Source organism: Amycolatopsis minnesotensis (assembly GCF_039529815.1).
GTDB classification, from domain to species: domain Bacteria; phylum Actinomycetota; class Actinomycetes; order Mycobacteriales; family Pseudonocardiaceae; genus Amycolatopsis; species Amycolatopsis minnesotensis.
Genome location: NZ_BAAANN010000003.1, coordinates 224,892 through 280,984, shown reverse-complemented (window position 1 = coordinate 280,984; position 56,093 = coordinate 224,892). Strand labels below are relative to the sequence as shown.

53 protein-coding genes and 1 pseudogene (1 of these 54 only partly in view) are annotated in these 56,093 nt (G+C 71.0%); 29 read left to right on the top strand and 25 right to left on the bottom strand.

Translation table 11 applies throughout. The features are described from left to right. Positions 1–56: 56 nt before the first annotated feature. Positions 57–422 (top strand): thioredoxin family protein, encoded by a 366-nt coding sequence (locus ABD256_RS05340; protein ID WP_344414036.1) that lies wholly within the window; start codon positions 57–59, stop codon positions 420–422. Between the two features lie 70 nt (positions 423–492). Here ABD256_RS05340 and ABD256_RS05335 read toward each other — a convergent pair whose 3' ends face one another. After that, entirely contained in the window at positions 493–1,422 is a 930-nt protein-coding gene (locus ABD256_RS05335; RefSeq protein ID WP_344414034.1) for a proline dehydrogenase family protein, read from the bottom strand. Between the two features lie 24 nt (positions 1,423–1,446). Next, positions 1,447–3,075: an L-glutamate gamma-semialdehyde dehydrogenase gene (gene pruA, locus ABD256_RS05330; protein WP_344414032.1), complete on the bottom strand. Its 1,629-nt coding sequence runs from the start codon at positions 3,073–3,075 to the stop codon at positions 1,447–1,449. A 90-nt stretch (positions 3,076–3,165) separates the two neighbouring features. On the opposite strand from pruA, the gene ABD256_RS05325 reads away from it, so the two are divergent. Continuing rightward, positions 3,166–4,743 (top strand): PucR family transcriptional regulator, encoded by a 1,578-nt coding sequence (locus tag ABD256_RS05325; RefSeq protein WP_344414030.1) that lies wholly within the window; start codon positions 3,166–3,168, stop codon positions 4,741–4,743. Here ABD256_RS05325 and ABD256_RS05320 read toward each other — a convergent pair. Further along, positions 4,688–6,142: an amidase gene (locus ABD256_RS05320; protein WP_344414028.1), complete on the bottom strand. Its 1,455-nt coding sequence runs from the start codon at positions 6,140–6,142 to the stop codon at positions 4,688–4,690. The genes ABD256_RS05325 and ABD256_RS05320 overlap by 56 nt on opposite strands. A 78-nt stretch (positions 6,143–6,220) precedes the next feature. Here ABD256_RS05320 and ABD256_RS05315 point away from each other — a divergent pair, with 78 nt between their 5' ends. Both ABD256_RS05315 and ABD256_RS05310 read left to right on the top strand, forming a co-directional pair. After that, complete coding sequence (locus ABD256_RS05315) at positions 6,221–6,583, top strand: VOC family protein (protein WP_344414026.1); 363 nt, start codon at positions 6,221–6,223, stop codon at positions 6,581–6,583. Beyond that, entirely contained in the window at positions 6,580–7,173 is a 594-nt protein-coding gene (locus tag ABD256_RS05310) for a TIGR03086 family metal-binding protein (RefSeq protein ID WP_344414024.1), read from the top strand. Before ABD256_RS05315 ends, ABD256_RS05310 begins: the two co-directional genes overlap by 4 nt. Before the next feature lie 2 nt (positions 7,174–7,175). Here the strand turns inward: ABD256_RS05310 and ABD256_RS05305 are convergent, their stop codons facing one another. Then, positions 7,176–8,066 carry an AurF N-oxygenase family protein gene (locus tag ABD256_RS05305; protein WP_344414022.1) on the bottom strand — a complete coding sequence of 297 codons (891 nt, stop codon included), beginning with the start codon at positions 8,064–8,066 and terminating at the stop codon, positions 7,176–7,178. An 81-nt stretch (positions 8,067–8,147) separates the two neighbouring features. Here ABD256_RS05305 and ABD256_RS05300 point away from each other — a divergent pair, with 81 nt between their 5' ends. Further along, complete coding sequence (locus ABD256_RS05300) at positions 8,148–8,855, top strand: TetR/AcrR family transcriptional regulator (protein ID WP_344414020.1); 708 nt, start codon at positions 8,148–8,150, stop codon at positions 8,853–8,855. Here the strand turns inward: ABD256_RS05300 and ABD256_RS05295 are convergent. From ABD256_RS05295 to ABD256_RS05280, 4 genes are all read right to left on the bottom strand, one after another. Further along, the gene (locus ABD256_RS05295) at positions 8,821–9,846 is read right to left on the bottom strand and encodes an LLM class flavin-dependent oxidoreductase (protein WP_344414018.1); all 1,026 of its coding nucleotides are present in this window, start codon (positions 9,844–9,846) and stop codon (positions 8,821–8,823) included. The genes ABD256_RS05300 and ABD256_RS05295 overlap by 35 nt on opposite strands. 86 nt (positions 9,847–9,932) lie before the next feature. Then, complete coding sequence (locus tag ABD256_RS05290) at positions 9,933–10,778, bottom strand: helix-turn-helix domain-containing protein (RefSeq protein WP_344414016.1); 846 nt, start codon at positions 10,776–10,778, stop codon at positions 9,933–9,935. A gap of 27 nt (positions 10,779–10,805) precedes the next feature. Beyond that, on the bottom strand, positions 10,806–11,321 hold the full coding sequence (locus ABD256_RS05285; RefSeq protein WP_344414014.1) for a DUF6879 family protein: 516 nt from the start codon (positions 11,319–11,321) through the stop codon (positions 10,806–10,808). Then, positions 11,318–11,533: a hypothetical protein gene (locus ABD256_RS05280; RefSeq protein WP_344414012.1), complete on the bottom strand. Its 216-nt coding sequence runs from the start codon at positions 11,531–11,533 to the stop codon at positions 11,318–11,320. The genes ABD256_RS05285 and ABD256_RS05280 overlap by 4 nt, the downstream gene beginning before the upstream one ends. Positions 11,534–11,988: 455 nt before the next feature. Between ABD256_RS05280 and ABD256_RS05275 the strand changes: the two genes are divergently transcribed. Further along, positions 11,989–12,369 carry a hypothetical protein gene (locus ABD256_RS05275; protein ID WP_344414010.1) on the top strand — a complete coding sequence of 127 codons (381 nt, stop codon included), beginning with the start codon at positions 11,989–11,991 and terminating at the stop codon, positions 12,367–12,369. Positions 12,370–12,468: 99 nt separating this feature from the next. Here ABD256_RS05275 and ABD256_RS05270 read toward each other — a convergent pair whose 3' ends face one another. Continuing rightward, complete coding sequence (locus ABD256_RS05270; RefSeq protein ID WP_344414008.1) at positions 12,469–13,491, bottom strand: DNA polymerase domain-containing protein; 1,023 nt, start codon at positions 13,489–13,491, stop codon at positions 12,469–12,471. 47 nt (positions 13,492–13,538) lie between these two features. On the opposite strand from ABD256_RS05270, the gene ABD256_RS05265 reads away from it, so the two are divergent. The 7 genes from ABD256_RS05265 (at position 13,539) to ABD256_RS05235 (ending at position 18,924) form a co-directional block, all read left to right on the top strand. Next, positions 13,539–14,201, top strand: coding sequence for a TVP38/TMEM64 family protein (locus tag ABD256_RS05265; RefSeq protein ID WP_344414006.1), 663 nt, complete (start codon positions 13,539–13,541; stop codon positions 14,199–14,201). A 136-nt stretch (positions 14,202–14,337) separates the two neighbouring features. Next, on the top strand, positions 14,338–15,897 hold the full coding sequence (locus tag ABD256_RS05260; protein WP_344414213.1) for a serine/threonine-protein kinase: 1,560 nt from the start codon (positions 14,338–14,340) through the stop codon (positions 15,895–15,897). Between the two features lie 35 nt (positions 15,898–15,932). Further along, positions 15,933–16,238: a hypothetical protein gene (locus tag ABD256_RS05255; RefSeq protein WP_344414004.1), complete on the top strand. Its 306-nt coding sequence runs from the start codon at positions 15,933–15,935 to the stop codon at positions 16,236–16,238. Positions 16,239–16,260: 22 nt separating this feature from the next. Beyond that, positions 16,261–16,683: a peptide-methionine (R)-S-oxide reductase MsrB gene (msrB, locus tag ABD256_RS05250; RefSeq protein WP_344414002.1), complete on the top strand. Its 423-nt coding sequence runs from the start codon at positions 16,261–16,263 to the stop codon at positions 16,681–16,683. Positions 16,684–16,773: 90 nt separating this feature from the next. Continuing rightward, positions 16,774–17,775, top strand: a complete 1,002-nt coding sequence (locus tag ABD256_RS05245) for a TIGR04222 domain-containing membrane protein (protein WP_344414000.1) — start codon at positions 16,774–16,776, stop codon at positions 17,773–17,775. After that, positions 17,768–18,592, top strand: a complete 825-nt coding sequence (locus tag ABD256_RS05240) for an MbnB/TglH/ChrH family RiPP precursor modification enzyme (RefSeq protein WP_344413998.1) — start codon at positions 17,768–17,770, stop codon at positions 18,590–18,592. Before ABD256_RS05245 ends, ABD256_RS05240 begins: the two co-directional genes overlap by 8 nt. Then, entirely contained in the window at positions 18,589–18,924 is a 336-nt protein-coding gene (locus tag ABD256_RS05235; protein WP_344413995.1) for an SCO6045 C-terminal-like domain-containing protein, read from the top strand. The genes ABD256_RS05240 and ABD256_RS05235 overlap by 4 nt, the downstream gene beginning before the upstream one ends. Positions 18,925–18,945: 21 nt before the next feature. Here the strand turns inward: ABD256_RS05235 and hemQ are convergent, their stop codons facing one another. Genes hemQ through hemE form a run of 3 tightly spaced genes read right to left on the bottom strand, consistent with a single transcriptional unit; the run spans position 18,946 to position 22,194 of the window. After that, positions 18,946–19,638, bottom strand: a complete 693-nt coding sequence (gene hemQ, locus ABD256_RS05230; RefSeq protein WP_344413993.1) for a hydrogen peroxide-dependent heme synthase — start codon at positions 19,636–19,638, stop codon at positions 18,946–18,948. A 28-nt stretch (positions 19,639–19,666) separates the two neighbouring features. Further along, positions 19,667–21,082: a protoporphyrinogen oxidase gene (gene hemG, locus ABD256_RS05225; RefSeq protein ID WP_344413991.1), complete on the bottom strand. Its 1,416-nt coding sequence runs from the start codon at positions 21,080–21,082 to the stop codon at positions 19,667–19,669. Beyond that, positions 21,079–22,194 (bottom strand): uroporphyrinogen decarboxylase, encoded by a 1,116-nt coding sequence (hemE, locus tag ABD256_RS05220; protein WP_344413989.1) that lies wholly within the window; start codon positions 22,192–22,194, stop codon positions 21,079–21,081. Before hemE ends, hemG begins: the two co-directional genes overlap by 4 nt. An 88-nt stretch (positions 22,195–22,282) precedes the next feature. Between hemE and ABD256_RS05215 the strand changes: the two genes are divergently transcribed. The 6 genes from ABD256_RS05215 (at position 22,283) to ABD256_RS05190 (ending at position 29,404) form a co-directional block, all read left to right on the top strand. After that, positions 22,283–22,846: a DUF3000 domain-containing protein gene (locus ABD256_RS05215; protein ID WP_344413987.1), complete on the top strand. Its 564-nt coding sequence runs from the start codon at positions 22,283–22,285 to the stop codon at positions 22,844–22,846. Between the two features lie 85 nt (positions 22,847–22,931). Further along, a complete protein-coding gene (locus ABD256_RS05210; RefSeq protein ID WP_344413985.1) occupies positions 22,932–23,579 on the top strand; it encodes a type 1 glutamine amidotransferase family protein in 648 nt (215 codons plus the stop codon). A 316-nt stretch (positions 23,580–23,895) separates the two neighbouring features. Next, complete coding sequence (locus ABD256_RS05205; protein WP_040406084.1) at positions 23,896–24,612, top strand: response regulator; 717 nt, start codon at positions 23,896–23,898, stop codon at positions 24,610–24,612. A gap of 68 nt (positions 24,613–24,680) precedes the next feature. Continuing rightward, entirely contained in the window at positions 24,681–25,922 is a 1,242-nt protein-coding gene (locus ABD256_RS05200; RefSeq protein ID WP_344413981.1) for an HRDC domain-containing protein, read from the top strand. Between the two features lie 186 nt (positions 25,923–26,108). Further along, positions 26,109–27,299, top strand: a complete 1,191-nt coding sequence (locus ABD256_RS05195; RefSeq protein ID WP_344414211.1) for a thiolase family protein — start codon at positions 26,109–26,111, stop codon at positions 27,297–27,299. Then, complete coding sequence (locus ABD256_RS05190; protein WP_344413979.1) at positions 27,296–29,404, top strand: 3-hydroxyacyl-CoA dehydrogenase NAD-binding domain-containing protein; 2,109 nt, start codon at positions 27,296–27,298, stop codon at positions 29,402–29,404. Before ABD256_RS05195 ends, ABD256_RS05190 begins: the two co-directional genes overlap by 4 nt. 70 nt (positions 29,405–29,474) lie before the next feature. Here the strand turns inward: ABD256_RS05190 and ABD256_RS05185 are convergent, their stop codons facing one another. Genes ABD256_RS05185 through ABD256_RS05170 form a run of 4 tightly spaced genes read right to left on the bottom strand, consistent with a single transcriptional unit; the run spans position 29,475 to position 33,749 of the window. After that, positions 29,475–30,299 carry an aldo/keto reductase gene (locus ABD256_RS05185; protein WP_344413977.1) on the bottom strand — a complete coding sequence of 275 codons (825 nt, stop codon included), beginning with the start codon at positions 30,297–30,299 and terminating at the stop codon, positions 29,475–29,477. Between the two features lie 27 nt (positions 30,300–30,326). Continuing rightward, positions 30,327–31,475 (bottom strand): sensor histidine kinase, encoded by a 1,149-nt coding sequence (locus ABD256_RS05180; RefSeq protein ID WP_344413975.1) that lies wholly within the window; start codon positions 31,473–31,475, stop codon positions 30,327–30,329. Further along, complete coding sequence (locus ABD256_RS05175) at positions 31,472–32,149, bottom strand: response regulator transcription factor (protein ID WP_215545517.1); 678 nt, start codon at positions 32,147–32,149, stop codon at positions 31,472–31,474. Before ABD256_RS05175 ends, ABD256_RS05180 begins: the two co-directional genes overlap by 4 nt. Positions 32,150–32,204: 55 nt before the next feature. Beyond that, positions 32,205–33,749: a PucR family transcriptional regulator gene (locus tag ABD256_RS05170; protein ID WP_344413971.1), complete on the bottom strand. Its 1,545-nt coding sequence runs from the start codon at positions 33,747–33,749 to the stop codon at positions 32,205–32,207. A gap of 112 nt (positions 33,750–33,861) precedes the next feature. On the opposite strand from ABD256_RS05170, the gene ABD256_RS05165 reads away from it, so the two are divergent. The 4 genes from ABD256_RS05165 to ABD256_RS05150 are packed head-to-tail and all read left to right on the top strand — an operon-like array spanning position 33,862 to position 39,354. Continuing rightward, complete coding sequence (locus ABD256_RS05165; RefSeq protein WP_344413969.1) at positions 33,862–35,307, top strand: sodium:solute symporter family protein; 1,446 nt, start codon at positions 33,862–33,864, stop codon at positions 35,305–35,307. Between the two features lie 20 nt (positions 35,308–35,327). Further along, positions 35,328–36,299 carry an agmatinase gene (gene speB / locus ABD256_RS05160; protein WP_344413967.1) on the top strand — a complete coding sequence of 324 codons (972 nt, stop codon included), beginning with the start codon at positions 35,328–35,330 and terminating at the stop codon, positions 36,297–36,299. Further along, the gene (locus ABD256_RS05155; protein ID WP_344413965.1) at positions 36,296–37,954 is read left to right on the top strand and encodes a thiamine pyrophosphate-binding protein; all 1,659 of its coding nucleotides are present in this window, start codon (positions 36,296–36,298) and stop codon (positions 37,952–37,954) included. Before speB ends, ABD256_RS05155 begins: the two co-directional genes overlap by 4 nt. Beyond that, positions 37,954–39,354, top strand: coding sequence for an aminobutyraldehyde dehydrogenase (locus tag ABD256_RS05150; RefSeq protein ID WP_425546379.1), 1,401 nt, complete (start codon positions 37,954–37,956; stop codon positions 39,352–39,354). Before ABD256_RS05155 ends, ABD256_RS05150 begins: the two co-directional genes overlap by 1 nt. On the opposite strand, the gene ABD256_RS05145 is transcribed toward ABD256_RS05150, so the two are convergent. Next, positions 39,338–40,240, bottom strand: a complete 903-nt coding sequence (locus ABD256_RS05145) for an alpha/beta fold hydrolase (protein ID WP_344413963.1) — start codon at positions 40,238–40,240, stop codon at positions 39,338–39,340. The genes ABD256_RS05150 and ABD256_RS05145 overlap by 17 nt on opposite strands. A gap of 241 nt (positions 40,241–40,481) precedes the next feature. Between ABD256_RS05145 and ABD256_RS05140 the strand changes: the two genes are divergently transcribed. Next, complete coding sequence (locus ABD256_RS05140) at positions 40,482–42,191, top strand: AMP-binding protein (RefSeq protein WP_344413961.1); 1,710 nt, start codon at positions 40,482–40,484, stop codon at positions 42,189–42,191. Between the two features lie 273 nt (positions 42,192–42,464). Here ABD256_RS05140 and ABD256_RS44335 read toward each other — a convergent pair whose 3' ends face one another. The 6 genes from ABD256_RS44335 to ABD256_RS05115 form a co-directional block, all read right to left on the bottom strand. Then, positions 42,465–43,205 carry a DUF222 domain-containing protein gene (locus ABD256_RS44335; protein WP_425546387.1) on the bottom strand — a complete coding sequence of 247 codons (741 nt, stop codon included), beginning with the start codon at positions 43,203–43,205 and terminating at the stop codon, positions 42,465–42,467. Between the two features lie 138 nt (positions 43,206–43,343). Then, positions 43,344–43,898: a 3-hydroxy-9,10-secoandrosta-1,3,5(10)-triene-9,17-dione monooxygenase reductase subunit gene (gene hsaB, locus ABD256_RS05135; protein WP_344413959.1), complete on the bottom strand. Its 555-nt coding sequence runs from the start codon at positions 43,896–43,898 to the stop codon at positions 43,344–43,346. After that, on the bottom strand, positions 43,895–44,794 hold the full coding sequence (gene hsaC, locus ABD256_RS05130; RefSeq protein ID WP_344413957.1) for an iron-dependent extradiol dioxygenase HsaC: 900 nt from the start codon (positions 44,792–44,794) through the stop codon (positions 43,895–43,897). Before hsaC ends, hsaB begins: the two co-directional genes overlap by 4 nt. After that, positions 44,794–45,636 carry a 4,5:9,10-diseco-3-hydroxy-5,9,17-trioxoandrosta-1(10),2-diene-4-oate hydrolase gene (gene hsaD, locus ABD256_RS05125; RefSeq protein ID WP_344413955.1) on the bottom strand — a complete coding sequence of 281 codons (843 nt, stop codon included), beginning with the start codon at positions 45,634–45,636 and terminating at the stop codon, positions 44,794–44,796. The genes hsaC and hsaD overlap by 1 nt, the downstream gene beginning before the upstream one ends. Beyond that, on the bottom strand, positions 45,636–46,802 hold the full coding sequence (gene hsaA / locus ABD256_RS05120; protein ID WP_344413953.1) for a 3-hydroxy-9,10-secoandrosta-1,3,5(10)-triene-9,17-dione monooxygenase oxygenase subunit: 1,167 nt from the start codon (positions 46,800–46,802) through the stop codon (positions 45,636–45,638). Before hsaA ends, hsaD begins: the two co-directional genes overlap by 1 nt. 33 nt (positions 46,803–46,835) lie before the next feature. Further along, positions 46,836–48,437, bottom strand: coding sequence for an FAD-binding protein (locus tag ABD256_RS05115; RefSeq protein WP_344413951.1), 1,602 nt, complete (start codon positions 48,435–48,437; stop codon positions 46,836–46,838). Between the two features lie 128 nt (positions 48,438–48,565). Here ABD256_RS05115 and kstD point away from each other — a divergent pair, with 128 nt between their 5' ends. From kstD to ABD256_RS05090, 5 genes and pseudogenes are all read left to right on the top strand, one after another. Further along, on the top strand, positions 48,566–50,254 hold the full coding sequence (gene kstD / locus ABD256_RS05110) for a 3-oxosteroid 1-dehydrogenase (RefSeq protein WP_344413949.1): 1,689 nt from the start codon (positions 48,566–48,568) through the stop codon (positions 50,252–50,254). Next, on the top strand, positions 50,251–51,408 hold the full coding sequence (locus ABD256_RS05105; protein ID WP_344413947.1) for a 3-ketosteroid-9-alpha-monooxygenase, oxygenase component: 1,158 nt from the start codon (positions 50,251–50,253) through the stop codon (positions 51,406–51,408). Before kstD ends, ABD256_RS05105 begins: the two co-directional genes overlap by 4 nt. After that, positions 51,405–51,650: pseudogene (locus ABD256_RS05100) on the top strand (hypothetical protein); the annotation flags it as partial. The gene ABD256_RS05105 and the pseudogene ABD256_RS05100, both read left to right, overlap by 4 nt. A gap of 91 nt (positions 51,651–51,741) precedes the next feature. Continuing rightward, positions 51,742–52,770: a 2Fe-2S iron-sulfur cluster-binding protein gene (locus tag ABD256_RS05095; RefSeq protein WP_344413945.1), complete on the top strand. Its 1,029-nt coding sequence runs from the start codon at positions 51,742–51,744 to the stop codon at positions 52,768–52,770. 9 nt (positions 52,771–52,779) lie between these two features. Beyond that, positions 52,780–53,646 (top strand): MaoC/PaaZ C-terminal domain-containing protein, encoded by an 867-nt coding sequence (locus tag ABD256_RS05090; protein ID WP_344413943.1) that lies wholly within the window; start codon positions 52,780–52,782, stop codon positions 53,644–53,646. Positions 53,647–53,700: 54 nt separating this feature from the next. Here the strand turns inward: ABD256_RS05090 and ABD256_RS05085 are convergent, their stop codons facing one another. Together ABD256_RS05085 and ABD256_RS05080 are read right to left on the bottom strand one after the other, a co-directional pair. Next, on the bottom strand, positions 53,701–54,804 hold the full coding sequence (locus ABD256_RS05085) for an NAD(P)H-dependent flavin oxidoreductase (RefSeq protein WP_344413941.1): 1,104 nt from the start codon (positions 54,802–54,804) through the stop codon (positions 53,701–53,703). A 5-nt stretch (positions 54,805–54,809) separates the two neighbouring features. Beyond that, positions 54,810–56,093 carry the 3' portion of an acyl-CoA synthetase gene (locus tag ABD256_RS05080; RefSeq protein ID WP_344413939.1) on the bottom strand. The gene runs 327 nt beyond the window's last position, so the window shows 1,284 of its 1,611 coding nt (coding positions 328–1,611); its start codon lies off the right edge, out of view; its stop codon occupies positions 54,810–54,812.

The following is a 56,093-nucleotide window of genomic DNA, read 5'->3' as shown; positions in this document are numbered from 1 at the left end:
CCTCCCCGCGGAGGAGTCATGAGCACAGACGACGCACTCTTCCCCGCGGAGGAGTCATGAGCACAGTTGAACTGACGACCGAGAACTTCGACGACGTCGTGGCGGTCAACGAGTTCGTCCTGATCGACTTCTGGGCCAGCTGGTGCGGCCCGTGCCGTCAGTTCGCCCCGGTCTACGAGAAGGCGTCCGAGAAGCACGAGGACCTCGTGTTCGCCTCGGTCGACACCGAGTCCCAGCAGCAGCTCGCGGCGGCCTTCGAGGTGCGCTCGATCCCGACGCTGGCGATCATCAGGGACAAGGTCCTGGTCTACTCGAACCCCGGCGCCCTGTCAGAGGTGGCGCTGGAAGACCTGATCGAGCAGGCGCGCGGCCTCGACATGACCGAGGTGAAGGCCAAGGCGGCGGCCGCCGAAGCCGAGTGACCGATAGCTGGTTTTCCCTGGTGGCCACCGGTTCGGGGCACGGTGACCACCAGGGAAGCTTCGACGCGGTTCAGCTCTTCGTGGCGAGACCGCGCAGGAAGAACGTCATGTTCGCGGGACGTTCCGCCAGGCGGCGCATGAAGTAGCCGTACCACTCGTCGCCGTAGGGCACGTACACGCGCATCGCGGCGCCGTCGGCGGCGATGCGGCGCTGCTCGTCGGGACGGATCCCGTAGAGCATCTGGAACTCGTGGTCGTCGGCCTTCCGGCCGCTGTCCACCACGAGGTGTTCGGCGATCGCGATCATCCTCGGGTCGTGCGAGGCGACCATCGGATATCCCTTGCCCCGCATGAGCACCCCGAGGCAGCGCACGTACGACTTGTCCACTTCGGACTTGTCCTGGTACGCGACGGAAGCGGGCTCCGCGTAGGCGCCCTTGCACAGCCGGACGCGCGAACCGGGGCCGGAAAGGTCGACGCAGTCCGCCTCGGTGCGGGCCAGGTACGCCTGCAGCACCGCACCGACCCACGGGAAGTCGACGCGCAGCTCCCGGAGGATGCCGAGCGTGGAGTCCGTGGTGGTGTGGTCCTCCATGTCCAGCGTCACCGTGGCACCGGCGTCCGCCGCGGCGACGCAGATCTTCCTGGCGTTCTCCAGCGCGACCTTCTCGCCGTCCACCGGCAGGAACTGCCCGACGGCCGACAGCTTCACCGAGACGTCCGCGCCTGCCGCGAGCCCTTCGCCGGACAACGCGCCGAGCAGTGCCGAGTAGGCCTCGGCGGTCCGCGCGGCCTGCGTGGTGTCGGTGGTGTCCTCGCCGAGGTGGTCGAGCGTGACCCGCCTGCCATCGGCGGTCAGCTCGCGAACCACTCTGACCGCGTCGGGGGTGGCCGCCCCCGCGACGAACCGCTCGACGACGGACCTGGTCACGGGGACAGCTTCGACCAGCGAACGCATCCTGGTGGATCGCGCCGCCGCCAGCAAAGATGCACGCAGCATCGCGCACTCCTTTCGGGAAGGGCCTCAGCCCTGGTGCGGGTAGCCGACGCTCGTCGGCGGGACGAAGTTCTCCTTGATCGAGCGCGGGCTCGTCCAGCGCAGCAGGTTGAAGATCGAACCCGCCTTGTCGTTCGTGCCGGACGCGCGCGCCCCGCCGAACGGCTGCTGGCCGACGACCGCGCCGGTCGGCTTGTCGTTGACGTAGAAGTTGCCCGCGGCGAACCGCAGCGCCTCCATCGTCTTCGCCACGGCCGCGCGGTCGTTGGCGATCACGGCGCCGGTGAGCGCGTAGTCGGCGGTCTCGTCGACGAGCTTGAGGATCGAGTCGTACTCCGCGTCCTCGTACACGTGGAGTGCGAGGATCGGGCCGAAGAACTCGGTGCGGAACACGTCGTGCTTCGGGTTGCCCGACACGATCACGGTCGGGCGCACGAAGTAGCCGACGCTGTCGTCGACGGTGCCACCGGCGATGACCTCCAGCTCGGGGTCGTTCGCCGCGCGGCTGAGGACGTCGGCGTGCTTGTCGAAGGCGCGCCGGTCGATCACCGCGCCGCCGAAGTTGCCGAAATCGGTGACGTCGCCGTAGGTCAGCGCCTCGGTCTCGGCGATCAGGCCGTCCTTGAGCTGGTTCCACAGCGAACGCGGCACGTAGGCGCGCGATGCCGCCGAGCACTTCTGGCCCTGGTACTCGAAGGCGCCGCGGACGAGCGCGGTGCGCAGCACGTCGACGTCGGCGGACGGGTGCGCGAGCACGAAGTCCTTGCCGCCGGTCTCACCGACCAGCCGCGGGTAGCTGCGGTACCCGGAGATGTTCGCCCCGACGGTGCCCCACAGGTGCTGGAAGGTGGGGGTGGAGCCGGTGAAGTGGATGCCCGCGAGGTCGCGGTGGGTCAGCGCCACCTCGGAGATCTCCTTGCCGTGCCCGGGCAGCAGGTTGATCACGCCCGGCGGCATCCCGGCCTCTTCGAGCAGCCGCATGGTCAGGTGCGCGGCGAAGCTCTGCGTCAGGGCGGGCTTCCACAGCACCACGTTGCCCATCAGCGCGGGCGCGGTGGGCAGGTTCCCCGCGATGGCGGTGAAGTTGAACGGGGTGATCGCGTAGACGAACCCCTCGAGCGGGCGCTGCTCCATGCGGTTCCACAGCCCGGCCGAGCTGGACGGCTGCTCGGCGATCAGGCGTCGGCCGTAGTCGACGTTGAACCGCCAGAAGTCGGCGAGCTCGCAGGCGGAGTCGATCTCGGCCTGGATCGCGGTCTTCGACTGGCCGAGCATGGTCGCGGCGTTCAGCGTCGCGCGCCACGGGCCGGACAGCAGGTCGGCGGCGCGGAGGATGATCGCGGCGCGGTCGTCGAACGAGAGCGAGCGCCACTCGGGGGCGGCGGTCTTCGCGGCCTCGATCGCGTCAGCGGCGTCGGCGCTGGTGGCGCCGCGCACGGTGCCGAGCACGGCGCGGTGGTTGTGCGGCTGGACGACGTCGATCGGCGCACCGCCGCCGGGGCGCTGCTCGCCGCCGATCGTCGCGGTCAGTTCGAGCGGACCTTCGCTGCCCAGGCGCTTCAACGCTCCCTCGAGCTCAGCGCGTTCGGCGCTGCCGGGGGCGTAGTCGCGCACCGGCTCGTTCTTCGGGGCGGGGGTCTGGGTGACGGCGTCCACGGCGGCTCCTCGACTTTTACCTGGGGATTTCCGAGAACGGTATGCCCGCGAACACGGTCAAAAGTTTGTTCTAGAGACTAGAGTTACGGGATGGACGTTGGCCGATCGAACAAGGCCGCCCTGCGTACCGTGCTGAGCAGCCTCGGCGACCACCTCGTCGAGGTGCTGACGGCCCCGCGCGGCCTCGGTGTGGAGATCGACGACGTGGCGATCCTCGACCCGGAGGACCCGCCGGACCCGCGCCCCGGCGACCTCGCGCTGGTGATCGGCGCGCGCGGCAAGGCCGCGATCCCCGCGATCAGGGCGGCGGGCCGGGCGGGCGCCGCGGCGGTCGCGGTCAAGTCCGGGCCCGAGCTCGCCGAGCAGGCGAACGAGGCGGGGGTCGCGCTGGTCGCGGTGCGGCCGGAAGCGCGCTGGGAACAGGTCGAAGCACTCGCGCGCGCGGTCGTCGACGCGGCGCGCGCCGACGGCGAAGCCGACACCGGCGAGCTGCTCGGCGACCTGTTCGCACTGGCGCAGACGGTCGCCACCGTCACAGGCGGTCTCGTGAGCATCGAGGACACCGCCGCGCGCGTGCTCGCCTACTCCGCCGGCGACGAGGTGGACGAGCTGCGGCGGCTGTCGATCCTGGGCAGGCAGGGGCCGGAGAAGTACCTCGCGATGCTCCGGGAATGGGGCATCTACCAGCGCCTGCGCGCGGGTGAAGGCGTCGTCCGGATCGACGAGCGGCCGGACCTCGGGATCCGCAGGCGGATCGCGGCGGGTATCCACGCCGGTTCGCGGCCGCTCGGCACGATCTGGGTGCAGGAGGGCGCCACCCCGCTGACCGAGCAGGCGGAAACCGCGCTGCTCGGCGCCAGCCGCACGCTCGGGCCGCAGCTGCTCCGGCGGCCCGCCGATCCGAGCCCCGAGCTGCGCCTGCGAGAGGATCTGCTGGTCAGCCTGCTCGACGGCAGGGTCGACGCGCAGTCGGTCGCCGAGGACATCGGCGCCGATCCGGCGCGACCGGCACTGGTCGCCGCGTTCGCGTTGCACGGCACGAACCCGGACCGCCGCCCCCGGCGCGCCGAGCTGGTGCACCTGATCACCGTGCACGCCGCCGCCTACCGGCGCACCGCGATGGTCAGCGTGCTCGGCAACCGCGTCTACGCGCTGCTCCCCGATCTCGGCGACCGGGCCGAAGCGCGGATTCTGGCGCTGGCCAAGGAAATCGTGCAGGCCGCGCGCCGTCATCTCGACCTGCCCGTGTACGCGGGGCTCGGCGGTGTCGCGACCAGGCTCGCCGACACCGCCGCGTCACGGGCCGACGCGGACCGCGTGCTCGACGCGATGGCCCGCGGGCGGTGGTCCGGCGATGTCGCGGCGCTGGCCGACGTGCGGTCCGAGGTGCTGCTGTCGGAGGTGCTTTCCCTGCTCAAGGAGCAGCCGAGGATCCGCGATCCCCGGCTCGGCGACCTGCGCGAGCACGACGCCAAGCACGGCGGGATCCTGCTGCCGGCCGTGCTCGCCTATCTCGAGGCCTTCGGCGACGTGCGGCGCGCCGCGGCCGCGCTGAACCTGCACCCCAACACCGTGCGGTACCGGGTGCGGCGCGCCGAGGAGCTGTCCGGGATCAGCCTCGGCGATCCGGCCGACCGGTTGCTGACGCATCTCCAGCTCCGGCTGTGAACGGTGGCAGCCGGTGCTGCCACGGCATGGCCTCTTCCAGCCGTGCCGCCACCGCGAACAGCAGGTCGTCCCGGCCGTACGGCGCGGCGAGCTGGACCCCGATGGGCAGGCCGTTTTCGCTGTGCCCCAACGGAAGGCTCAGTGCGGGCTGCCCGGCGAGGTTGAACTGCACGGTGAACGGCCCGTAGCCGAACAGGGTCCGCAACCAACTGTCCGTTGTGTACCCGTCGCGGTCAGACGAGAGCACGCCGTGTGGCGCCGGAAGTCGCGCGATCGTCGGGGTGACGAGCAGGTCGTACCCGGCGAAGAACCGCCCGACCGCCCTGCTGACGCGGTTCTGCGCGTCGAGCATCGCCATCAGTTCGACCGCGGTGAGCACCTCGGCCTCGGCGAGGATCTGCCGTGGGACGGCCTCCAGCTTCGCCGGGTCGGGACGCCGCGGAGCGGTGAGGAACGGCATCGCGATCGCGACGCACTCGGCCCTCGCCGCGGTGATCACGTCGTCCCAGCCGGGTTCGGGGCGGGCTTCGGTGACCTCGTGCCCGAGGTCGGCCAGCACCGCGGCCACCCGGTTCGTCACCACGGCCACCTCGGCGTCGACCGGCGCGCCCGAGACCGCCTCGGTGCTGACCGCGACCCGCAAACCCCTCGGTATCGCGGAAAGCTCTTCCGCGTACGGCCGTGACGGCGGCGGCGCCGTGTACTTGTCACCGGGCTCGTACCCGTGCACGAGATCGAGCACCAAGGCCGCGTCGCGCAGCGTGCGGGTGACCACGAACTCGCTCACCGCGCCGAACGCGGGGTCGCCGCTGTCCGGGCCGGACGGGGTCCTCCCCCGGCTCGGCTTCAGCCCCACCAGCCCGCAGCAGGACGCGGGGATGCGGGTGGAGCCCGCGGAGTCGTTGGCGTGCGCGATCGGCACCGCGCCCGCCGCGACGAGCGCGGCCGCACCGCCGCTGGACCCGCCGGCGCCACGGCCGAGGTCCCACGGGTTGCGGGTGGGCCCGTAGCGGACGGGTTCGGTGGCGAAGCTCAGCCCGAGCTCCGGCACGGTCGTGCGGCCCAGCGCCGCCAGTCCCGCGGCGCGGAAACGCCGCATGAGGTCGTGGTCGTGCCGCGCGCGGACGCCGTCAAGGCCGCGGCTGCCGACGCAGAACTCCACCCCGGCCGCCATCGGCCCGCTGTCCTTGAGCAGGAACGGAACCCCGCCGAGCGGACCGTCGCCGTCATGGGTGAGCGCGGTGTCGAACGGCGGCGCGGCGAGCCCGTTCACCGCCGCGTTCGCGCCCTCGATCGCCCGGCGCGCGACGGCCTCCACCTCGGCGGCGGTCACCTCGCCCGCCTCGATCAGGCGGCGCAGGCCGATGCCGTCGTAACGCGCGTATTCGCTGAGTTCCACCGCCGAAGCCTGGCAGGCGCGGATCCCTCCGGCGACCCCATTTGACAGGTAGGAGAATTCCTACCTATTGTGGCGGTCATGACGATCACCCATGCCAGACTGGTCACCGTGCCGGTCACCGACCAGGACCGCGCGAAGGACTTCTACGTCGGCAAACTCGGCTTCGAAGTGCTCATCGACACGAAAGCGGGACCGGTGCGCTGGATCCAGGTCGCCCCGAAGGGCGCGAAAACCAGCTTCACGCTGGCGACCGCCGAGCAGGGCTTCACCCCCGGCAGCGTACGGGGCACGATACTCGAAACGTCCGATTTGGACGGTGACTGCGCGACGCTGGCCAAGGCCGGTGTCGTCGTCGACGGCCCGAAGGACTACCCGTGGGGAAGGCAGGCCACCTTCGCCGACCCGGACGGCAACAGGTTCTCACTGGCGGGAACGCCGTGACCCGCTCGGCTCAGGCGGAGCGTTTTCTCCTTGCCGCACAAGGACTCTCCGCGCGCATCGCGATGGTACCGGCAGACGGCTGGGACGCGCCGACACCGTGTCCGAAGTGGACCGCGCGCGACGTGGTCGCGCACGTCGTCACCGAGGCGCGGCGCATCCTGGCCACCGCGCGCGGCGCCGAACCCCGGCCGCTGCACGGGGTCGCGGTCGCCGAAATGGGCGCGCTGCCCGAGATCGGCGCCGATGCCGATCTCGCGGCGGCGTGGCGCGAGATCAGCGCGGAGCTGACCGCGGCGATCGACGACCCGGCGGCCCGATCGCGCGAGCTGCCCACCCCCGTGGGACCGATGCCGTTCGCCGGCTGCGTCGAAGCGCTCCCCGAGGACGTCCTGATCCACACCTGGGACCTCGCCCGGGCGACCGGCGGGGACGAGCACCTCGACCCCGGCCTGGTCGCACACGTCCACGAGCACCTCAAGCCGATGGACGAGGCCCTGCGCCAGCCGTGGGCGTTCGGCCCGAAGGTGCCCGTGCCGCCCGGCGCCGACGCGCAGACCGAGTTCCTCTGCTTCGTCGGGCGCCAGCCCTGACCTCACACCAGGTGCGCCCGCTTCCAGATCTTCGCGCTGCGCCCGCCGATGAGCCCTTCCTCGCGCAGGAACGGCACGATCTTCTCGGCCATCCAGCGGCGCGTCTCGTGGAAGTGCGGGTTCGCGAGCGCCGCGGCCCGCCCTTCCGCGGGCGGGATCCCCACGCTGGCGTAGATCTTCGGGTCGACGAGGGAGTCGACCACGGCGAAGGACACCACGGCGGTGGAAAACCGGTGCCACGCCAGCGCGCGACGGCTCAGCTTCGGCACCGCCCTGCTCACCTCTTCGCGCGCGTACCGGACGTGCCGCGCCTCCTCGACCACGTGGATCCGGTTCACCGCGCGGATGAGCGGCTGGATGTCCGGATCGTCCATCATGGACCGCTGCAGCCGGTCGGTGGTCTCCTCGGCGACGAGCACGCTGGCGAACATGGACGGCCCGTTCGCGGTCGCCTTGTAGATCCGCGCGAGGTCGTGCACCAGCTTCGGGGCGCCGTAGCGGGGCACGCCGAGGCGTTCGGCGGTGCGCGCGAACATGATCGAATGCCGCGTCTCGTCGCCGATCTCGGTGAGCGAGTACTGCGCGTGCGCCTGCCGGGGATCGAGGTCGTAGACGTAGCGGGCGAGCATCTGGATGAGGATGATCTCGAACCACAGCCCGACGCTCATGATGCTCGCGATCTCGTGCCGGGACAGCTCGACGCGCTGCTCCTCGCTCAGCCCGTCCCACAGGCTCGTGCCGTAGAGCGACATCCGCCGCGGCGGCATGAAGTACGCGCCGTCGACCAGCGGTGCCGCCCAGTCGACGTCGAGATCGGGGTCGTAGGAGTTGCGCACCGAAGAGCCGAGCAGCCGTGCGGCGGTGCTCTCGGCGTCCCTGATCTGCCCTGACATCGTCCCGCCTCCTTAGGGGGTACAACCCTGTACCTGTTACCGAGGGTACAGCTCCGAAGGCCGGGTGGATAGACTGCCGGGATGGCCGCATCCCCCCGTCCCGACGGCCGCACCACCCGCTGGGCAGGCCAGCGGGAGCGGCGGCGCGCGGAGTTCGTCGACGCCGCGCTCGCGGCCATCGCCGAGCACGGGCCGGAGGCGTCCACCGAGCAGATCGCGGACCGCGCGGGGGTCGCGAGAACGCGGCTGTACAAGCATTTCGCGGACGCCGCCGATCTCCAGGGCGCGATCGCGGCCAAGGCGCGCGAGCTGATCGTGGCGGAGCTCGAACCGGTGTGGAACCCGAAGGGCTCGCCGCTGGAGATGATCACGGTGGCCGTCGAGGAGCACCTGCGCTGGCTGACCGAGCACGCGAACCTCTACCACTACCTGACCCGGCACGCGCGTGACGACACCACGCCCGACGTCACGACCGCGCTCGGCACGCACCTCACCACGTTGTTCGCGGGCTACCTGCGCGTGTTCGGCATCGATCCCGCGCCGGCCGAAACCACGGCGTTCGGCGTGGTCGGCTACGTCGAGTCGGCGACCCGGCAGTGGCTCACGCGGCTCAGCGCCCCCGGAGGCACCGTGGTGAGCCGCGAGCAGCTCACGGAACTGCTGGTCGGCGCGATCTGGGCGGTGCTCGACCACACGCTGCGCGCGGGCGGCGTCACCCTCGACCCGCATGCGCGGCTGGCACCGCCGGAGCAGCTCAGCGCGCCGCCGCGGGCACTCCGATCCCGGTGACCACCGCGAGCCGCCGGTAGGAGTCCAGCAGCGCGTCGCGATCGACGGCCCCGGTGGTCACCAGGATCTCGTCGGCCCCGGTGAGCGCGGTCCGGCGCGCGAGTTCGGTGCCGACCTGGTCCGCGGTGCCGAACACCTGGCCGCCCAGCGCCTGGTCGAACCGGCGGCGCTCCGCGTCGGTCATCGTCGAGGCGAGCACGTCGCCGGCCGGCTTCAACGGCGGGAAGACACCGTGCGTCCGCGAGTACGCGCTCGACCACGCCTCGGGCACGAGCAGCCGCCACGCGTCGTCCGCCGTCTCGCCGACGGCGACCGCGGTGGACAGCACCACGTACGGCGCGGGCAGCCCGGCCGAAGGCCGGAAGCGCTCGCGGTACCTCCCGACCGCGTCGGCCAGCGCCTGCTCACCGCGCACCGCGGCGATCACCAGCGGCAGCCCCAGTTCGGCGGCGAGATCGGCGCCAGCGCCGGTGGCGAGGACGAACGCGGGGATCCGCAGCCCTTCACCGGGGAAGGCGTGCACCCCGGGGTGCACGCGCTGGTCGCCCGAGAGGTACCCGAGCAGCTCGCGGACCTGGTCGGCGAACTCCTCGGCGTCGTCCTTCCCGTGCCCCAGCGCCCTCCGCACCCCGCCGGTGAACCCGACGGAACGGCCGAGCCCCATGTCGACGCGGCCGGGGAACAGCGACTCGAGGACCCCGAACTGCTCGGCGACCACGAGCGGGCGGTGATTGGGCAGCATCACCCCGCCGGTGCCGATCCGGATCGTGGACGTGGCGGCCCCGATCGCGGCGGCGAGCACGGTCGGCGCGGAACCCGCGATCCCCGGCACGCTGTGGTGCTCGGAGACCCACACCCGGTGGTAGCCAAGGCTTTCCAGCTCGGCCGCGGTACTCACGGTCCGCCTCAGCGCGCTCGCATGAGTGCCGCCCTCGGCCGCGGGCGAGCGGTCCAGCACCGAAATCCGGGACGGTGTCTCGTAATCCTGCACGTCGGGTTCAACGACTCTCCCCGCACGCCATTCCCCGGTGTGCGGCGACTCGCACTCTGGTCGCGTACCGGCGCAAGCCAACAGTCTCAGGCGCCGGGAACCCGAAGCGCGCCAGCAGTCGCCGCCAGGATGGCGCGTGCGTCTTCTCCTTCGGCGGCCACGTTCCACAGCCGATCGGTGAGCTTGTGGTAGATCGCCACTTCGTCGGCGTCGACGATGCGGACCTCAGCGGTGATGTGCTCGACCAGCGCCACGTCGTCGAGCAACCAGTAGCCGTGCATCGGCATGTACGGCATGGCACGGTCAAGCGGAAGCACACCGAATCGGATCGATGACATCCCGATCAGACTCGCCAACCGGTCGAGTTGTGCGGCCATCACGTCCGGTGGCGCGACCGGGTACCGAAGTCCGGCCTCGGCCACGAGAATCTCGATCGTCTTGGTCGTGTCGTAGAGCACGGTCTGCCGTGCCATCCGAGCCGCCACCGCAGCTTCGATGTCGGTGTCGAGGCCCTGAAGGTCCGCATGCAGGTGCAGAACGCGGCGAGCGTAGTCGGGAATCTGCACGAGCCCGGGAACAACGCCGAAGTCGACCGCCCGGATACGCTTGGCCGCCTGCTCGTCGGTGGCCGCCTCCTCCTGGCGGTCGCGATAGCCACTGGCCAGCTTTCTCCGCCAGGTGGCGTACTCCACGCGCAGATCCACCAACGCGTCGAGCAGTTCGGCTGCCACCTGATCCGGCGCATCGGCGGCCTGACACCACGCGGTTACGTCGGAGTCGGTGGCGAGTTGCCGGCCGGTCTCGAGTTTCGAGATCTTCGAAGGCGGCCAGCCGAGCAAATCCGCCAGGTCGCGGCCGGACAGCCCGCGCTCGTCGCGAAGCACTCGGAGGCGTCCACCGAACTGGACGCGGCGCCGGTCGATGTCAGTCACAGGCTCCTCGGTGAACGGGTAGTACGGTCAGGATCCCACCGGCGAGGCCCGCTCCCAAGCAAGCGCCTGCCACGCCCGGTGTCGAGCGAGGGTAGCCTCGTCGTCCTTCACTTCCACGTCGAGCAACCGGCCTGTCGGCGACATGTGCAGTATCGCCACCCGCCTGTCGTCGAAGATCCAGAAATCGTGCCGCTCCGGCAACCCCAGCGATCGTGCCCCGCGGTCTGGCAGCACCCGGATCTCCTCACCCGCACGGATGTTGTGCGCAGCCACGGCCATCTCGAAGCGCAGGTAGTCCGTCGGCGGATCGACGACCACTCGCACCCGTTCGAACCGCTTCCCCGCCTCGGTGGCGGCACGCACATCGGACAGCCACCCTGCCAGGTAGCCCACGTCCAGGTCGCCGGTTCGCACGAACCGCTCGAACGACGCGCGTTCTTCATCGACTTCGTAAGCCGGAAGGGTCTCCAGCCGCCAAGCCGACGACTCGAAGGTCCGGAACAGCTCGGCAAACCCCGCGCCCGGTTTGACCAAGTGCGTCACGCGCCCTCCTGCGGCAGGAACTTCGCCAACGCCTTGGGCACGGCCACCACGGTCTCGTGGTCGGGGATTCCGTTGCCGCGCCGTGCAATCTGCTCCAGCACGCAGGGATCGGTGACCATCGCCCCTTGAATCAGGTACTCGGTGTCGGTCTCGAACGCCGTCGGGCAGCTACCCCCGGTCGAGGTGGTGCCCAGGAATTTGATCTCCGTCATGGCTCGCTCCCACTGTGTTGCTTGATGATCAGACGATCTCCATCGAAGCGTACTGAGCAATACGAGAACATAGCCCAATTGAGTGGAATCATAGTGAGAATTTCTTAAATTTCTCGACTTGCTTCTCAAGTGCGCGCGATGCTGTACGCCATGCCCACCAACCCCGCCACACCTCCAGAAGACGACGGACCTCCCCCGAGCCTTCGCGTTGCCACTCGCTGGTTCGCGGGCGATTGGCTGCCGCACCTGTACCTGGTGGGCGAACTGGGCGACGAGACGATCAACTTCCTCCAGCCCCCGGCGCACACGTCCCCGTACCGGGACTTCCATCCGCGTTCACAGCTTTCGACGAAGCAACTCAAGGCTCCGGCCGCACTGTGGGACACATGCCCGACCTGCGACCGGTGGCTGCGACGAAACCGGTACTCGGTCCTCCTCCAGGGAGAGGTCCGGACATGACTGCCGACAACGCGGCAACGTTTCGCTGCTTGACGGCGCTGCGGGACAGCGGGTGGAAGTTCTCTCCTGAGACCAATCAGGACGGCGAGCTGGTCGAGATTCGAGGCGCGTACGAGTGGCCCGGAACAGGCAGCGCGGACAGGCTCCTGTTTCGCTACACCACAGACGCCCTCGCGGTGCGCACCGACAACACGGGCGACGTGGTGTGGCAACGCGAAGGCGGCCTTGTCGAGGTCGTGGAACAGCTTATGACACTTCCCCGGCCCGGTCACCGGCTGACGCCCCGGCTCGCGCTCGGCGTCCGCGCCCCGATCCCCTGGACTCCGGGCCAGCCGCTCCTGCCCGGCACGGTTCCGGTCCGATGGACGCCACGATGACCGACCCGGCCGCTGTGCGCGACTCTTCTTGGTGCACAACCATTCCGACGCGTTCTTCGGCCACCCCGACGACCACGTCGCAGGCACGGCCCCTGCGGCTCAGGTGTCCGTGCGGGCCTTGCTGGGCTGGACCCGCTTCGGCTCCCCCGGCATTTTGGGATAGTCCGGCGGGTACGGCATCTCGCCCTGCCCGTGGTCGCGTTCGTCGCGGTCGTACCACTCGAGCGCGGTCTCCAGGCCGAACGGGGTCGCGTCCATCTCCTCGTGCGGGTCGCCGTGCTCGCGGTACCAGTCCGCCGCGGTCAGCACGTCGAAGTCGTCCGGGTGCACCTCGTCGAGCTGTGCCCAGGTCAGCGGGGTCGACACGGTGGCGCGCGCGGTGCCGCGGACCGACCAGGTCGAGGCGACGGTCCGGTCGCGGGCCGCCTGGTTGTAGTCGAGGAACACCTTCCCGCCGCGTTCCTCCTTCCACCACGCGATCGTCGCGCGTTCCGGGGCCCGCCGCTCGACCTCGCGGCCCAGCGCGATCACCGCGTGCCGCACCGCGATGAAGTCCCACTCCGGGCGGATCCTGGCCAGCACGTGCACGCCGCGGCCGCCCGAGGTCTTCGGGTATCCGGTGATCCCCGCGTCCGCCAGCACCTCCCTGACCACGTGCGCGACCCGCACCGCGTCGGAGAACCCGGCCGCGTCCGGCGGGTCGACGTCGATCCTCAGCTCGTCGGGGTGGTCCACGTCGGGGCGCCGCACCGGCCACGGGTGGAAGTCGAACGTGCCGAGGTTCGCCGCCCACGCGAACACGGCGGGCTCGGTCGGGCAGACCTCCTCCGCCTTCCGCCCGGACGGGAAGGTGATCTCGACCGTGTCCACCCAGTCCGGCGCGCCCTTCGGCACGCGCTTGGCGTAGAAGAACTCACCCGCGACGCCGTCGGGGTAGCGCTTGAGCGTCGTCGGCCGCTCACCGAGCGCGCGCACCATCGGCTCGCCGAGCGCGATGTAGTGCTCCACCACGTGCCGCTTGGTGATGCCGCGGTCGGGGAAGTACGGCTTGTCCGGACTGGACACCCGCACCGTGCGCGCGCCGACCTGGTATTCGACGGGATCACCGTTCTTCTTGGCCACGCGCACACGGTAGCGGCACCCCGGCGCCGGTGCCCTACCGTTGACGCATGTCCCGCCGGAGAAAGCTGATCGTCGCGCTGGCCCTGCTCGCCGCGCTCGTGGTGGCCGGGCTGGTGCTGCCGGTCCCCGGCCCGGCGCAGCTACGCGACTGGGCGGCGGGCGCGGGCCCGATGACCGCGGTGCTCTTCTTCTCCGCCTACTCGCTGCTCACCGTCGCGCCGATACCGCGCACCGTGTTCAACCTCGCCGCGGGGCTGCTGCTCGGCAACGCCGCCGGCATCGGCGTGGCACTCGCCGCGACCGGGGTGTCCGGCGCGCTCGGGTTCGGCCTCGCCAGGCTGCTCGGCCGCGACCTCGTCGCCGCGCACCTGCACCGCACCCCGGTGCGCGTGGTCAACGACCGGCTCTCCGGCGGCGGCGTGCTCGCGGTGACGTCGCTGCGCCTGATCCCGGTCGTCCCGTTCGCGCCGCTGGGCTACTGCTGCGGCATCTCCTCGATCCGGTTCTGGCCGTACCTCGCGGGCACGGTGCTCGGGAGCGTGCCGGGGACCGTCGCGGTGGTCGTGCTCGGCGACGCGCTCACCGGTGGCACCCCGCCCGTGCTCATCGCCTGTTACGGCGGTTTCGCGCTGCTCGGCGGGCTCGGTCTGCTCAAGGTCGTCCGCGCGAAGGAGCGCTCGACGGCGGAAGTGGCCGCGGTCACGGGCTGACGGGCGCGGCTGACCGCAGCCCGAAACTCCGGCCCGCTACACTCGAACGAGTGCGCGGCGGCGTTGTTCGCGCTCGGTCAAGCAACGAACGCGAGATGTTTCTACAGGAGTAGGCGTCATCGACACCGGTCAGCTCATCGCAGGGCACTACCGCCTCGTCGAGCACATTGGCAGCGGTGCCATGGGCGTCGTCTGGCGTGCCGTCGACGAACGGCTCGAAAGATCCGTCGCTGTCAAGCAAATCCTTGCCCAGCCCGGACTTTCCGAGTCGGAACGGGCAACCGCACGCCAGCGGGCCATGCGCGAAGCCAAGAACGCGGCGCGGTTCCAGCACCCCAACGCGATCGTCGTCTTCGACATCGCCGAGCACGGCGGCGACCCGTGCCTGGTGATGGAGTACCTGCCGTCGAAGAGCCTGTCCGCGATCCTCGCCGAGCAGCCGACACTGCCGCTGGCCCAGGTGGCGCGCATCGGCGAGCAGGTCGCCGCCGCGCTCGTCGCGGCGCACCGCGCCGGCATCGTGCACCGGGACATCAAGCCGGGCAACATCCTCATCGACGAGTCCGGCACGACGAAGATCACCGACTTCGGCATCTCGCGCGCCGCCGGCGACCTCGCGCTCACCCAGACCGGCCTGATCGGCGGGACGCCCGCGTACCTGCCGCCGGAGCTGGCCCGCGGCTCCGACCCCGCGCCCGCCTCCGACGTGTTCTCCCTCGGCGCCACGCTGTACCACGCGCTCGAAGGCCAGCCGCCCTACGGCAGCAGCTCCAACCAGCTCGCGCTGCTCTACACCGCGGCCAACGGGCAGGTCATCCCGCCGCGCCAGTCCGGCCAGGCGACCGCGCTGCTGATGAGCCTGCTGCGCACCGAGGCCGACGAGCGGCCCACGATGAACGAAGCGCGCGAACGCCTCGCCGCGCTCGCCGCCGGTGAGCCGACCCCGACCGCGACGGCCGTGTCGCCACCGCCGTTCCAGCAGGCCCGCCAGCCCGTTGCCGCCCCGGTGGACACCCCCGGCCGCGGCATTCCCAGCAACGGCGCGCCGCCGCCGTGGCAGCGCACCCCCGCCGCGCCCGCGACCCCGCCCCGGCTGCCGACCTCGACCTTCGCGCCGGCCGTGCCCACCGCGGCGGCGCCGCACCGGCCCGCCGCGACCGCGCAGGCGGCCACCGGGAAGAACGCGCCCAACCGCAAGGCGATCATGATGGGCTCCGGTGCCGCCGGTGTCCTCGTGGTCGCGCTGATCGTGTTCCTGGTGCTGAACAACAGCGACAAGGGCGAGTCGCCGACGCCGCCGACGCCCACCTCGGCATCCGCCTCGGCCAAGCCGCCGACGCCCTCGAAGTCGCCGAGCACGGCGCCCTCCTCGCCCGTCGGCCAGACGCCCAGCTCGGGCAAGGTCGAGTACTCCCAGGCAGGCGGCCTGGTCAAGCAGTTCATCGACGCCAAGGGCTCGGCCGCCGGATGGGGCCTGCTGACCCCCGGTGCGCAAGGGGCGTTCAAGGGGCCGGAGGACTTCGCCGGCTACTGGGCCGGTGTGGCCGACGGCTACCGGAACATCCGGGCGGACAGCGGTTCGAACGCGGACGGCTCGGTGAACATGTACGTCGACATCGCGGGCGGGCGCAAGGCGTTCCGCGTGGTCAACACGCCCAGTGGGCTGAAAATCGACTCGGACACCCACGTCGGCTGATGCGCGCTCGCCCGTCGGTGGCCTACCGTGGGGCCATGGCCGATACCGGGCGTTCCGGACGTGATCCCCGTCGCCGGTTCCACGACGACCTGGTCGGCCTCGACCCGAACGACCCGGAGGCGCGCGAGTTCGCCGAGCACCTCGACCGGATCGAACGCTGTGAACCCGCTTTCACCGTCGAGGCGTCCATCGACGGGGTCGCCGACTTCGCCGCGTCCAGCACGCGGCTCGGCGGACTGCGGTACTGGGCGGCCGTACTGCTGGTGGCGCTCATCATGCTCGGCGTGATAGTCGCCTCGTGGGAGATACTGGTGCGGGCCGCGCACTGGCTCGCGGAGTAGCGTGGGGAGTATGAAACCCGGCATGAAACCTGTTGTCGGCGCGACGCCCCGAGTCGTGAAGTCGGACCAGGAATGGCGGCAGGAGCTCGCGCCGGAGGAGTACGCGGTGCTGCGCCAGGCCGCCACCGAGCGTCCCTTCACCGGCGAGTACACCGACACCGAGACCGTCGGCGTGTACGAATGCCGTGCCTGCGGCGCCGAGCTCTTCCGCAGCGCGACCAAGTTCGAAAGCCACTGCGGCTGGCCGTCGTTCTACGACCCGGCCGACTCCGACGCGGTGCTGCTGCGCGAAGACCGCACGATGGGCATGAAGCGCATCGAAGTCCTGTGCGGCTCGTGCCACAGCCACCTCGGCCACGTGTTCGAGGGCGAGGGCTACGACACGCCGACCGATCAGCGCTACTGCATCAACTCGATCTCGCTGAAGCTGGTGCCGGAGGCCTGACGGTCTCGAACCGGTCACTCCGCACACGCGCACGGCCATGACCCACTACGGTTGACCGCTCGCAGGTTCAACCGAACTGGGGGAGCGATCATGGACGAACCGTGGGGTATTTCCGGCCCGGGATTCCTCGGGCTCTACGCGGTACTGCTGCTGGTGCCGATCGTGGTGAAGCCGTTGTGGGTCGCCTCGCTCAAACGCGCGGGCAGCGGCGAACCGTCCTCGGTACCCGACGTGTACCACCTCGCCTACCTCGCGGGCGGGCCGGACCGGGTCACCGACACCGCGATCGCCGCGCTGGTGGACAGCGGGCGCCTGCGGGTGTCGTCGTCCGGCAGGCTCACCGACACCGGCAAGACGCCGTCGGGCTCCTTCGAGGCCGCGGTGGTGCGGCACGCGACGGGCTCCGGCGGGACCGTGCGCCAGATCCGGCAGAGGATGCGTGTGGACAGCGCGATGAGCGCTGTCGAACGCACCGTCGCCGGACAAGGCCTCGTCGTCCCCGATGAGAAGCGCCGCACGGTGTGGCGGGCGGTGCTGGCGTACTACGCGCTCGTGCTCGTGCTCGGAATCGTGCGGGTGGCCAACGGGAGCTCGATGGGCCGCCCGACCAGTAACCTGGTCTGGCTGCTCGTCGCCGCCGTCGCCGCACTGGTCCTCACCCGCTTCCTGATGCGGCGGGAGCGTCCCGGCCTCACCAGCAGGGCGGGTGAGCGGGTGCTTGCCGACGCCAGGCAGGCCCACCGCGAAGCCGAAGAGGCGGCCGACACCGCCGCCGGACAGGCGGGGCGGCATTCCTCCGTGGGCGGGCTTGCCGGAGCGGGCCTGTTCGCGGGCGCGGTCGGCGCGGTCGCGCTGGGCGGGCTCATGATGTACCCCGACGACGAGGTCAGCGAGGCGATGCTGTCGCAGGCGGGCGGCGTGGGCGGCGGTGGTGACTGGGGCGGTGGCTCCAGCGGCTTCTGGTCGGGGGGCGGCGGCTCTTCGTGCGGTGGCGGCTCTTCGTGCGGCGGCGGTTCGTCCTGCGGCGGTGGCGGCGGGTGCGGCGGTGGGGGCGGCGGGTGCGGCGGTGGGGGCGGCGGCTGCGGTGGCTGACCCGTTCGGCGCGCTCGGGGTTGGGATCGGCTGGCGGCCCGAGATCGACCTGTCGATCTCGCGGCTGCCCGGCGTCGACTGGGTGGAGGTCGTCGCCGAGAACCTCCACGTGGAGCACCTGCCCACGTCGCTGCTTTCGTTGAAGGACCGGGGACTTCCGGTGCTGCCGCACGCGGTTTCCCTGTCGCTGGGCGGCGCGGAGGATCTCGACACCGCCCGCGTCGAGCACCTGGCCGCGGTCGCCGACGCGCTCGACGCGCCGCTCGCCAGCGATCACGTGTGCTTCGTCCGCGCGGGCGGGCTCGACGCGGGGCACCTCATCCCGCTCCCCCGCACCCGCGAGGCGCTGGACGTGCTGGTGGACAACGTGAAGCTGACCCAGTCGATCCTCGGCGTGCCGTTCGCGGCGGAGAACATCGCGGCCGTGCTCGAATGGCCGGACGCGGAGCTGTCCGAGGCGCGGTTCCTCGCCGAACTCACCGAGCGCACCGGCTGCGGGCTGATCATCGACGTCGCGAACCTCTACGCGAACGCGCGGAACATCGGCACCGATCCCGAGGTGTTCCTCGACGAGATCCCGCTCGAGAAGATCGCCTACGTCCACGTCGCGGGCGGGGTGGACCGCGACGGCGTCTACCACGACACCCACGCGCACCCGGTGCGGCCCGAGGTGCTCGAACTGCTCGCCGAGCTGCGCTCGCGGACCGAGCCGCCCGGTGTGCTGCTGGAACGCGACGACGACTACCCCAGCGACACCGAGCTGGCGGGTGAACTGGCCGCGATCCGGGCCGCGCTCGCCGCCGGGGCACGGCCGTGACGACCGGACGGGACCGGCTGGCCGGACAGCAGGCGGAGCTGCTCACCGCGCTGCTGGCAGGCGGGCCGTCCCCGCCCGGGTTCGACGAGAACCGCGTGCACGTCGAGCGGAAGCTGTTGCGCGCCAAGCGAAGGCGAGTCGTCGGCTACCTCAGGCCCGATCTCCCCGAGGCACTCGGCGACCGGTTCGCCGCGCTGTTCGGCGCCTACGCCGACGAACGGCCGAAGTTCGCCGGCACCAGGGCGCGCGAGGACGCGGACGCGTTCGCCGCGTGGCTCGTCGAGCGCGGCGAACTGCCGAAGCCGCGGCGGTGGAACCCGTTCCGCCGCTGACTCCGGAGTCCACTATGGACTTCAGGGGAGATTGGTGATCAGCTCCGACGGCGGCACCCTGGTACCGGTGTAGAACGGGGTTTCCTCACGGACGTGCAAGCGCGCCTCGGTACCGCGCAGGTGGCGCATCAGGTCGACGATGCGGTGCAGCTCGTCGGCTTCGAACGCGAGGATCCACTCGTAGTCGCCCAGCGCGAACGACGCCACCGTGTTGGCGCGCACGTCCGGGTAGTCCCGCGCTTCCTTGCCGTGGTCGGCGAGCATCTTGCGGCGCTCGTCGTCGGGCAGCAGGTACCACTCGTAGGAGCGCACGAACGGGTAGACGCAGATGTACTTGCGCGCCTCTTCCCCGGCGAGGAAGGCGGGCACGTGGCTCTTGTTGAACTCGGCAGGCCGGTGCAGCGCGACCTGGCTCCACACCGGCGTCGACACCTTGCCCAGCGGGGTGCGGCGGAACCCGGTGTAGGCGGCCTGCACCTGCTCGATCTCCTCGGCGTGCCACCAGATCATGTAGTCGGCGTCGGCGCGCAGACCCGCCACGTCGTACACCCCGCGCACGAGCACGCCCTTGCCTTCGAGCGCGTCGAGGTACTCGGTGGTCTCGCGCGCGGCGGGGCCGCGGTCGTCCGGCAGCCTGCCCGGCTCGACGCGGAACACCGACCACGCGGTGTAGCGGATGGTGTCGTTGAGCTCGTTGTAGTTCAGGCGCGCCATGGCACCCAGTATGCCAACCTTGTTTGGCCTACTCGGTCGGCATCCCCGCCGTGACGCTCCTCGCCGCGGCGGACGCGGTCGCGATGCAGGCCGGGATGCCGACCCCGTGCAGCGCGGCGCCGGTGACCGCGAGCCCGCCCGCCTCGGCGACCGCGCGTTCGATGCGGGCCACCCGGTCGCCGTGCCCGACGGAGTACTGCGGGAGGCCGCCACCCCACCGCGTCACCGCGACCTCGATCGGCGTGGTGGCCAGCCCCGTCGTCTCGGCCAGATCGCGCCGGACGAGATCGGCCAGCTCGTCGTCGTCGACCTGCAGCGACGCCGTCTCACCGAACCGGCCGACGGACCCCCGCAGCAGCACCGGGCCGTCCTTTTCGCCGTGGTGGCCCCATTTCCTGGCCGAGAAGGTGAACGCCTTCGCGGTCAGCGGGGTGCCCGACGGGGCGCGCTCCCCCGACCCGATCAGCAGCCCGGACGCAGCCGGCAACTCGGTCCCGCGCGGGAACGCCATCGCGACCACGGCCATCGACGCCAGCTCGATCCCGGCGAACGCCTCCGCCGCGGCGGGCACGGCGTCGGCGAGCAGCCGCCTCGCCGCCGGTGCGGGCACCGCGAGCACGACCGCGTCGACGTCGAGCACCGACTGCTCCGGCGCGTGCGCCTGCGCGGCGGCGCCGAGTTCCAGCCGCCACCCGGTCGCCGTCCGCCGGAGCGCACGGGCCGGGACGCCGAGCCTGATCCGGGCGCGCGACAACTCCGCGAGCCTCGTGATGACGGTGCCGAGGCCGCCTGTGAGCGTTCCGAAGACGGGGGCGCCGCTCGGGGACGGCGGCATGATCGACGCGGCGGCCTCGGTGAGCGAGCTCGCTCCCCCGTCAATCGCCTTCGCCAGCCCCGGCATCGTGGCGCGCAGGCCGAGACCGTCGGCACCGCCCGCGTACACGCCGCCGAGCAACGGGTCGACGAGCCGGTCGACCAGCTCGTCGCCGAACCGCCGTCGCAGCAGGGCGCCGAGGTCGACGTCGTGCTCGCCCAGTTCGACGGGCGGGAGCTCCGCTTCGGCCGCGACGAGGTTCACCGCCTCCGGCGAGAGCACCCCCTTGACCGCCTCGGCCGAGGTGGGCACGCCCAGCACCGTCCCGGCGGGCAACCCGGTCGCGTGCCCGCCGGCGAGCACCGTGGCGCGAGCGCCGGTCGGATGGGTCAGCCGGTCGCCGAGGCCGATCTCCGCCACCAGGTCCATCGCCTCGGGCCTGCGGGCGAGGAAGGCTTCCGCGCCCACGTCGTAGGCGCGGCCCGCCAGGTCGATCGTGCGGAGCTTGCCGCCGAGCCACGGCGACGACTCGACGACCGTGATCTCCGCGCGGTCGCCGAGCCCGGCGCGCAGCCGGTAGGCGGCGGTGAGCCCGGAGATCCCACCGCCGACGACCGCGACACTGGTCATGGCTGGATCTGGTGAATCAGTTCGACCACCCTGGTCAGCACGTCCGGGTCGGTGCCGGGAAGCACGCCGTGGCCGAGGTTGAACACGTGCCCCGCGGCGGCCCTGCCCTCTTCGGCGATGCGCCGCACCTCGGCCTCGACGACCGGCCACGACCCCAGCAGCAGCGCCGGGTCGAGGTTGCCCTGCACCACCACCGGCTTCTCCGACGGGGACAGCCTGCGGACGGCCTCGTCGAGCGGCACGCGCCAGTCGACGCCGACGACATCGGGCCCGGCGTCGCGCATCGAGGTGAGCAGTTCCCCTGTCCCGACGCCGAAGTGGATCCGCGGCACGCCGTAGGCGGCCACCCCGTCGAAGACCCGCGCCGAATGCGGCAGCACGAATTCGCGGTAGTCGCGCGGCGAGAGCGCGCCCGCCCAGGAGTCGAAGAGCTGGATCGCGTCGGCACCGGCGTCGAGCTGGGCGGTCAGGAAGGTCAGCGCGACGTCGGCGAGCTTGCCCGCGAGCTCGTGCCACACCTGCGGCTCGGAGTGCATGAGCGCCTTGGTGTGCTCGTGGTTGCGGCTGGGCCCGCCTTCGATCAGGTAGGAGGCGAGGGTGAAGGGCGCGCCCGCGAACCCGATCAACGGCGTCGTGCCGAGCCGCTCGACGAGCAGGCGCACGCCGTCGGCGACCGCGGCGACCTGCGCCGGGTCGAGTTCGGGCAGCGCCGCGACATCGGCGGCGGAGCGGATCGGCGAGGCGACGACGGGACCGGTGCCCGGCACGATGTCGATGTCGACGCCTGCCGCGCGCAGCGGGACCACGATGTCGCTGAACAGGATCGCGGCGTCGACCCCGTGCCTGCGGACCGGCTGCAGGGTGATCTCGGCGAGCATCTCGGGGTCGAAGCACGAGTCGAGCATCGCCACGCCTTCGCGCAGCGCCCGGTACTCGGGCAGCGACCGGCCGGCCTGGCGCATGAACCAGACCGGCAGCCTCGCCGGCGTGCCACCGCGCGCGGCGACCAGGAAAGGGGCGTCGGGCAGCACTCGGCGAGCGGGGCTCGAGCCGGGTGCGGCGACCTGCGCGGCGGCCGGGCCGGGCGCGGGTGAAGCTGGCGTCGTAGGCATCGGTTCAATCATTCCACGCCCGCTTTGCCGCCTGTTTCCCCGGCGCGTCTGCCCGACCGCCGCGCCCTTCCCGCCTTACAGTCGAGCGGTGACCGCGATGACGCATGCGCCCGAGCTCTTCCGTGAAGCGGTCGCGGCGCTGCAAACCGTCCGGCCCCGGCCGGAGCTGACCCTCGACAGCGTCCGCGCGCCGCAGCGCCTCGCCCCCTGGTCGTACGCGCTGAGCGGCGAGACCACCGGCCCCGCCGACGTGCTGGCCTCCGGCAGGCTGGTGCTCCTGCACGATCCCGACGGCCAGGAGAACTGGAACGGCGTGCTCCGCATGGTCGTCTACGCCCGTGCCGAACTGGACCGCGAGCTCGCCAGCGACCCGTTCCTGCCGGCGGTGGGCTGGTCGTGGCTGACCGACGCGCTCGAGGGCGCGGGCGCGAACCTGACCGCGCTGGGCGGCACGGTCACCGAGACCTCGTCCGCCCGCTTCGGTGACATCTCCGGCCCGCCGAGGACCGACGACCTCGAACTACGGGCCTCCTGGACGCCCACCGACGCCGAACTGCACTCCCACGGCGAGGCGTTCTGCCAGATGATGGCCAGCATGGCGGGCCTGCCGCCGGTCGGCGTGACCCTGTTCGAGCACCGGCAGAGTTCCTGAGGCCGCTCGCCCGGCACCGCTGAGCGGGGATTTTGTCGGTCCCCGGCCGTAGTGTCCGCTCCAACCGAACCGGGAGGAGCGCCCCATGGCCACGTCCTACGCCTACCTGTACGTCACCGATACGCTCGCCGACTGGGAGATCGGGTACCTGACCGCCGAGCTCGACAGCGGCCGGTACTTCGCCGAAGCCGGTGCCAGGATGCCGGTCAGGACCGCGGGGCTGAGCCTCGACCAGGTCACCACCAAGGGCGGCCTCCGCCTCGTCCCGGACACCACCGTCGACCGGATCACCGCCGAGGACGCCGGGGTGCTGATCCTGCCCGGCGGGGACACCTGGCTCGACCCCGTGCACGACCCGGTACTGGCCAAGGCGGTCGAACTGCTCGAGGCGCGCGTACCGGTCGCCGCGGTCTGCGGCGCGACGATGGCGCTGGCAAATGCCGGAGTGCTCAACGAGCGTCCGCACACCAGCAACAACCTGGGCGCCCTGCAGGCCGTCTGCCCGGGCTACGAGGGTGAAGATCACTTTCGGGGCACGCCCGCGGTCACCGACGGTGACCTGATCACGGCCAGCGGCGTGGCACCGCTGCACTTCGCGAAGGCGGTGCTGGAGCGCCTCGGGGTGTTCTCCGCGACGGCGCTCGACGCCTGGTACCGATTGAACGCCGAACAACAGGAATCGGCCTATTTCGAGCTGATGAGTTCGCTTCCGCAACCGGTCACGGCACACTAGCCGGACGTCTCGCGAACTGGGCTCACGCGTTTGCACGGCTCATCTGCACGCGCCGTCAGCGAGTGCCAACCCTTGTTCATCGCGCTTGTTCGGCGGGATGTTAGCCACCGGCCGTGTACTAGCCCGATCGTGTGACTTCGACACCGGAACGTAACTACTCGATCAAGAGAGATACCCGTTCGATCCCCCCGCAGACCCTCTCGGGCGGCTAGAGTGCCTTCGACGACACCACTTTCGGTCTAAAGCTGGCGCGGCTGATTGGCCGAAAGTCCCGGTGCCGGTCGGGGGGCACGACCGACTCCAGGGAGGTAGTGACGTGGCTGCCGTCGGCTTATCTCAGGCCGTCAGATCCACGCCAGCCGGCGCTTTGCCGGCCAGCATGGTTCCGCATCCGCGGGAAGAACTTTTTTCCGTGCTGGTGGTCGATGACCACCCGCTTTTAAGGGAGGCGATTGCCGCTCGACTCGCACAGATGGGTGCGGGCACCGTTCACGAGGCCGCCACGGTGGCGGAGGCTCGAGCGAGGGCCACGGCCACTGGGCCGTGTGACCTCGCGATTCTCGACCTCGGCCTGCCCGATGGCAGTGGCATAGAGCTGGTTACGGAACTCCGTAGCCACGGCTGGCCCCGTGTCGTGGTGCTCGCTTCGTCCGACGACCCGTACGCGGTGCGGTCGGCGTTCCAGGCCGGTGCTCAGGCATACCTGCTCAAGTCCGCTTCGCCGGTGGTTGTCACCGACGGGGTTCGCAGGGTGCTCGAGGGCGGCGTGTACGCCGATCCCAGCGTGGCACCGGTACTGGCCACCGGCACCAGAGTCGCCGGCACCGACAACACCCCGCGCGAGCTTTCCGCGCGCGAGGTCGAGGTGCTGCAACTCGTGGCCGACGGCCAGTCCAACAAGGAGATCGGCGAGGAGCTCAGCCTCTCCGCACTCACCGTCAAGTCGCATCTTTCCCGGATCGGGCGCAAGCTCGGCACCGGCGACAGGGCGCAGATGGTGGCGTTGGCGATGCGCGCAGGCGTGATCCGCTGACGGAACGGAACGACCCGGTGGGACGGGCGGACCAGGCGCGGTGCGCCCGTCCCGTAGGGTCGTCAGCTGTGTCGACAGCGGAAGAGCACGGACAAGGCGAACCACCCGCACCGATCCTGCTGCGGGAGCCGGCAACCGGCACACCGCCGGTGGTCGCCGACCCCGTGGCGCTGGCGCGCGCCGTCGAGCTGATCGCGGGCGGGACGGGCGCCATCGCCGTCGACACCGAACGGGCCTCCGGGTACCGGTACTGGCCGAAGGCCTACCTCGTGCAGCTCAAACGCGAGGGCGCGGGCACCTTCCTGGTCGACCCGATCCCCCTCGAAGGCGAGCTCACCCCGCTCGCGGACGCCATCAACGGCGCCGACTGGGTGCTGCACGCCGCATCACAGGACCTGCCCTGCCTCGCCGAGCTGGAGCTGCATCCGGCGAGCCTGTTCGACACCGAGCTCGCGGGACGCCTCGCCGGGCACGAGCGGGTCGCACTGGGCACGCTCGTCGAGAAGCTGCTCGGCTACCGGCTCGAAAAGGGGCACAGCGCGGCGGACTGGTCGAAGCGGCCGCTGCCGGTGGACTGGCTGAACTACGCCGCGCTCGACGTCGAACTGCTGGTCGAGCTCCGCGAGAAGCTCGAAGCCGAACTCGAGACGCAGGGCAAGCTCGACTGGGCCCGCGAGGAGTTCGAAGCCGTCCGGACCGCACCCCCCGCCCCGCCGCGCGCCGAACCGTGGCGCCGGACCTCGGGCATCCACAAGGTGCGCACCGCACGCGGGCTGGCCGGGGTGCGCGCGCTGTGGGAAGCGCGCGACGAACTCGCCCGCAAACGCGACCGCGCGCCGAGCAGGGTGCTGCCCGACGCGGCCATCGTCAACGCCGTGCTCGCCGAGCCGAAGACCGTCGCGGACCTGCAGGCCCTGCCGGTGTTCGGCGGCAGGGTGCAGCGCCGGTACACCGCGAGCTGGCTGCGGTACCTCCAGGAGGCGCGCGCGCTGCCGAAGGACGCCCTGCCGAGCGCGGCGCAGCAGAACGACGGCCCGCCGCCGGCGAACCGGTGGGCGGACAAGGACCCCGACGCCGCGGCTCGCCTCGCCGCCGCCCGTGCGGCGCTGAACGGCATCGCGGCCGAGCTGAAGCTGCCCGTCGAGAACCTGCTGCTGCCGGACCTGGTGCGGCGGACCTGCTGGAAACCGCCCGCCGACCGCGACGAGGACGGTGTCACCGAGGCGTTGCGCGCGGGCGGGGCCCGCCGGTGGCAGCGCGAGCTGACCGTGCCCGCGCTGAGCAAGGCGTTGCAGGCCACCGCGTCCTGAGCCGCGCCCGGTCCCGTGCCGGCGGCACGCCCTCACCAGCTCGTGTGGTTTGCCCCACCCGACGGGGCCACCACCCTGGTTACCGACGGGTAACCAGGGCTAGGGTGCGGTGGTCGGCGATCCGTCAACCGGTTCGCCGTACCCGCAGATCTCATACGCAGAGGAGCACCCGTGTCAGCACGCGCAGTGCGCAATGTGGCCTTCGTCGAGGGGGTGCGCACCCCGTTCGGCAAGGCAGGCGAGAAGGGCATCTACGCCCAGACCCGCGCGGACGACCTGGTCGTCAAGGTGATCAGGGAGCTGCTGCGCCGGCACCCCGAGCTGCCGCCGGAGCGCGTCGACGAGGTGGCCGTCGCCGCCACCACGCAGATCGGCGACCAGGGCCTGACCATCGGCCGCACCGCCGCGCTGCTCGCCGGGCTGCCCAAGTCGGTACCGGGCTTCGCCATCGACCGGATGTGCGCCGGCGCGATGACCGCGGTGACGACGACCGCGAGCGGGATCGGCTTCGGCGCCTACGACATCGCGATCGCGGGCGGCGTCGAGCACATGGGCCGCCACCCGATGGGCGAGGGCGTCGACCCCAACCCCCGCATCGTCGCCGACAAGCTGGTCGACCCGACCGCGCTGGTGATGGGCCAGACCGCGGAGAACGTGCACGACCGGTTCCCCGAGATCACCAAACGGCGCACCGACGCCTACGCCGCGCGCAGCCAGGAGCGCTTCGCCGACGCGGTCAAGGCGGGCAGGATCGGGCCGGAGCTGGTGCCGGTGGCCACCCGCCACGCCGAGCTGGGCTGGGGCCTGGCCACCGAGGACGAGCCGCCGCGGCCGGGCACCACGGTCGAGCAGCTCGCCGGGCTCAAGACGCCGTTCCGCCCGCACGGCAGGGTCACCGCGGGCAACGCGGCAGGCCTCAACGACGGCGCGACCGGCGCCATCCTCGCCGACGAAGACACCGCGCGCGAGCTGGGCCTCCCGGTCGCCATGCGGCTGGTCGGCTACTCGTTCGCCGGGGTCGAGCCCGAGGTGATGGGCATCGGCCCGGTGCCAGCCACCGAGAAGGTGCTCGCCCGCACCGGTCTGTCCATTTCGGACATCGGGCTGTTCGAGGTCAACGAGGCGTTCGCCGTCCAGGTGCTCGCCTTCCTCGACCACTTCGGGATCGCCGAGGACGACGAGCGCGTGAACCCGTGGGGTGGCGCGATCGCGTGCGGGCACCCGCTGGCGTCGTCCGGCGTGCGGCTGATGACCCAGCTTTCGCGGCAGTTCGCCGAGCACCCCGAGGTGCGCTACGGCATCACCACCATGTGCATCGGGATCGGCATGGGCGGCACGGTCATCTGGGAGAACCCGGCTTGGGAGGGTGGAAAGTGATCACCGAGGAACAGGCCGAGCAGGCCTTCCCCGACGAGGTCGTGACGAGGGCGGCCACCAGGCTCGTATCGGTGCCCGGCCTCGACGGCCAGGTCGCGCTCATCACGATCGACAACGGCCACGACCACACGCGGCCGTCGACGTTCGGGCCGCAGAGCCTGGTGAGCCTCAACGCCGCCTTCGACGAGGCGGTCGCGGCGAAGCCCGCCGCCATCGCGGTCACCGGCAAGCCGTTCATCTTCGCCGTCGGCGCGGACCTGTCCGGCGTGGAGCAGGTCTCCGACCCGGAACTGGCCACCCAGATCGCGCAGAGCGGGCACGACGTGTTCCGCCGCTTCACCGAGTCCGAGATCCCGACCTTCGCCTTCGTCAACGGCGCGGTGATGGGCGGCGGGCTCGAACTGGCGCTGTCGTGCCACTACCGGACGCTGTCGGAGAACACGGCGGCGGTGTCGTTCCCCGAGGTGTTCCTCGGTCTCTTCCCCGGCTGGGGCGGCACGCAGCTGCTGCCGAACCTGATCGGGCCGGACGCCGCGGTGACCGTGATCATCGAGAACGCGCTCAACCAGAACAAGATGCTCAGCGTGGCGAAGGCCGCCGAACTCGGCATCGTCGACGAGGTGCTCGGCTCGGCCGACTACCTCGAACAGTCGCTGCTGTGGCTCGCGAAGGTGCTGCGCGGCGAGATCACCCCGCAGCGCAAGGAAATCGACCGCGGCGCGGGCTGGGATGCCGCGATCGCGCGCGCCAAGTCCATTGTGGATGGACGGACGAAGGGCGCGTCGCCCGGCGCGGTGAAGGCGGTCGAACTGCTGGAGCTGGCCAGGGCGAACGATCTCGACCGCGGCTACGCGGCGGAGACCGAGGCGCTCGCCGGGCTGCTGATGACCGACACCCTGCGCGCGGGGCTCTACTCGTTCAACCTCGTCAACAAGCGCGCGAAGCGCCCGGCCGGCGCGCCGGACAAGTCGCTCGCGCGCAAGGTGGGCAAGATCGGCATCGTCGGCGCCGGCCTGATGGCCAGCCAGATGGCGCTGCTGTTCGTGCGCAGGCTCAAGGTGCCGGTGGTGCTCACCGACGTTGACCAGGCCCGTGTCGACAAGGGTGTGTCCTATGTGCACGATGAGATCGACAAGCTGCTGGCGAAGGGGCGCACCTCCCCCGACAGCGCGAACCGGTTGAAGGCACTGGTTTCCGGCTCGCTGGACAAGGCCGCGTTCGCCGACGCCGACTTCGTGATCGAGGCCGTGTTCGAGGAGCTCGGCGTCAAGCAGCAGGTGTTCGGCGAACTGGAGCAGTACGTCCGGCCCGACGCGATCCTCGCCACCAACACCTCGTCGCTGTCGATCAGCGCGATGGCCTCGAAGCTCGAACACCCCGAGCGGGTCGTCGGCTTCCACTTCTTCAACCCGGTCGCGGTGATGCCGCTGCTGGAGATCGTCCGCGCGGACAGGACCGACGACGAAACGCTCGCCACCGCGTTCTCCCTCGGCAAGCAGCTGAAGAAGTCCAGCGTGCTGGTGAAGGACGAGACCGCGTTCGTGGTGAACCGGCTGCTGCTGCGCTTCGTCGGCGAGGTACTGGTCGCGGTGGACGAGGGCACCCCGTTCGAGGTCGCCGACGCCTCGCTCGACCCGCTCGGGCTGCCGATGTCGCCGATGACGCTGATGCAGCTCGTCGGCCCGGCGATCGCGCTGCACGTCGGCGAGACCCTGCACGGCTCGTTCCCTGACCGGTTCTCGGTCAGCGAGAACCTGCGCCGGTTCGTCGAAGCGAAGAAGACCGCCGTCTGGCAGTGGGACGACAAGGGCAACCAGAGCGTCGATCCCGAGGTCGCCGAGCTGTGGCAGCAGGGCGACCGGCCGTCCACGGCGGAGCAGGTCAGGGACCGCGCGCTGGCCGCGATCGCCGAGGAGATCCGGATCATGCTCGACGAGGGCGTGGTCGCCGAGGCGCAGGACATCGACCTGTGCCTGCTGCTCGGCGCGGGCTGGCCGTTCTGGCTGGGCGGCATCACGCCGTACCTCGACCGTTCCGGAGTGTCCGAAAAGGTCAACGGCAAGCCGTTCCTCGCCCCGGGAATCGCTTCGGTTCCCGCGCGCTGACCCGATCGGTCCACAGTAGACAAGACGCCCACCGCCGCACCGGCGGTGGGCGTCTTCGTGCTGGCCGGACTCAGGAACCGAGGCGGTCGGGATCCGGGCCGAGCCGTGTCCCCGACTCCAGCGTGGCGATGCCCGCGATATCGGACGAGTCCAGTTCGAAGTCGAAGAGCGCGATGTTCTCCTCGATCCGTTCCGCGGTCACCGACTTCGGGATCACCACGTGGCCCATCTCGATCTGCCAGCGCAGCACGACCTGCGCCGGTGTCCTGCCGTGCTTGCGCGCGACCGTGGTGATCACCTGCTCGCCGAGCAGATCGCCGCCGCGGGCCAGCGGGCTCCACGCCTCGGTCACGATCCCGTGCTCGTCGTGGAACCCGCGCAGCTCCGCCTGTTGCAGGAGCGGGTGCAGCTCGATCTGGTTCACCGCGGGCACGACCCCGGTCTCGTCGATCAGCCTGCGCAGGTGCGGGGGCTGGAAGTTCGACACCCCGATCGCGCGGGCGCGCCCGTCGCCGAGGATCTTTTCCAGTGCCCGCCAGGTTTCGACGTAGCGGTCCCGCGCGGGCAGCGGCCAGTGGATCAGGTACAGGTCGACGTAGTCGAGCCCCAGCTCCGCCAAGCTGGTGTCGAACGCCTTCAGCGCGCGGTCGTGGCCGTGCTCGGTGTTCCACAGCTTCGTCGTCACGAAGACCTCTTCGCGGGGCAGCCCGCTCGCGCGCACGGCCGCGCCGACGCCGCGTTCGTTCGCGTACAGCGTCGCCGTGTCGATACTGCGGTATCCCGCTTCGAACGCGGTGCGCACCGCGCGTTCGACCTCGTCGTCCGGGATCTTGTACACCCCGAACCCGAGTACGGGCATTTCGACTTCGTTGTTCAGCTTCCGCACGGGGACCATGCCCTCGAACCTAACCCCGGCCCGCCCTCACGGCACGGCGGGGAACCGCACGATCACCCGCAACCCGCCGCCGACCACCGGCTCCGCGGTGACCGAACCGCCGTGCGCCTGCACCGCGGCGCGCACGATCGACAACCCGAGCCCCGCGCCGGAACGCGCCGTCCTGGCCACGCCCGCCCGCCGGAACGGTTCGAACAGCTCGGGCACCACGGCCGGGTCGACGAGCCCGCCGGAGGACCGCACGACCAGTACCGCACCGTCCTGCCCTGCCTGCGTCGTCACCTCGATCCAGCCGCCGTCGACGTTGTGACGCACCGCGTTTTCGAGCAGGTTCCCGGCGACGCGTTCGAGCAACGCGGGATCGCCGATCGCGAACGCGGGCGCGGTGGCGAACTCGCTGCGCAGCCGTCGCCGTTCGGCCTCCCCGCGCGCGGCGCGCCACGCGCTGTCCACCACGGCGGCGAGGTCGACGTGCTCGGCGACCACCAGCCCGGCGCCGTCGGTGCGCGCCAGCAGCAGCAGGGAGCCGACGAGCTGCTCGGCGCGCTCCGTGGCGTCGCGCACCACCCCGGCCATCCGGCGCAGCTCGGCCTCGTCGGCGTCCTCATCGGACAGTGTGACGTCGAGTTCGGTCCTGATCACCGACAACGGCGTGCGCAGCTCGTGGCTCGCGTTCGCGACGAAGTGCCGCTGCGCGTCGAACGCGGCCTGCAGCCGGTCGAGCATGGCGTCGAAGGTGGCGGCCAGCTCGGCCAGCTCGTCCTTCGAATCGAGCTCGCCGATCCTGGCACCCATCGATTCGATCGAGAGCCGCCTCGCGGTGCCGGTGATCTCCCGCAGCGGCCGCAGCACGCGCGAGGTGAACGTCCAGGCGAGGATCGCGGTGGCCACCACCACGCAGCAGAACGCGATCGACCCGGCCAGCAGCACCTTGTCCCTGGCGTGCTCGCGCAGGTGCGCGGCGAGCTCGGAGGCGTCGACGTCGATGCCGTCGACGCGCACCGTGGTGTTGGGCGGCATCTGCGGGACGGCCGCGACCGAGTCGCCGACGAGGGTCCACGCCAGCCACAGCAGCACGAGGCTGACCGCGGCGGCGAGACCGGTCGCGAGGAGGGTGATGCGGGCACGCAGGCTGCGCGCGCCCACCAGGCCCGCCGAAAGCTCGCGAAGGTTCACCCGGCTTTCGTACCAGAGCCGGGAACGCGGTATCCCGAGCCCACCACGGTTTCGATGATGCCGGGCTCGCCGAGCTTCTTCCGCAGGGTCATCACGGTGACCCGCACGGTCGTGGTGAACGGGTCGGCGTTCTCGTCCCACACGCGTTCGAGCAGTTCCTCGCTGCTGACCACCGATCCGCTCGCCGACAGCAGGACTTCGAGCACGCCGAACTCCTTGCGGGTCAGCTCGACCGGGCCGCTTTCGCGCCGCACGGTGCGCTTCGCCGGGTCCAGTTCGACGTCACCGGCGACGAGCAGCGGCGGCGCGGCCGGGGTCGCCCTGCGGCCGAGCGCGCGCACCCTGGCGACGAGTTCCGGGAACGCGAACGGCTTCGCGAGGTAGTCGTCCGCGCCGAGGGAAAGGCCCTCCACGCGATCGGACACGGTGCCGCTCGCGGTGAGCATGAGCACCCTGGTCAGCTCGCCGGAGGCGACGATCTCCTTGCACAGCTCGTCGCCGGGCATCCCGGGCAGGTCCCGGTCGAGCAGCACCACGTCGTACCGGGTGACCGTCGCCTTCTCGTGGCCGTCGTCGCCGTTGAGGGCGACGTCGACGGCCATCCCCTCGCGGCGCAGTCCGCGCGCGATCGCCTCGGCGAGGGGTTCTTCGTCTTCCACTACCAGAATCCGCACTTCACCAAGGTGCCACACGATCCTGAGAACCAGTTAGGTGACCGCACCGCCGGTGTCACCTGGCGTCACGGCTGTCGCGAGTGGACAGCCAGCGCAGCGCGAACCACAGCTCCATCCTGGTTTCCGGGTCGGCGAGATCGGCGCCGAGCGCGCGCTCCACGAGCCCGATCCGGTGCCGGACGCTGTTGCGGTGCACCCCGAGCGCGGCGGCCGTGCGATCCCATCCCCCGTGCTGGGCGAGCCAGGTGCGCAGCGTGCGGACCAGATCGGCGTCCCGCTCGCGATCGAGTTCGAGCACCGGTGCCAGCAGACGGCGCGCGAAGTCCCCGGCGGCGTCCGCGCTGACGAGGCTGACGAGGCCATCGAGGCCATCGAGGCCGGTCTTCCGTTCGGCGACCACCGGACGGCCGAGCGCTCGCGCGCGGGCGAGGATTCCCTCGATCTCGGCGTGGGCGTCGCCCAGTTCGCCCGCCGGGCGCGGGGTGCCGACGGCCGTAAGCCACCCGTTCGCGCGAAGGTGTTCGAGCCGTCCCAGCGCCGGTTCCTCGTCGACGATCGCGATGAACCGCGCGCCGGACACCTCGACGAGCGGGGTGCCGAGATGCGTGCGCAGCCAGTCGTAGCCGCGTTCGACCGCGCCGGGACCGCGCCGGTGCGGTGTGCCCGCCACGACACGCCACTCGGCGCCGCGCAGCAGTCCCGCGATCGCCGTGCCCGGTGGTGCCGTGCCGAGCAGGAGCGCGGTGAGTCCGCCGCCGAGCCCCGCGGTGTCCGAGCCCGCCCTGCTCGCGAGGCCGAGCAGCGCCGCGCCGACCGCGACGATCGCGCGGTCGGCGCCGTCGAAGCGGCGCCGCCTGCCGACCGCGAGCAGCTGCGACGCGGTGGCCTGCGGGTAAACCGGTTGCGCCAGCACGACCGTGCCGTCGGCGAGTTCGGTGGTGGCACTGCGGATGCCGGTGCCCGCCCGCAGCGTGCCGAACAGCTCGACGACCCCGCCGGGCAGCGGCCGCGGCGCCCCGTGCTGGACGGCGGGCTCCGCGCCGTCGCCGACGAGCGCCACCCAGCCGCCGACGCGGGCGGACAGGCTGCCGGCCAAGGCGGCGGTGCCCTCCCCCGCCGCCTTGGTCAGCGCTTCGCGGGCTTCGGCGACGCGGCGCTGTTCGCGCTTCCCGGCGGTGGCGAGCGCGACCGCGACGGCCTTGCTGATGGCCAGGAACGGCGTGCGCGGCCAGACCACGAGCAGGGGCAGCCCGTGCCGGACGCAGGCGGCGCGGAGGTCCTCCGGCAGCGCTTCCCGCATCGGCGGGGTGACCCCGAACCCGAGCGCGGTGATGCCTGCCGCGCGCAGGCCGCGGACGTACCGGTCGAGCTCATCGGGTTCGGCTGGCAGGTTGACGCCCGCGGTGAGCAGCAGCTCCTGGCCGACGAGGTACGGCCCGGGGTCGCGCAGCTCGCTGACGTGCGCCCAGCGGACGGGCAGTTCGAGCGCGCCGGCGCGCAGGCTCTCGCGGACCACCTCGAGCGCGAGGCCGGGGTTGTCGACGACCACGCGTAGCGGAACCTGCGCCTCGGTGTCGTGAGAATCGATGAGCGAGGTCATTTCATCTCAAGTCTAGGTCAAACTGGGACGATCTATCCACGGTGCGGTGCACCCGCCCGGTCCCTACGGTGTCCCGAACAGCACTCCCCAAGCGCTCCCTGAGGAGGACACCGTGGCCGGTGACTATGCGGTGATCGCGCTCTACATCGCGGGCATGATCGGCATCGGCTGGTTCGGGCTCCGCCTGGCGAAGACGAAGTCCGACTACCTGGTCGCCGGGCGGCGGCTCGGCTGGTTCATGTACTCGGGCACCATGTCGGCCGTCGTGCTCGGCGGCGCGTCCACGGTCGGCGGGGTCAAGCTCGGCTACACCCACGGCATCTCCGGCGCCTGGCTGGTGCTCACCATCGGCATCGGGATCCTCCTGCTGCACGCGCTGTTCGCGAGGCGGCTGGTGAAGCTGCGCGTCTACACCGTCGGCGAGATGCTCGACCTGCGCTACGGCGGTTCGACGTCGGCGATCTCGGGCGTGGTGATGTGGGCCTACACGCTGATGCTCACGGTCACCTCGACGCTCGCCTTCGCGACGATCTTCAAGGTGCTCTTCGACGTCCCGTCGATCGCGGGGATCGGGATCGGCGGCGCGATCGTGGTGCTGTACTCGGTGCTCGGCGGCATGTGGTCGATCACGCTGACCGATATCGCGCAGTTCGTGATCAAGACGATCGGGATCCTGTTCGTCCTGCTGCCGGTGTCGATCAGCGCGGCAGGCGGCTTCGACGGGCTCCGCGCGCGGCTCGACGCGACGTTCTTCGACTTCACCGGCATCGGCGGCGAAACGATCTTCACCTACGTGCTGGTCTACGGCTTCGGCCTGCTCATCGGGCAGGACATCTGGCAGCGCGTGTTCACCGCGCGCACACCGGCGGTGGCCACCGGCGGCGGCGTGCTTTCCGGCGTCTACTGCCTGGTGTACGGCATCGCGGGCGCGTTGATCGGCACCGCGGCGAAGGCGCTCTACCCATCGCTGGCGAGCGCGCAGGACGCGTTCGCCACGATCGTCGAGAACCTGCTGCCCGCGGGCGTCCGCGGGCTCGTGCTCGCCGCCGCGCTGTCCGCGATGATGTCGACCGCCAGCGGCGCGCTCATCGCCTGCTCGACGGTCAGCACCAGCGACCTGCTCGCGAAGCTGCGCCGGGGCCGGACCGCGAGCGACGACGCCGAACTCCGCCGCAACCGGTGGACCACGCTCGCGCTGGGCCTGCTGTCGATCGGCATCGCGATGATCGTCACCGACGTCGTCGCCGCGCTCACCGTCGCCTACAACATCCTCGTCGGCGGCCTGCTCGTCGCGATCCTCGGCGCGCTGTTCTGGAAGCGCGGCACGCGGGCCGGCGCGCTCGCGTCGATGAGCACCGGGTCGGTCGTCGTGATCGTCTCGATGATCACCGCCGGGCTGGACGCCAACGAACCGATCTACTTCGGGCTCGGCGCGAGCCTCGTCGCCTACGTGGCCGTGAGCCTCGTGACGAAGCGGACGCCGCCGGAGGTGCTCGGCACCTGGACCGCGCGCCTGAGCGGCGAACCCGCTCCCGCGCTCGAGAACAACGTTTCCTGAAGAACGGTAAGGAGCAGCAAGTGAGCAGTCAGACCCCGATCGGGCCCGCCGACTCGTCGAAGGTCCCCCGGTTCGCCGGTTTCGCGACCTTCGCCCGCCTGCCGAGGGCGGACCAGGTCGAGCGGGCGGATGTGGCCGTGGTCGGCGTCCCGTTCGACTCGGGCGTGTCCTACCGACCGGGCGCCCGGTTCGGACCGGCGTCGGTGCGCGAGGCGAGCCGTCTGCTGCGGCCGTACCACCCGGACCTCGACGTCTCCCCGTTCGCGACCGCGCAGGTGGTCGACGCGGGCGACATCGCGCTCAACCCGTTCAACATCGGCGAAGCGATCGAAACCCTGCAGCACGGGGCCGAAGCGCTCACCGCCGGCGGGACGAGCCTGGTGACGGTCGGCGGCGACCACACGATCGCGCTGCCGCTGCTGCGGGCGGCCGCGAAGAAGCACGGCCCGGTGGCACTGCTGCACTTCGACGCGCACCTGGACACCTGGGACACCTACTTCGGCGAGCCGTACACGCACGGCACCCCGTTCCGGCGCGCGTCCGAGGAAGGGCTCCTCGACACCAGCGCGCTCTCGCACGTCGGCACGCGCGGGCCGCTGTACGGCAAGCGGGACCTCGAAGAGGACCGCAGGCTCGGCTTCGGGATCGTCACCTCCGGCGACGTCCTGCGCCGCGGCGTCGGCGAAACCGTCGACGCGCTGCGCCAGCGCATCGGCGACCGGCCGCTGTACGTCTCCGTCGACATCGACGTGCTCGATCCCGCGCACGCGCCGGGCACCGGCACCCCGGAGGCGGGCGGCATGACCAGCAGGGAGCTGCTGGAGATCCTGCGCGGGCTGCGGGGCTGCAACCTGATCGGCGCGGATGTGGTCGAGCTGGCCCCGGCATACGATCACGCGGAGATCACCGCGATCGCGGCCTCGCACGTGGCGTACGACCTGGTGAGCCTGCTGAGCCTGCGGAAGAACGAGAACCAGGGGACGGAACGGTGAGCGGAGAAGACCGGATCGGCGGCGACGTCGTCGTCGAGACGTTGCGCGCGCTCGGCGCCGAAACCGTGTTCGGCCTGCCGGGCCAGCACGCGCTCGGGTTGTTCGAGGCGCTGCGGCGCGCTCCCGACCTCGCGGTGATCGGCGCGCGGGTGGAGAACAACCTCGCGTTCGCCGCCGACGGGCACGCCCGCGCGCGGCTGGACGCGGACCCGTCCGGCCCGGTGCCGGTCACCCCCATGATCGTCTCGACCGGCCCCGGCGCGCTGCTGACACTGGCGTCGCTGCAGGAGGCGAAGGCGAGTTCGGTGCCGGTGCTGGGGATTTCCAGCCAGATCCCGGTGGCCGGGCTCGGTGGCGGGCGGCACGGGTACCTGCACGAGCTGCCCGACCAGCAGGCGAGTTTCCGCGGCGTGGTGAAGTCGGTGCACACCGTGCGGACCGCGAGCCAGATCCCGACGGCGCTGCGGGAGGCGTGGGAATCCGCGGCGACCGCGCCGTACGGGCCGGTGTGGGTGGAGATCCCGCAGGACGTGCTGCTCGAACCGGTGAGCCTGCCGCCGATCACCTCCGCGGCGGCCGCTCCCCCGGCGAAGGCGCCGTTGCCGGAACTGGTCGCCGCGGCGGCGGAACTCCTTGCCGCCGCGGAGAACCCGGTCATCCTGGCCGGGGGCGGCGCGGTCCGGTCGGGTGCCCGCGAGCCGCTGCGCACGCTGGCCGAAGCCCTGCGCGCGCCGGTGCTGTCCACGTTCGGCGGCAAGGGCGCGTTCGCATGGGACCACCCGCTGTCCGGCCAGTCGTGGGCGGAGGACTGGCATTCCACCGAACTGCTCGCCGGCTCCGATGTGCTGCTGGTACTGGGTTCCGGGCTCGGCGAGCTGTCGAGCAACTACCGCGAGTTCGCCCCGCGCGGCCGGATGATCCAGGTCGAAGCCGACGCGGGCAAGATCGAGTCCAACTACGCCGCGCTCGGGATCCACGCCGACGTCGGGGCGACGCTGGAGGCGCTGCTCCCGCTCGTGCCCGCGCGCGAACCCGACGGGCGCGCGGAAGCCGCCGTCGCGGAGTTGCTGAAGAAGGTGCGCGCCAGGCTCGACGCGCAGCCGCTCGACCGGGAACGGCAGGTGCTCGCCGACGTCCGCGCCGCGGTGCCCGAGGGCACCCCGTCGTTCTGGGACATGACGATCCTCGGCTATTGGGCATGGTCGGCCTGGAACGCCGACGGCGCGCCGATCCACACCTCGCAGGGCGCGGGCGGGCTCGGCTACGGGTTCCCCGGCGCGCTCGGCGCGGCCGCCACCGGCAGGCGCGCGCTGGCCGTTTCCGGTGACGGCGGCGCGATGTACGGGATCGCCGAGCTGGCCACCGCGGTGCAGCACGGGCTCGACGTGACCTGGCTGATCGTCGACGACGGCGGTTACGGGATCCTGCGCGAGTACCTCACCGGCGCGTTCGGCCAGTCGACGGCCACCGAGCTCGCCCGCCCCGATTTCGTCGCGCTCGCCGAGTCGTTCGGGGTGGCCGCGAAACTGTCCAGTGTGGACACCGTCGGCGCCGATCTCGCCGAGGCGCTGCGCACCCCCGGCCCGAACGTGGTGGTGCTGCCCGCCCTGCTCCGCATGTTCGCCCCGACCCACCTCGACCGCACGGAGTCCTGATGACCTTACGGAACTTCGTCGGCGGCGGGCTCGTCCCCGCCGCGGGCGACCGCACGCTGCCCCTCGTCGACCCCGCGACCGGAGAGGTCACCGGTTCGAGCGTGCTGTCCGGACAGTCCGATGTGGACGCGGCGATGGCCGCGGCCGCTCGCGCGTTCGGAGTGTGGCGGCGCACCACCCCCGCCGAGCGCCAGCTCGCGCTGCTGCGGATCGCCGACGCGGTGGAGCGCAGGGCCGGGGAGTTCGCCGACGCCGAGATCGCCGAAACCGGCAAGATCCGGCGCGTGGTGCTCGACGAGGAGATCCCGGAAAGTGTCAGCGCGCTTCGGTTCTTCGCCGGCGCGGCACGTCAGCTCGACGGCACCGCCGCCGGGGAGTACCTGGCCGGCCACACCTCGGTGATCCGCCGCGAACCGATCGGCGTCTGCGCGCAGATCGCGCCGTGGAACTACCCGCTGATGATGGCCGTGTGGAAGATCGCCCCCGCGCTCGCGGCGGGCAACACCGTGGTGCTCAAACCCGCCGAGACCACGCCGAGCACGGCCGTGCTGCTCGCCGAAGTGGCCGCGGAGTTCCTCCCCGATGGCGTGTTCAACGTGCTGTGCGGCGACCGCGAAACCGGCAGGGCGCTGGTGCGGCACCCGGTCACCGACCTCGTCTCCATCACCGGCTCGACCAGGGCCGGGATCGATGTGGCGACGGTGGCCGCCGCCGATCTCAAGCGCACCCACCTCGAACTCGGCGGCAACGCGCCGCTGCTGGTGTTCCCCGACGCCGACCTCGCCGCCACCGCGGAGGGCATCGTCGGCGCCGCCTTCTACAACGCCGGTCAGGACTGCACCGCGGGCAGCAGGGTGCTGGTGCACGAGTCGGTGCACGACGAGTTCGTCGCCGCGCTGACCGCGACCGCGGCCGCGACCGTGCCGGGCACGGACTTCGGCCCGCTGAACAGCGCGGCCCAGTTCGACCGGGTGCGCGGGCTGATCGACCGGCTCCCCGCGCACGCCCGCGTCGAAACCGGCGGCACGCCTGGCGGGAGCAGCGGATTCTACTTCGCTCCCACCGTGGTTTCCGGGCTGCGGCCAGGTGACGAGATCGTGCAGGAGGAGATCTTCGGGCCGGTGCTCACCGTCCAGTCCTTCGCCGACGAGGACGAGGCGCTTTCGCTCGCCAACGGGGTGTCGTACGGGCTCGCGTCCTCGGTGTGGACGAAGGACCACTCGCGCGCGGTCAGGGTGTCCGGGCTGCTCGACTTCGGCTGCGTCTGGGTGAACACGCACGGGCCGCTGGTCGCCGAGATGCCGCACGGCGGTTTCGGCCACTCCGGGCACGGAAAGGACCTGTCCGGGTACGCCTTCGCCGAGTACACGCGCGTGAAGCACGTCATGACGGCGTTCTAGGGCACTCCCACGCGGTCACCACGGCGTCGCAGATTTCGCGCTGGGCCTGCCCGGCGAGAAAACCGTGGTGCCCGCCGGGAAACAGGTGCACGGACGCGTCGGGCGCGATATCGGCCAGCGCTTCGGCGAACTGGCGCGAGGAGTCGCGTTCGCCGGTGAACAGGCGCAGTGGCACCGAAATCTCCGACGGGGTGAAACCCCACCCCTGACGGCCCCACAGCACCAGGAGATCCCTCGCGGTGGCGGCCGAACCCTGGCGGGCGGCTTCGCGCGCCATCGCCATGAAGGTCTCCTGGCCATCCACTGTGGACCATAACTCGGCGAGGAGCGGCCGGTCGACGGCCGGGAAGTAGCGCAGGATCCGTGCGCGCGCCGCCGGATCACGCACGCGTTCCGGACGCGACAACGCCTTCGTCATGAGCGGGGCGACCACGCGGCGCACCAGCCATGGCATGCGGCGAGCCAGTCCGGCGATGGCGCGCTGCCGGCGATCCGGTCCGGGAGCACCCTCGGGCGTGGCGGTGTTGACGAGCACGCCGCCGCGAACCCGCCGCGGCAACGCGTACGCGCACGCCATCGCGTGCGCCGCGCCGGAGGACCAGCCACCGACGACGAAACCGTCGAGGCCGAGGGCGTCCGCCACCGCCGTCACATCCCGCGCCCAGTCCAGGATGTCGTGCCCGGGGCCGGGTGTGGACCCGCCGATCCCCGGCCGGTCCGCGGCGAGCACCCGGACTCCGCGATAGCGGGCGGCGCCGTCGAAGAGGCGGCCCTCCGCGCCCGCGGAATTCGTGCCGTGGAAGTACAGCCACGGCACGCCACCGGGATCGCCGAACTCCTCGACCGCGATCACGCGCCCCGCACCCGCTCCGAACAGCTTCGTCACGTTTCCCCCTATATGACGTACAGAACGGTATCATCGGCAACTATACGCCGTACAGGTCCGGTGAAGGATTCCGAAGTCGCTCACGGTCGCGTGGTTCGCGAACGCGATTCGTCGAAGGGGTGTGACAAGTTCGGGGTTCCGGCGCCGGAGATCGCGGCGATAATTGCCGCGAGATGTCCAACGTGCGAACATCGCTTTCACTCTTCCACGGCGGGGTGGAACGCTTGGAGGCCCCATGCGCATGAGCGGTTCGAAACGTGGTGCGGCGGTGGGCAAGATCGGTGCCTCCCCGCTGGGCATGTCGGTGCTCGTCACCAACGGGCTGGTGAAGCCGATGAGCCCGGCGAAGCTCCTGCGGATCCGTGACCTGTACCGGAAATTCGGGCTGACGGTCACCTTCGCGGTGGGCGCGGAGGCCGTCCGCCATCCGGCCAGACCCGCCGTGATCGACGATTTCGGCACGATGACGTACCAGCAGCTCGACGAGTCGTCGACCAGGCTCGCCAACGGGCTCCGCCGCATCTGCCCCGCGCACGGCCTGCTCAAGATCGGGCTGCTCGCCAAGAACCACCGCGCCGCGGTGCAAACCTGCCTCGCCGCCGGAAAGCTCGGCGCCGATCTCGTCGTGCTCAACACCGGGCTGGCGGAAAAGCAGATGCGCGCTGTCGTCGAAGAACAGCGCATCGACATCGTGGTGGTGGACGACGATCTGCTGCACGTGCTCGACCAGTTCCCGCGCTCGCTGCCCACCGTGCTGCACCGGCCGACCGGGTACGAGGCGCCGGACACCGGCGTGCCGCGGCCGCGGACGCTCGACTCCCTGATCCGCCGGTCACCGGCGGCGCCGCTGCCCGCACCCGCGCGCGGCGGGCGGACGATCCTGCTCACCTCCGGCACCACCGGAATCCCGAAGGGCGTGGTGCGCCCGGATCCGACCGGCCTCGCCCCGATCGCCGAACTGCTGCACCTGCTCCCGCTGCGCGCCGGTACCACGATGATGCTGGCGTCGCCGTTCTTCCACGTGCTCGGCTTCTCGCTGCTGCAGCTCGCCATGATGCTCGGCGACACCGTCGTGCTGCACCGCGAGTTCGACGCGGCGCGCACCGTCGCGGCGATCGGGCGGCACGGCTGCGCCACCGTGGTCGGATCGCCGATCATGCTGCGCCGGCTCACCGAAGTCCCGGCCGCCGACCGGGAGCGGATCGACACCGGCTCGCTGCGGATCGCGCTCGCGGGCGGTTCCGCGTTGCCGGGCAAGCTCGTGCCGCGGTTCACCGAAGCGTTCGGGCCGGTGCTGTACAACATCTACGGCTCCGCGGAGCTGTCCTGGGCGACCGTCGCGACGCCGCAGGACCTCGCCGAGGACGAGAACACCGCGGGCACGCCACCGCGCGGCACCAGGGTCGCGATCCTCGACGCGGCGGGCAAACCGAGCGCGCCGGGCCAGATCGGCCGGATCTTCGTCGGCAACGAAATGCTCTTCGACGGCTACACCCGCCGTGGCGAGGAAAACGAATTCCGCGACGGTGCCCTCTACAGCGGCGACCTCGGCTACCTCGACACCCACGGCAGGCTGTTCGTCTCCGGCCGGGAAGAGGACGTCGTGGTGACCGGCGGCGAGAAGACCTACCCGATCGAGGTGGAAAACCTGCTGTGCGCCAGGGACGACATCGCCGAAGCCGCCGTCGTGGGCGTCCCGGACGACCACGACGGGCAGCGGCTGTGCGCCTACGTCGTCCCGGAACCCGGCTCCGAGATCTCGCCGGAGGAAGTCCGCACCTGGGTGGCCGCGAACCTCGCGCAGTTCTCGGTGCCACGGGACATCGTCATCGTGGACAACCTGCCGCGCAACCCTGCCGGGAAGATCCTCTACCGCGAACTCCGCGCCCGCCCGTCGGCTTCCGGCACGAACCGGTGGCGCGCTTATCAGCGACTCGCCTCCGGCGGGTGACCTTCGGAAACGCGCACCTGTTCGGTGAGCACGTTTCAGGCACGCCTTCGGCGCGCCGAGTGAAACCGCCGCTCCTCGGTGCGGGTCGCGTCGTTGGTCACCGGCGACAGTTCCCCACGGAACGGACAAGATGGCCACCTTCACTGCCGTACCGGCTGGCGGTGGCGGCGGCGCCTGCGGGTTCGGACGGTGGCGCGTTCGTGCTGTTCTTCACCGGAGAGCTGAAGAACCAGGTTCTGTTCGGCAGTCCACCGTGGACATCGACCACTGCCGCTAAGAGCGTTGGGATGTCAGGAAACTCGGGATTGAGCGACGGGGATGCGGCGGGTGGTTCTGCGGCCTCCGCCAGGGACCAACGCCCACCATCCGTGTTTGTGTTGCCCAGGTCAGTCTTGCCACCGGCGTACCAGGGCAGCACGTGATGCGCCTCGCAATGACGCGGCCGCCTCGAGCACCCGGGAAGCAGCATCCGCGATCGCGGATGGCGAGCATGAGCCGGATCGCCTCGGTCACCAGACGCCTGGCTCGCCCCATCGCCAACGGCTGCCCCGCACCATCGAGGATGGCGGGAATGACCTTGCAATCACACGCCAAGATCCGGGCCTCACTGGCGGTGATGTCGGTGACCATGTCCAGACACGCCGCGCCCAGCTCCCTCTTCAGGTCAGCCAAGGGGATCGTCACGATCAGATCCGCGCGACCACCACTGCGGTTCGGAGACTCCGGGCGACTCGCGGCGAGGGCGACCATCTCCATGAACGCGTCCCCGTACCGCTCCGCCCGCCCCCGCAACAGCGGGTTATCGGAAGGGTCATCCGGCTGGGCCAGAGCGAGCGGGTCGAGCAGGGCGAGAGTTTTCGCGGCGGAGATCGGGTCGAGGTAGCCGTCGAACTTCGCCGAACCGTCCTTGCGCTGATGAATATTCAGGGCACGTTTCGGTTCGGGGGTGTCGCGGGGTTCGGTGCCGTCGGGGGGAACGAGGCCAACAAGTCCACAATGGACAAATGAAGAAATCGCGCCACGCCACCGAAATCAGCATCCCGCGATCGAACCGGACCACAGCCAGACCGCCACCCGGACAACGAAGTCCGCGCTTCCCGTCCAAAGCCATCAGTAGATCGCAGCCCGACGCGGCGAACCAACCACAGAAACCTAAACCCAATCATCCGGCCGAGGCCAGGTCAGAAACCCGCCCAACTCCCCCTCCACCGGCACCACCGAAGGCTCCGTGACCGTGTAACCACCCCGATGGAAGAGCAACGGCCGTTCGCCCGACTCCTCCCCGAGCGCCGTCACCCTGCCGACCACCACGTAGTGATCACCGGCCTCGTGCACGGTTTCCAGTGTGCAGTCCACCCATGTCAACGCACCCGCCAGCAGCGGGGCCCCGGAAGGAGCCGGACGCCAGTCCACCGTCGCGAACTTGTCGGCTCCACGGGCACCGAACACGGTGCTGAGGCCGCGCTGCGCGTGCGACAGGACATTGACGGCGAAGGCACCGGCGTCCCGCAACACGGGCCAGGTGCGCGAGGTCTTCGCGGGGCAGAACAGGACCAGCGGCGGGTCCAGCGAGAGCGCGGCGAAGGACTGGCAGGCGAACCCGACCGGTGCGCGGCCGTCGTGCCCGGTGACCACGGCGACGCCGGTGCAGAAGTGGCCGAGCACGGCGCGGAAGCGCGCCGCCTCGACCCCGGCCGCCACGGTCATCGGCCACCTACCGTGAAGTCGTGTCCCCACAGGGAAACCGCGGTGCTTTCGCGGGCGATCCAGCTTTCGTCGTCGACCTGGCGGCCCTCGCAGCCGAACTCGACGTCGAAACCACCGGGGGTCTTCATGTAGAACGACAGCATCAGGTCGTTGACGTGCCTGCCGAGCGTAGCCGACATCGGCACCTTCCGGCGCAGTGCGCGGTCGAGGCACAGGCCGACGTCGTCGGTGTTCTCGACCTCGACCATCAGGTGCACGATCCCGCTCGGCGTCGGCATCGGGAGGAACGCGAGGCTGTGGTGACGCGGGTTGCAGCCGAAGAATCGCAGCCACGCGGGCGGGCCGTCTTCCGGCCTGCCGACGAACTGGGGCGGCAGGCGCATCGAGTCCCGCAGCCGGAAACCCAGTACGTCGCGATAGAAGCGCAACGCGGACTCGTCGTCGTGTGTGGACAGTACGACGTGGCCGAGCCCCTGCTCGCCGGTGACGAACTTGTGCCCGTACGGGCTCACCACGCGCCGGTGCCGCAGCGCGACGCCGTGGAACACCTCGAGGGTGTTGCCGGAAGGGTCGTCGAAGGTCACCAGCTCGTCGACGTGACGGTCCGCGAGCTGGTCGGCGGTGCCCTCCTTGTACGGTACCTCGTGCGCGGCAAGGCTTTTCCGCACCTCCTCGAGCTCCGCGGCGGTGGCCACCTCCCAGCCCATCTGGGCGAGCCGGTCGGACTCGCCGGGGAAGACCACCAGCCGCGCCGGGAAGTCGTCCATGCGCAGGTACAGCGCGTCCGGGTTGGTGCCATCGCCCTCGATCATGCCCAGCACCTTCAGGCCGTACTCCCGCCACGCCGCCATGTCGGTGGCTTCGATCCGCAGGTACGCCAGCGAACGGATGCCCATCACTCACCCCCGAGGAAGTCGAGTGCCAGCCGGTTGAACTCGTCGAACTTCTCCAACTGCGCCCAGTGCCCGCAACGGCCGAACACGTGCAGCCGCGCGCGCGGGATGGTCTTCAACGCGAGCAGCGCGCCGTCGAGCGGATTGACGCGGTCTTCCCTGCCCCACACCAGAAGCACGCGCTGGCGGAGCCGGTGCGCCTCACGCCACAGCATGCCTTCTTCGTAGCTTTCGGGCTGGGTGAACGACTTCCCCATCGCCCGCATCGCGGCGAGCGACTCGGGCGTGTTCGCCGCGGCGAACCGTTCGTCGACCAGCTCGTCGGTGACCAGCGACTGGTCGTGGACCATGACGCGCAGGAACGCTTCGAGCTTTTCCCTGCTGGGGCTCATGCCGAACTTCCCGAGGTTCTTCACGCCCTCGGTCGGATCGGGGGCGAACACGTTGACGCTCAGCCCGCCCGGACCCATCAGCACGAGCCGCCCGGCCCGCGTCGGATGGTTCAGCGCCAGCCGCACCGCCGCGCCCCCGCCGAGCGAGTTGCCGACGAAGTGCGCGCGCTCGATGCCGAGTTCGTCCATCAGGCCGACGACGGCGTCCGCGCTGTGCCGGAAGTACTGCGGGTGCTCGACCGGCTTGTCCGAGCGGCCGAAGCCGGGCTGGTCCACGGCCAGTGTCCGGTAGGACTTCCCGAACACGGGCAGGTTGCGGCCGAAGTTGCTCCACGCGGACGCGCCCGGCCCGCCGCCGTGCAGCAGGATCACGGTCTCGTCGTGTTCCTCGCCCGCTTCGTGGTAGTGCAGGCGAAGCCCGTTTCCCGAGGCGTACTTGCCTTCCGGTGCCATCAGACCATCGCGTTCTCTACGGGGAGCCCGAAGGCGCCGGTGCCGAACATGACGTACGCGCGCTCCGCGTCGTTCGCCGCGTGCACCCGCCCGGCGTGCGCGTCGCGCCAGAACCGCTGGATCGGCGTGCCGTTGCGCAGCGCCCTGCCACCGGAGTTTTCGAAGAGCCGGTCGATCGCGGCGATCGACCGCTCGGTGCCGCGCACCTGGTCGCGCCGGACCCGGAGCCGGGTGGAGAACGGCAGCTTCTCGCCCGCGCACGCGAGCTGGTACAACTCGTCGATGTTGTGCGTGAGCTGCAGCCACGCCGCGTCGATCTCACTTGCCGCCTCGGCGATCCTGATCTTCGCGAACGGGTCCTCCTTGGCCTGTTCACCGGCGTAGGCGGCGCGGACGCGGTCGCGCTGGTAGGCGACGTGGGCGTCGTAGGCACCCTGTGCCATGCCGATGATCGGCGCGGTGATCGTGCTGGGGTGCACCGAACCGTAGGGCAGCCGGTAGAGCGGGCCGGGGTTCGCCTCCTGCCCTGGCGTCTTGCACTTCGACGTGGCCAGGAAGCTCAGCGCCCGGTGCTGCGGCACGAAGACGTCCTTGACCACGATGTCGTTGCTGCCGGTGCCCCGCAGCCCGACGGTGTCCCAGACGTCTTCGATCGCGTAGTCGGCGATCGGCAGCAGGTAGGTGCAGAAGTCCACCGGTTTGCCCTCGGCGTCGAACGCGGGCCCGCCGAGCAGCACCCAGGTCGCGTGGTCGCAGCCGGAGGAAAAGCTCCAGTGCCCGCTCAGCCGGTAGCCGCCGTCGACGACGGTCGCCTTGCCCATCGGCGCGTACGAGGACGAGATGCGGACGTCGAAGTCGTCCCCCCACACCTCTTCCTGCGCGCGCACGTCGAACAGCGCGACGTGCCACGGGTGCACGCCGAGGATCGACGCCACCCAACCGGTGGATCCGCAGGCGCTCGCGATGAGCTTGACCGCGGTGTAGAAGGTCACCGGGTCGGACTCGTAACCGCCGAAGCGCTTCGGCTGCAGCAGCTTGAAGAACCCGGCCTCGGCCAGCGCCTTGACGGACTCGTCGGGAATCCGCCGACCGTCCTCCGTCTCCTGCGCCCGTTCGCGCAGCACGGGGAGAAGCTCCTCGATCGCGCTGATCACCTCGTGGGTCATGCCGTCTCCCTCATTCAGATACCGAAGGCAAGACTAGAACACGTTCTCGTTTTTGTCGATGTGGCCCTGCTCCCTCGCGCCGTTCAACCCAGCACGGCGACCGGAAAAGACGCAGTCAGCCAAGGACAGGCCGCTGACATAGGACCTAGAACAGATTCCGACGGCGGTCCGGCCCGCCGCGTAGAGCCCGCGCACGGGACCGGTGTCGCCGAGCACCGCCCCGGTGTCCTCGTCGACCACGAGCCCGCCGAGGGTCAGCATCGGGCACGGGTAGCCGAGGCTGGGCTTGATCGAGACGTCGATGAGCGAGTACGGCGGCCGGTCGAGCGCGCGGACGAACTCGTCCGGCTTGCCCATCGGATCCGGCCCACCCGAGCGGTACGCCTCGACCGTCGCGGCCAGGCCCGCCGCGTCGACGCCCGCCTTGCGCGCGACCTCATCGAGGGTGTCCCCGACGACGCGGCCGCGCCGCAGCAGGTACAGCGCTTGAAGCCATTGGAACCATTGACTTTGCCCGCGCACGGAACGCCGGGCCTCGCGCACGAGCGTGTCGTCGACGAGGAGCCAGCCCTTGCCTTCGTGCGCGGTGATCATGCGCTCCCCCGTGGCGGCGCCGTAGCGCGACTCGTCGATGACGCGCTTGCCGTGGATGTCGACGAGGACACCGCCGAGGAAGGCGCTCGGCGGGACCAGGAACCGCCACGCCGAGATCCGGTCCAGCTCGGCGGTGCGCCCACCGGCCGAGGTGCCGAGCCGGATACCGCTGCCGTCGTCGGCCGCGGTGCCGAGCGCGAGGCCGCCCCGGTACGCGGGCGCGTGTTCGCGCACCAGTTCGCGGTTCGCGATGAACCCGCCGGCGGCGAGCACGACCGCGCGCCGCGCGCTGATGGTCACCTCGCGGCCGTGCTTCCGTTCGATCCGCTCGACCCCGCGGTGCAGCGCCTTGCGGACCATCGGCACGTAGATCCCCGGCTTCGCGGACCACTGGCCGTAGAGCCGGTGGCGCTTGCGCGCGAGGAACGACGCGTCCCGCAACGTGCGCACCTCGACCCCGCGCACCACACCGGAGCCGTCGACGACGAGCGAGGTCGCGGTGGTCCCCGGCAGCACGCGCACCTTTCGCCGCCGCACCGCGTCGGCGAGGCGCCCGAACAGGATCTTTCCCGAGGTGCCGCGCCCCTTCGCCCGGTGCCCGCGCGGTGCGGGCGTGGCGGCGTCGCGGAACCCGCCCGCGGCCTCGCTGCCCGAGTAGTACAGGTAGTAGTCGTCGCTGGGGTACGACGTCTTGTAGGGGCAGAGACTGCCCTCGAACGGCACGCCGTTGCCCTCCAGCCAGGTGACCATGTCGCGGCTGCCCTCGCAGAAGGCGCGCAGGGTGCGCTCGGAGACCACGTCGCCGACCTCGAGCCGCAGGTAGTCGTACATCGCCTCCGCCGTGTCCGGCACGCCGGCGTCGCGTTGCTGGGCGGTGCCACCACCCGCGTAGACGACGCCGCCGCTCACCGCGCTCGCACCGCCGCCGGTGAACCGGTCGAGGACCAGCACATCGGCACCGGCGTCGGCGGCCTCGATCGCGGCGCACGCGCCCGCCGCACCGAACCCGACAATGACCACATCCGCCATCAAGTCCGTCACGCCACTGTTTGTCACAACCCAGTACCCTAGAACTGAAACACGTTCTCGTCTATGGTGACGACTGAGCCAGGGAGCTGGCCCTGAGCCATCTGGAACGCGTTATAGGTTCTCGATGACCGGAGGTAGGAGTGACCGACGAATTCGACGTCGTGGTCGTCGGCAGCGGCGCGGCGGGCATGACCGCCGCGCTCGCCGCGGCCGAGCACGGGCTGAGCGTGGTCGTCGCCGAGAAGGCGGCCTGCTTCGGCGGCTCCACGGCGCGCTCCGGCGGCGGCGTCTGGATCCCCGGCAACGAGGCGTTGCACGCCGCCGGCATCGACGAGCCACCCGAGCGAGCCGAGGAGTACCTGGAGGCGATCGTCGGCGATGCCGTGCCGGGCGAGCGGCGAGCCGCCTTCCTCGGCCGCGGGCCCGAGGTCGTGGAGTTCCTGCACCGGCACACGCCGCTGCGGCTGCGCTGGGTCCGCGACTACGCCGACTACCACCCCGAAGCACCCGGCGGGCGCGCCGGCGGCCGGTCGGTCGAGCCGAGGGCGCTGAACGCCCGTGTGCTCGGCGACGAGCTGGCGAACCTCGAACCGCCCTACAGCGCCCCGCCGCTCGGCGTCCCCATCACCCAGGCGGACTACCGGTGGCTCAGCCTCATCGGCAGGCACCCGCGCGGCGTGCGGACGCTGTTCTCGCTCGGCGCGCGCTGGCTCGCCGGGCGCGCGGCAGGACGGCGCGAGCTGACCATGGGCCAGGCGCTCGCGGCGGGGCTGCGGGCCGGGCTCGCCCGCGCCGGGGTGCCGGTGCTGCTGAACACCCCGATGACCGGGCTGCACGTCAGCGACGGGGTCGTGGACGGCATCCACACCGGTGACGGCTTCCTGCGCGCGCGCAGGGGCGTGATCGTCGCCTCCGGGGGCTTCGAGCACAACGAGGAGATGCGCCGGAAGTACCAGCGCGCGCCGATCGGCACCGAATGGACCGTCGGCGCGAAGGCCAACACCGGCGACGGCATCACCGCGGGCCTCGCGCTCGGCGCCGCGCACGACCTGATGGACGACGCGTGGTGGGGCCCGACGATCCCGCTGCCCGGCGGGCCGTGGTTCGCACTCGCCGAGCGGTCGCGGCCGGGCTGCCTGCTCGTCGACACCCGCGGCGAGCGCTTCGTCAACGAGTCCGCACCGTACGTCGAGGCCGTGCACGCGATGTACGGGCGCGGGGACGGCCCCGGCGAGCACGTCCCGGCCTGGCTGGTGTTCGACCAGCGCTACCGCGACCGGTACATGTTCACCGGGCTCGGGCCGCGCCAGCCGCTGCCGGGGCGCTGGTACAAGGCGGGCGTCGCGGCGAAGGCGGGCACGCTGGCCGAACTGGCCGAACGCACCGGCCTGCCCGGTGACGCGCTCGAAGCGACCGTCGGCCGGTTCAACGGGTTCGCGCGGGCCGGTGTCGACGAGGACTTCCACCGCGGTGACAGCGCCTACGACCACTACTACGGCGACCCGCGCAACCGCCCGAACCCGAGCCTCGGCGCGCTCGAAAAGCCACCGTTCTACGCGGTGCGGGTCGTGCCGGGTGATCTCGGCACCAAGGGCGGGCTGCGCACCGACGAGCACGCGCGCGTGCTGCGGGAAGACGGCTCGCCGATCGAAGGGCTCTACGCGGCGGGCAACGCCAGCGCCGCGGTCATGGGGCACACCTACGCCGGACCGGGTGCGACGATCGGCCCGGCGATGGTCTTCGGGTACCTCGCGGCCGAACACCTTGCGGCCGCGGGCGAGGCGACCAAGAATCAGGGTAGGCAAGATCCTCCGGGAGGCAGGCGATGACGCAGGCAGGACCCGACGCGGTGCGCACGATCGACGTGGGCGCGCCACCGGCGCGGTTCGCGCGGGGCTGGCACTGCCTCGGCCTCGCGGACGGCTTCCGCGACGGGAAACCGCACGCCATCACCGCGTTCGGCACCAAGCTCGTGGTGTTCGCGGACTCGGAGGGCAAGCTCAACGTCCTCGACGGCTACTGCCGTCACATGGGCGGCGATCTCACCCAGGGCACCGTCAAGGGCGACGAGATCGCCTGCCCGTTCCACGACTGGCGCTGGAACGGCAACGGCAAGTGCGCCTCGATCCCTTACGCCAAGCGGGTTCCGCTGCGGGCCAGGACCAAGGCGTGGCTGTCGCTGGAGGAGAACAAGCAGCTTTTCGTCTGGCACGACCCCGAGGGCAACCCGCCGCCGGACGACGTGGTGATCCCCCGCATCGACGGGGTGTTCAGCGGCGAGTGGAGCAACTGGACCTGGGACTCGGTGCTCATCGAAGGATCGCACTGCCGCGAGATCGTGGACAACATGGTCGACATGGCGCACTTCTTCTACATCCACTACGCCTTCCCGACCTACTTCAAGAACATCTTCGAGGGCCACATCGCGACGCAGTACCTGAACACCAAGGGCCGCCCCGACATGGGCATGGCGTCCAACTACGGCGGCGAAGAGAACCTGCTGCGCTCGGAGGCGTCCTACTTCGGCCCGTCGTACATGATCAACACGCTGCTCAACACCTACAAGGGCTTCGAGATCGAGAACGTGCTGATCAACTGCCACTACCCGGTCACCGAGAACTCGTTCATGCTGCAGTGGGGCGTGAGCGTGAAGAAGCTCCCCGGCGTGTCCGACGAGCAGGCCGACAAGATCGCGGGCAAGTTCGCGAAGAGCATCGGCGTCGGCTTCCTGCAGGACGTGGAGATCTGGCGGAACAAGACCAAGATCGACAACCCGCTGCTGTGCGAAGAGGACGGTCCGGTCTACCAGCTCCGCCGCTGGTACGAACAGTTCTACGTGGACGCCGCGGACGTCACCGAGGACATGACCCAGCGGTTCGAGTTCGAAGTGGACACCACGCGCGCGAACGAGGTGTGGTCGGCCGAGGTCGCCGAAAACCTGCGGCTGCAGGCCGAAACGGCAACTGAAGTGCCCGCACCATGACTGCCGAGCGCGACGAATTCCTCACCGGCGGGATGCGCCCGCACGCGTGCCGGATGTGCGGCACGAAGGTGCTGGTGAAGAAGAACAGCGAGAAGCACACCAGCATCCAGTGGACCACCGACGCGGCGAGCAGCTGCCCGGTGTTCGCCGAGCGGGTCGCCGAAGGCGCTACCTCGGCGCTGCTGGACACCTGCGAGCACCTCGGCGACAGCATCGCGCACGCGGTATCCGACGGCACGCTGCCGCATGCGGTATCCGACGGCACGCTGCCGCATGCGGTGTCGGATGGCACGCTGCCGCATGCGGTATCCGACGGCACGCTGGCGGTCGCCGATGGCTGAGGCGCACACCCTGGCCGTCGCCGAGATCGTGCACGAGACCGCCGACGCGTGTTCGGTGGTGTTCTCGGTGCCACCGGAATCCGCCGAGGCGTTCCGGTACTCCCCCGGCCAGTTCCTGACCCTGCGGGTGCCCAGCGACCGGACCGGTTCGGTCGCGCGCTGCTACTCGCTGTCGAGCGCGCCGCACGAAGGCCGGGTCCAGGTCACCGTGAAGCGCACCGCGGACGGGTACGGCTCGAACTGGATCTGCGACAACCTGCGCGCCGGGAGCGAGGTCGAGGTGCTGCCGCCCGCGGGCGTGTTCACCCCGTCCTCGTTCGACGAGGACCTCCTCCTGCTGGCAGGCGGCAGCGGGATCACGCCGGTGATGTCGATCCTCAAGACCGCGCTCGGCAAGGGCACCGGGCAGGTCGTGCTGGTGTACGCGAACCGCGGCCAGGACTCGGTGATCTTCGCGGGCGAACTGGCCTCGCTCGCCGCACGGCACCCCGACCGGCTGGTGGTCATCCACTGGCTCGAAACGGTGCAGGGCATCCCGAGCGTGGCGCAGCTCGGCGCGCTGCTGCGCCCGCACGCCGGGCACGAGGCATTCCTTTGTGGACCGGCGCCGTTCATGGCCGCCGCGAAGCAGGCGCTCACCGAACTGGGCGCGCCGCGCAAGCGCGTCCACCTGGAACGGTTCATCTCCCTCGGCGGCAACCCGTTCGAGGTGGCCACCGCCGCCGCACCGTCTGCGGAGGACACCGGCTCGGCAGGGCTCACCGTCGAACTGGACGGCGACACCCACTCGCTCGACTGGCCGCGCCAGCGCAAGCTGCTGGACTTCCTGCTGGACTCCGGGATCGACGCGCCGTTCTCGTGCCGCGCTGGCCAGTGCAGCGCCTGCGCCTGCCGGATCACCTCGGGCGAGGTGAAGATGCTCAACAACGAGATACTGGACTCCGAGGACCTCGCGGACGGGATCGTGCTGGCCTGCCAGTCGCTCCCGCTGACCGACGACGTCTCCGTCACCTATGAATGAGGTCGCCTGATGCCCATCGACCCGTCCGTCGCGATCGGCGCCGACCTCGGTGAGGTCACGTTCTCCTGGACCGCGTCCGACGTGCTGCTGTACCACCTCGCGCTCGGCGCCGGCGCCGACCCGCTGGCCGAACCCGAACTGCGCTACGCCTACGAACGCGATCTCCAGGTGCTGCCCACGTTCGCGACCGTCGCGGCGAACCTGCGGGTCTTCGAGCCACCGGCGGTGTCGTTCCCCGGGGTGGAGGTGGATCTGGCGAAGGTGCTGCACGGCAAGCAGGAGGTGATCGCGCACCGGCCGCTCCCGGTCGAGGGCAAGGCGGTGGCGCGCTCGCGGATCGCGGACGTGTTCGACAAGGGCAAGGCCGCGGTGATCGTGCAGGAGACCGAGGTCTCCGACACCGAGGGAACTCCACTGTGGACGGCCCGGTCGACGATCTTCGCCAGGGGCGAAGGTGGTTTCGGCGGCGAGCGCGGGCCTTCGGACCGGCAGGAGCCGCCGTCGCGCGAGCCGGACATCGTCGTCGACACGCCGACGCTGCCGCAGCAGGCGCTGCTCTACCGGCTCTGCGGTGACCGCAACCCGCTGCACGCCGATCCGGAGTTCGCCAGCGCCGCCGGGTTCGACGCGCCGATCCTGCACGGGCTCTGCACCTACGGCATGGTCGCCAAGACCGTCGTGGGCGCGGTGCTCGGCGGGAACACCGCGCTGGCGGGCAGATTCGCCGCGAAGTTCGCCGGGGTCGTGTTCCCGGGCGAAACCCTGCGCACCCGCATCTGGCGCGACGGCGACACCGTGACCTCGATGACCACCTGCCCCGCCAGGGACGACGCGCCCGTGCTGACCGACGCGGTGCTCACCATCGCGCAGCCGTAAGACGAAAAAAAAGGGGGCGGCCGCTTTCCAAGCGGCCGCCCCCTTTTTTTTCGTTCAGGCTCCGTTGAGCCGCGCCACGGTTTCCCCGTACTCCCGCACCAGATCGCCGAGCACGTCGGCGACCGGTCGCACGCGGTCCATCCTGCCCACGATCTGCCCGACCGGCATGGACACCACCGACGGGTCCGCCGCGGCGTGGATCCGGTTGTGCGCGTGGGAAACGAGCAGGTTCTGCAACGGCATCGGCAGCGGTTCCGGCGCGTCCGGCGCGGCCCACGCCTCGGTCCAGCGGGTCTTGAGCAGGCGAGCGGGCTTGCCGGTGTAGATCCGCGTGCGCACGGTGTCCGAAGAGGACGCCTCGACCAGTGCCCGCTGCATCGCGACGGATCCGGTCATGGTCTGGAGGTACTCCTCGGTGGCGAGCCAGAAGGAGCCCATCCACACCCCGGAGGCACCGAGCGCGAGCGCGGCGGCGGCCTGGCGTCCCGAGCCGATCCCGCCCGCGGCGAGCACCGGCGCGCGCTCGCCGACCGCGTCCACGATCTCCGGCACGAGCACCATCGAGGCGATCTCCCCGGTGTGCCCGCCCGCCTCGTATCCTTGCGCCACGACGAAATCGACGCCGTTGTCGACGTGCCGCACCGCGTGCTCGGCCTTACCGGCGAGCGCCGCGACCGGAACCCCGCGACCGTGCGCCTGCTCGATCACGTCGACCGGCGGCGAGCCGAGCGCGTTCGCGATGAGCCTGATCGGGTGCTTGAGCGCGACCTCCACATGCGACCGCGCGACCGAGTGCAGCCAGCCGAGCACGCCCTCGCGTTCACCGGTCTCGTCCGGCAGCGGCGGCACACCGAGCTCGACGAGCGTCTTGTCCACAAAGGATCGATGGCTGTCCGGGATGAGCTTCGTCAGGTCCATCGAGGACCCCTCTTCGGGGATCTTCGACGGCATCACGATGTCCACGCCGTACGGTTTCCCGCCGGTGTTCTCGTCCATCCAGCCGAGCACCGCGTCCAGCTCGGCGGCGTCGTTGAACCGGACGCAGCCGAGCACGCCGAGCCCGCCCGCCCTGCTGATCGCGGCGGCCACGTGTTCGGAAGGGGTGAACCCGCACACCGGGTACTCGACGCCGAGGGTGTCGCACAGGGAGGTCCGCATGGCCGTCACCGTTCCACCGCGGGCGCGTGCGCGGCCGCGTAGTCGCTCGCCCACCGGTAGTCCGGCTTCCCGCTCGGCGACCGCCCGATCTCGTCGGCGAGCCAGATCGTGCGCGGCACCTTGTACCCCGCGACCTCGTTGCGCACGTGCGCTTCGATCGCCTCGAAATCCGGGCTTTCCCCGTTCCTCGCCTGGACCACGGCGGCGACCCGCTGCCCCAGCCGGTCGTCCGGCACGCCGATCACGAGCGCGTCGAACACGTCCGGATGGGACTTGAGCGCGCCCTCGACCTCTTCGGGGTACACCTTCTCCCCCGCGGTGTTGACGCACTGCGATCCGCGGCCGAGCAACGTGACCGTGCCGTCTTCCTCGTAGCGCGCGTAGTCGCCGGGCACCACGTACCGCACGCCGCCGATTTCGACGAAGATCGTCTTGGTCTTGGCGGGATCGTTGTAGTAGCCAAGCGGCACGTGCCCGCGCCTGCCGATCAGGCCGACCGCGCCGGGTTCTTTCGCGATCTCGGCTCCGTTCTCGTCGATCAGGATCGCGTCCTGCCCGAACGTCACCCGGGGGCCCGCCGTGTGGTCCGCGTCCTTGCTGACCATGCCTATCCCGGTGAAGCCGCTTTCCGACGAGCCGATCGCGTCGGTGATCACCACGTTCGGCAGCTCGGTGAGGAACTGCTGCTTGACGCTGTGGGAGAACAACGCGGCGTGGCTGGACACCGCGGCCAGCGACGACGCGTCGTAGCCGCCTTCGCGGTAGGCCTCGATCAGCGGGCGCGCCATCGCGTCGCCGACGATCGTCAGCACCTGGACCTTGTTGTCCTGCACCGCTTTCCAGATCTCGTGCGCGTCGAACCTCGGCACGAACACCACCGGGCTGCCGGTGAACAGCGCGCCGAACGCCGCCCACTGCGCGGCGCCGTGGATCATCGGCGCAGCGGGAAGCCGGACGAGGCTGCCCTGCTTGCCCTGTTCCGCGAGCGTCCACTCGTCCGGCACGTACTCGCCGGTGATGAAGTTGATGCCGCCGCCGAGCGCGCGCCAGATGTCCTCGTGGCGCCACAGCACGCCCTTGGGGTACCCGGTGGTGCCGCCGGTGTACAGAATGTACAGGTCGTCGGCGCTGCGCTCGTCGAAGTCGCGCGCGGGCGAGCTTTCCGCGAGCGCGGTTTCGTACGCCACGCCGCCGTAGGAGGCGAAGTCCTGGCCGCTGCCGTCCTCCACGACAAGAACGTGTTTCAATTTCGGACAGTCCGGCAGCACGGCGGCGACCTTGTCCGAGTA

What these genes read in the sequence shown, in the direction of transcription:
- ABD256_RS05340 (WP_344414036.1), top strand. Translation starts at nt 57, where the DNA reads ATGAGCACAGTTGAACTGACGACCGAGAACTTCGACGACGTCGTGGCG.
- ABD256_RS05335 (WP_344414034.1), bottom strand. Translation starts at nt 1,422, where the DNA reads ATGCTGCGTGCATCTTTGCTGGCGGCGGCGCGATCCACCAGGATGCGT.
- ABD256_RS05325 (WP_344414030.1), top strand. Translation starts at nt 3,166, where the DNA reads ATGGACGTTGGCCGATCGAACAAGGCCGCCCTGCGTACCGTGCTGAGC.
- ABD256_RS05315 (WP_344414026.1), top strand. Translation starts at nt 6,221, where the DNA reads ATGACGATCACCCATGCCAGACTGGTCACCGTGCCGGTCACCGACCAG.
- ABD256_RS05305 (WP_344414022.1), bottom strand. Translation starts at nt 8,066, where the DNA reads ATGTCAGGGCAGATCAGGGACGCCGAGAGCACCGCCGCACGGCTGCTC.
- ABD256_RS05300 (WP_344414020.1), top strand. Translation starts at nt 8,148, where the DNA reads ATGGCCGCATCCCCCCGTCCCGACGGCCGCACCACCCGCTGGGCAGGC.
- ABD256_RS05280 (WP_344414012.1), bottom strand. Translation starts at nt 11,533, where the DNA reads ATGACGGAGATCAAATTCCTGGGCACCACCTCGACCGGGGGTAGCTGC.
- ABD256_RS05275 (WP_344414010.1), top strand. Translation starts at nt 11,989, where the DNA reads ATGACTGCCGACAACGCGGCAACGTTTCGCTGCTTGACGGCGCTGCGG.
- ABD256_RS05265 (WP_344414006.1), top strand. Translation starts at nt 13,539, where the DNA reads ATGTCCCGCCGGAGAAAGCTGATCGTCGCGCTGGCCCTGCTCGCCGCG.
- ABD256_RS05255 (WP_344414004.1), top strand. Translation starts at nt 15,933, where the DNA reads ATGGCCGATACCGGGCGTTCCGGACGTGATCCCCGTCGCCGGTTCCAC.
- msrB (WP_344414002.1), top strand. Translation starts at nt 16,261, where the DNA reads ATGAAACCTGTTGTCGGCGCGACGCCCCGAGTCGTGAAGTCGGACCAG.
- ABD256_RS05245 (WP_344414000.1), top strand. Translation starts at nt 16,774, where the DNA reads ATGGACGAACCGTGGGGTATTTCCGGCCCGGGATTCCTCGGGCTCTAC.
- hemQ (WP_344413993.1), bottom strand. Translation starts at nt 19,638, where the DNA reads ATGGCGCGCCTGAACTACAACGAGCTCAACGACACCATCCGCTACACC.
- hemG (WP_344413991.1), bottom strand. Translation starts at nt 21,082, where the DNA reads ATGACCAGTGTCGCGGTCGTCGGCGGTGGGATCTCCGGGCTCACCGCC.
- hemE (WP_344413989.1), bottom strand. Translation starts at nt 22,194, where the DNA reads ATGCCTACGACGCCAGCTTCACCCGCGCCCGGCCCGGCCGCCGCGCAG.
- ABD256_RS05210 (WP_344413985.1), top strand. Translation starts at nt 22,932, where the DNA reads ATGGCCACGTCCTACGCCTACCTGTACGTCACCGATACGCTCGCCGAC.
- ABD256_RS05185 (WP_344413977.1), bottom strand. Translation starts at nt 30,299, where the DNA reads ATGGTCCCCGTGCGGAAGCTGAACAACGAAGTCGAAATGCCCGTACTC.
- ABD256_RS05170 (WP_344413971.1), bottom strand. Translation starts at nt 33,749, where the DNA reads ATGACCTCGCTCATCGATTCTCACGACACCGAGGCGCAGGTTCCGCTA.
- ABD256_RS05150 (WP_425546379.1), top strand. Translation starts at nt 37,954, where the DNA reads ATGACCTTACGGAACTTCGTCGGCGGCGGGCTCGTCCCCGCCGCGGGC.
- ABD256_RS05140 (WP_344413961.1), top strand. Translation starts at nt 40,482, where the DNA reads ATGAGCGGTTCGAAACGTGGTGCGGCGGTGGGCAAGATCGGTGCCTCC.
- hsaB (WP_344413959.1), bottom strand. Translation starts at nt 43,898, where the DNA reads ATGACCGTGGCGGCCGGGGTCGAGGCGGCGCGCTTCCGCGCCGTGCTC.
- hsaC (WP_344413957.1), bottom strand. Translation starts at nt 44,794, where the DNA reads ATGGGCATCCGTTCGCTGGCGTACCTGCGGATCGAAGCCACCGACATG.
- hsaD (WP_344413955.1), bottom strand. Translation starts at nt 45,636, where the DNA reads ATGGCACCGGAAGGCAAGTACGCCTCGGGAAACGGGCTTCGCCTGCAC.
- hsaA (WP_344413953.1), bottom strand. Translation starts at nt 46,802, where the DNA reads ATGACCCACGAGGTGATCAGCGCGATCGAGGAGCTTCTCCCCGTGCTG.
- ABD256_RS05105 (WP_344413947.1), top strand. Translation starts at nt 50,251, where the DNA reads ATGACGCAGGCAGGACCCGACGCGGTGCGCACGATCGACGTGGGCGCG.
- ABD256_RS05095 (WP_344413945.1), top strand. Translation starts at nt 51,742, where the DNA reads ATGGCTGAGGCGCACACCCTGGCCGTCGCCGAGATCGTGCACGAGACC.
- ABD256_RS05090 (WP_344413943.1), top strand. Translation starts at nt 52,780, where the DNA reads ATGCCCATCGACCCGTCCGTCGCGATCGGCGCCGACCTCGGTGAGGTC.
- ABD256_RS05085 (WP_344413941.1), bottom strand. Translation starts at nt 54,804, where the DNA reads ATGCGGACCTCCCTGTGCGACACCCTCGGCGTCGAGTACCCGGTGTGC.